Source organism: Curtobacterium sp. CFBP9011 (genome assembly GCF_034045095.1).
GTDB lineage: Bacteria > Actinomycetota > Actinomycetes > Actinomycetales > Microbacteriaceae > Curtobacterium.
This window is the reverse complement of sequence record NZ_JAXCWN010000003.1, coordinates 337,498-394,169: the sequence shown is the minus strand read 5'-3', so window position 1 is coordinate 394,169 and position 56,672 is coordinate 337,498. Positions and strand designations below refer to the sequence as shown.

Below are 56,672 nucleotides of genomic sequence, written 5' to 3'. Positions count from 1 at the left end.
GGCAAGTACATCCCGGGCGGTGTGTGGTCGATCGCCGCGCAGGCGGAACTCGGCCGCGCGCACGGCCTGGCTCGGACCGGCAGCGCCGTCGCGTCGCTGGCGTCGATGCTGGTCAGCATGGTGACCGCCGCGCTGGTCGGGATCGTCGCGCTGCTCCTCGGCTCCCCCGACGGCCTGCAGGCGTTCTGGTGGCTCGCCGTCGTCGTGGTGATCGGGCTCGTGGCGCTGACGCCGCCGGTGCTCGGTCGGCTGATCGCGGTCGCGATGCGGCTCCTGCGCCGCCCGCCGCAGGAGATCACCCTGACCTGGACCGGCACCGTCATGTCGATCGTCTGGTCGGTCGTGATGTGGCTCGCTTACGGCGGGCAGGCGACGCTCGTCCTGCAGGCCTTCGGCGCCGACTCGGCCGTGCTCTTCCCCGTCGCCACCGGCGCGTACGCCGTCGCCTGGCTCGTCGGGTTCCTCGTCGTGATCGCCCCGGCCGGTCTCGGCCCCCGCGAAGCCGTCCTGCTCCTGCTGCTCGGATCGGTGACGGACCCGACCGGAGCCCTCGCGCTCGCCGTCATCAGTCGTGCGTTCATGACCCTCGGGGACGTGGTCCTCGCCGGTCTCGGAGCCGCGCTGGCGATCCGGCACCGCCGCCGCACGGCCGCGGTCGACCCGGTCGGCGGCGTGCCGGGAAGTCCCGGCACGCCCTGATAGTGTCCCGTGCGGACGACCGGCCGACCTGTCCGGACGGCCGATCGTCCAGTCCGACCAGCCCGAGGAGCCCCACCGCATGACCACTCTCCGCGTGATCGTGGACCAGGTGATCGCACCGGTCCCGGGCGGCATCGGACGCTACGCGGAGGAACTCACCCGGAAGCTCATCGAGACCGCCCCCGCCGGGTGCGACGTCGAAGCCGTGGTCTCGGCGGCTTCCTCCGCCGAGCTGCAGCGGCTGCGCACCCTGCTGCCCGGACTCGCGGACCTGGAGCGGCTCGCCCTCCCCCGTCGGGAGCTCTCCCTCGCATGGCAGGCCGGACTGGCCCGCCGCGCTTCACACGGCATGGTGCACGCCCCGAGCGTGCTCGCTCCCCTCGTGAAGCACGACCGGGTGCAGGACGTCGGCCACCAGATCGTCGTCACGGTGCACGACACGGTCCCCTGGACCCACCCGGAGACCCTGACGCCCCGCGGGGTGCACTTCCACAAAGCGATGGTGAAGCGGGCCTACCGCTACGCTGACGCCGTCGTCGTCCCCACACACGCGGTCGCCGCCGCGCTCAACGACGTGCACCGCTTCGACGACCGACTCCGGGTCATCGGCGGAGCGCCGAGTGCCCGACTCCGTGTGCCCGTCGACGCGGACCTCCGAGCGGAGCGCCTGGGTCTGCCGCCGCGCTACGTCCTGGCGGTCGGCACGCTCGAGCCGCGCAAGGGCCTGCGCTCGCTGATCGAGGCGATGGCGCACCCCGACGCCCCGACGGACATCCCGCTGGTCATCGCCGGGCCGGACGGCTGGGGCGACGTCGACGTCGCCGAGACGGCGGAACGCGCCGGTCTCGCCGCCGACCGGGTGAAGGTGCTCGGCCACATCGAGGACGCCGACCTGGCCGTCGTCTACGACCGGGCGACGGTGTTCGTGTTCCCGAGCCTGGCCGAGGGCTTCGGGCTGCCCGTCGTCGAGGCGATGAGCTTCGGGACGCCGGTCGTGCACTCCGACGACCCCGCTGTCCGTGAAGTCGCCTCGGACGCCGGGATCACCGTCGAACGGAACCCCCGCGACGGCTACCCGGAACGGATCGCGCAGGCGGTCTACCAGGTGGTCAACGACCCGCACCTGGCCGGCCAACTCGCCGTCGCGGGGCCGGACCGCGCACGCATGTTCGACTGGCACGACTCCGCGCTCGAGGTCTGGCAGCTGCACGCCGACCTCTGACCGGACGCGTCGGATCACGGCTCGGCATCGATGGCCGGCCGCACCGTGTCGCCGCCCGGGGCGGCCCGCCGTCACTGTCATCATCAGGGCATGCAACGACGTCGATCCCTCCCGGTCATCACCGCCTCGGTCGTGCTCGGACTCAGCCTGACGACGACCCTGGCCGCCTGCTCCGGTGGGGACGACCCGACTCCCTCCCGGACGCCCTCGAGCTCGCGGTCGGCCTCGCCGGAGCCGACCGGACGCACGACCCGCACCCCGGCGGCGACCGACACCCCGTCGAGCGCGACCTCGGCGCCCCCGTCGGCAGGCACCCCCTCGGACGACCAGACCGGCTCCGCGGACGACGGCAACGTGCCCGGCACCGGCAACGGCAGCGGTGTCGACCAGCCGACCTCGGTGGACTTCGGCGCCGTCGCCGCGCAGGGTGTCGCAGCGGCGGGCGGTGGCACGACCGTCTCGATCGTCGGTGCCGGCGACAACTGGACCGTCGTCGTGTCCGGCCCGGACGGCTCGCAGACGCAGTCGGTGGTCTCCGCGACGCTCGACCGCGTGACGTCAGGGCCGTTCCCGAAGGACGCCGACGCCGCGACGAAGGCCGTGAACGTCGCCCGCTCCGGCTCGCTGCGGGTGCAGGCCGCCGACGCGGCGACGCGCGCCCTCGCCGCCGTGCCGGGCAGCAGCCTCACCTCACTCGTGCTCGGTGGATCCGGCTCAGCGCCGGTCTGGACCGCCACCGTCACGGCGTCCGGCGCCACCAGGACGGTCACCGTCGACGGTCTGACGGGGTCGGCCACCGCCTCCTGACCGGCCCGAGCGCCGCCACCTGACGGGGTCGGCCACCGCCTCCTGACCGGCCCGAGCGCCGCCACCTGACGGGGTCGGGCAACGCCCCCCGCCCGGGTGCGGGGGCGGTCGGCCACCGCCTCCTGCCGGAGTCGGTGGGCGGCCGCCGGACGGGGCTCACCGGACAGGGCCCGCTGGCCGCCGCCGGTCAGAGCTGGTCGCGCAGCGCTGCGGCCTTCCGCTCGACGACCTGCTCGAGACGCGCGGCGTACTCCGCCAGCCGCTCCGCCACGGCGGGCTCGGACGACCCGATGATCCGCGCGGCGAGCAGGCCGGCGTTCGCGGAACCGTTGATCGCCATCGTCGCCACCGGGATGCCCGCGGGCATCTGCACGATGGAGAGCAGCGAGTCGAGACCGTCGAGACGCGCGAGCTGCACGGGGACACCGATCACCGGGAGCGTCGTGAGCGACGCGACCATGCCCGGGAGGTGCGCGGCGCCCCCGGCACCGGCGATGACGACGCGGATGCCCCGCCCGGCGGCCGCACGGCCGAACCGGACCATCTTGTCCGGGGTCCGGTGCGCCGAGACCACGTCGGCCTCGAAGGGGATCTCGAGTTCGTCGAGGATCTCCGCAGCGGCGCGCATGGTCGGCCAGTCCGAGTCGGAGCCCATGATGATCGAGACGAGCGGTGCGGGCGCAGTGGTGTCGGTCACCCCACGAGCTTATCCACGAGCGGTGGCCGGACGGGCCGCCCGCTCACCGGACGGTGGTCGTGCGGCAACCGAGGTCGCGGTCCCCGCCGGCGCCGATGCCGACGGCGCGCACGCAGACGCGCCGCTCCCCGCTGGCCGCGACGACCCGCACCGCGAAACCGTGGGTCGTGCCGGCCCCGGTCCTGCGCTCGACGTCCGGCCGGCTCGCGTTCGCCGTGACCTGCGCGACACGCTCGCCGTCGACGGTGACCCGGATCGAGACCGGTGCGCCGGTGTCCTCCCGGTCGAAGGCGTACCCGCGGAGGTCGACCCGGCGGTGCGCGCTCGAGGTGGCCCGCTCGAACCGGCCGGTCGGAGCACTCGCGGCCACCGTCACAGCGACACACCGCGAGGTGACGTCCTGGCCGCCACCGGTGTTCGTCGCGCGGGCGCAGACGGTGTGTGCGCCGCCTCCGGCCGGCAGCACGGCCATGAACCCGTGCGCGGTGCCGACACCACTCGTTCGCAGGTCGGCCCGCTCTCCGTCGGCGGTGGTCGTCCGCACCGTCCGGCCGTCGACGCGCAGGGCGACGGTCACCGCCGAGCCGACGTCGTCGCCGTCGTACGCCAGACCCTGCACGCGGATGCCGGCCGCGACGACGCTGGCCTGGGTCACCCGGACCACCGGGTCGTGGCCGGGGACGGTGACGTCCTCGCACCCGAGCGGAGCGTCGCTGCCACGGCCGGTGTTCACCGCGGTGACACAGACCGTCCGCGTGCCCGCTGCGGCCGGGACGGTGAGGTCGAACCCGTGGTCGCCACCGACGCCGTACGCGTCGCCGATGTCCTGGCGTGGGCGGTCCGCATCGGCCGACCCGGATCCCTGGCCGTCGACGGTCACCCGGACACCGATCGGCGCGTCCGGTTCGTCCTCGTCGAACGCCCACCCGCGGACACGGACGGACCCGCCCGAGCCCGTCACGGTGTCGAGGGTGCCGACCGGTGAACGGACGGCCGGCGGCAGACCGAGGACGGCGTTCGCGACCAGCGCCTGCGCGGAGGCCGAGTACCACTTCCCCGCCGCCGGGCCGCCGTTGCAGGTGCCGTCACTCGCGCCGGGAGTCTTCACCCAGAGCAGCGCGTCGAGCGCCGAGCCGTCGGCGGCCACGCGCGGCGAGGGACCGAGACCGGCCCCCGGCGCGTTGCACCAGGTCCCGCGCCATCCCTGGCCGCTCCGTGAGGTGTCGATGACGTAGTGCGAGCCGCCCGTGCGCGCCGACACCTGTTCCGCGTAGGCCTGTTCCTGGGCCACCGCGTAGTGGTTCGCGACGTCGGTGAAGAACCCGCGGGCCTGCCGGACGCCCGCGCTCTCGAGCCGGGCCGCCATCGTCGCCGGTGGCACCCAGTTCGAGTTGCCCGCGTCGAGGTACGCCGGCACGCCGGCGGCGGTGAACGCGGCGACCTCACGTGACAGGATCCGGTACCGCTGCGTCCCGAGGGGGGCGCTGCAGCGGTCGTTGCTGAGCATCGCGAGCGAGTCGGGCTCGACGACGACCGCGGCGTGCTTGCCGGCGAGCCGCGCCGCGATCCGGTCGACCCACGCGTCGTAGGTCGTCTCGTCGAAGCCGCCGGCGGAGTAGCCGCCGCAGTCGCGCTGCGGGATGGCGTAGGTGACGAAGACCGCGGTGGTCCCCGTCGCCGCCGCGCCGGCGGTCGCCGTGTCGAGCGTCCGGTCGAGCGCGGCACCGGTCGTCCACTCGCCGAGCCACGTGGCAACCGGGTACCGGGCGATGGTGGACGCGGCCCGGGCCCCGGCCGGGTCCGACGTCGCCAGCGCGGTGGCGGCCTTCGCCGCCTCGCTGGTGGGCGACGTGTACGGGCCGTTCCGGTAGAGGTCCGCGGCGGACGCGGCGCGGATCGATTCGGGCGTGGCGATGGCGGTGGCGGCGTGCGCCGGGACCGGTGCGACGACGACCGAACCGAGCGTGAGCGACGCGACGACGGACGCCACGGTCCAGAGGACGACGCGGGCAGACGGACGGCCTGACATGGAGCTCCCCTCGACGACCGACGTGAGCCTCCATCGCACCACGGGACGGCGGCCGCGACCAGCCGCCAGTGCGGGTGCCACCTGGACGGGTGGTGCCGGCACCGGGCGTGTCACCGGACGGACGGGAGGCTCGTGGCGGGCCCGCCACGAGCCTCCCGTCCCGGCCCGGGATCAGTCGTCGAAGTGCGCCGCCGCGCTCCGCGCACGGAAGACGACGTCGTCCACGTCGTCGCCGCTGACGGTCACGTGCCCGATCTTCCGGCCAGGCCGCGGGGCCTTGCCGTAGAAGTGGTACTTCGCCTCGGGGAACGCGCTGAGCGCCGCGGGGTACCGCGCCGCGAGGTCACCGTCGGCCGGACCGCCGAGGACGTTCACCATCACGGCGACGTGCGCGTCCATGCCGGTGGTACCGAGCGGCAGGTCCAGGACGGCACGGAGGTGCTGTTCGAACTGGCTGGTCGTCGCGCCGTCGATCGACCAGTGGCCGGTGTTGTGCGGACGCATCGCGAGCTCGTTGATGAGGATCCGTTCATCGCCGGTCTGGAAGAGCTCGACCGCGAGGACACCGGTGACGTCGAGTTCCTCCGCGATGCGGACCGCGATCGACTCGGCCAGGTCGGCGAGTCGTCCGGCGCTGTCCGGAGCCGGCGCGATGACCTCCGCGCAGACGCCGTCACGCTGCTGCGTCTCGACCAGGGGCCACGCGACGACGTCGCCCGAGGGTCGGCGCGCCACCGACTGGGCCAGCTCGCGGGTGAACGGGACGAACTCCTCGACCAGGAGCGCCTGCTCGCCGCCGGTCTCCGCCAGCGCGACGAACCAGTCGTCGACCTGGGACGGATCGGTCACGACCCGGACGCCCTTGCCGTCGTACCCTCCACGCGCCGTCTTCACGACGACCTTCCCGCCGTGGTCGTCGAGGAACGTGCGGAGCTCGTCGGCGTCGTGGACGGCCGACCAGTCGGGCACCGGCAGTCCGAGCTCGGACAGCCGCGTGCGCATCAGGATCTTGTCCTGCGCGACCGCCAGCGCGTCCGGCCCCGGGCGCACGGCCACCCCGGCGCCGACGAGCGCGCGCAGCACGTCCTGGGGAACGTGCTCGTGGTCGAACGTGACGACGTCGACGTCCCGGGCGAACGCGAGGACCGTGTCGGCGTCGTGGTAGTCGCCCTCGGCGGTGGCGGCGATGGCCGCGGACATCCCGGGCCCCTCGGCCAGGACGCGGATGTCGAGCCCGAGCTCCACGGCCGCCGGCACCATCATCCGGGCGAGCTGCCCTCCGCCGACGACTCCGACGCGCAACGCCATGCTGTGTCTTCCTTCCGCGGTTCCCACCACGCGGGGAGAACCGGTCGTCTACGATTCCGGGTGGTCGATCGCCGATCCACCGCCGCCGGTCGCACCGACCGGTCAGCACCTCACTCTACGGATCCAGGAGGCCCCGTGCGCCGTCTCATCGCACAGCTCGCCCGGTTCGGGGTCGTCGGTGCCGTCGGCTTCGTCGTCGACTTCGGGGTGTTCAACCTGCTGCGTGCGACGGTGCTCTCGCCGCAGGACGTCCACTCTGGACCCTTCTGGGCGAAGGTCGTGTCCACCGCCGTGGCCATCTTCGTCAACTGGGTCGGCAACCGGTACTGGACCTTCCGCCACCAGCGCCGTTCGGTCGCCGCGAAGGAGGGCGTCGAGTTCGTCGTCGTGTCGCTCGGCGGCATGGTGATCTCGCTCGGTTGCCTCGCGGTCTCCCACTACGCGCTCGGGTTCACCTCGGCGCTCGCGGACAACGTCTCCGGCAACGGCATCGGGCTGGTCCTCGGCACAGCGTTCCGGTTCTGGCTCTACAAGACCTGGGTGTACCACCCCGACCGGGTCGAGCAGGAGTCGGCGCGGAGCACGGAGGCGTCGAGCTCGACGCGCTGACGGGGCTACGGCTCCGTCGGCACGGCGGTCGCCGCCGCGGTCGGGAGTCCGGTCGACGGGTCGATCCCGGCCGGGTCGGGGGCTCCAGGGTCCGTTGCACCGGGGTCGGTCGTGCCGGCCGGCGCTGCCGGGTCGACGGGGGCTGCGGGGTCCACCGCGGAGACGGTGATCGTGATCGACGCCTCGGCAGCCATGCCGTTCTCAGCCCGGAACACGACGACGTGCGTCCCGATCGCGGCCTCGGTCGGCGTGCCGACGACCTGCAGGGTGTCCTGGTCCCAGGACAGACCGTCCGGCAGGTCTCCCGTGAGCGCCGTCAGGCCGATCGCCGGGAACGGGCTGCTCGCCGCCAGCTGGACGGAGACCGGCTGGCCGACCGTCGCCGCGACCGTCGCCGGGGCGTCGACGGTGGGTGCCTGGTTGACCGTGATCGGCACGTCGTACTGCGCCACCTGGTAGCCGTCCGGGCCGGTCGCCACGATGCAGCGCACCTGCGTCGTCCCCGGGTAGAACAGGCCCTGCTTGTCGACGCAGGTGTTGCTGATCACCCCGGACGGCGAAGTGGACGTCCACGACACCGTGGCCGGTCCCTGCCCGGGCTGGACCCAGACCAGCTGCCCGGACGCCGCCAACACGGTGCCGGAGAACTGCATGCCCGCGATGGCAGCGCCGTCGAGCCGGGCGTCCTCGATCTGCGCGTCGGTGAGGACCGCGCCGGTCAGGTCCGCACCGCGCAGATCGGCGCCACGGAGGTCGGCGCGGCTGAGGTCGGCACCGAACATGACCGCGTCGTGCAGGTCGGCGCCACCCAGGCGGGCGTCGGTGAGGTCGGCGAAGCGCAGGTCCGTCCCGCTGAGGCTGCGGCCGGACCAGTCCACGCCGGGGCAGTGCGTGCGGACGTCGGGCCCGGGGTGGAGCAGCACGGAGCAGGAACCGACGGTGCGGGCGGCGGACTGCGTGCGCTCCCGAGCGGCGCGGAGGGCGAGGAGGACGGCGACCACCAGGGCGACGACGAGGACGGCCGCCACCACCGAGAGCAGCCGCCGCCGTGGTGCCACGGTGCCGGTCACTGCTGCACCGCCGACGGCACCACGACGTCGTCCACGCCGGTCATCCAGTGCGGCAGCAGGTCGAGCGCCGAGTTGGTGTACCAGTCGGGCGAGTTCGCGTACGTGAAGAACGCGAACGGCGTGCTGAACAGGAGCACCACCACGAGCCCGAGGAGCAGGACGGGCACGACCAGTACGGTGCGCCACCGGTTGCGCAGGCGGCGCCACGCCCCCAGGGCAGCGACGATCAAGAGCGCGTACACGAGTGGCAGGACGGGGAGCATGTAGCGACCCGAGAAGGCGTACTCGTTGTCCAGCGTGAGCAGCGTCCGGAGGTTGAAGACGAACATCGCGACCGTGTAGACGCCCGCGACGGTGACGGCCCACACGAGCGCCCGGGTGCGGAACAGCGACCGGACCATGGCCGACGTGAGCACGACGGCGGCGACGACGACGAGCGCACCCAGCACGATGACCGCGGGCTGCACCGACCACGTCGAGTTCCGGTCCCGGTAGAAGAAGACGGACTGGAAGTACGTGGTCGCCCAACGGCCGGCGAACTCCAGCAGGTCGGGGACGCTCGACGACTGCCCGTTGGCCTGGGCGAGCTCGTGGCTCCGCGTGGCCTGGAAGTTGCGGGCGTAGATGGAGAACCGCATGCACTGCGCGTGCGTGTGCAGAGCGGAGCAGTCCGGGTTGAACGCCCGGTACATGACGAGGTTGACCCCGAGCCGCTCGACCACGAGGGCGGCCACCAGGACGAACGACACCGACCAGAGCGCGGTCCGCACCGCCCGGGTCCGGACGGCGTCCACGAAGCCGCGGAGCGGGGTCGACAGACTGTGCCAGCCGTGGCGACGCAGCCCGAGCACCACGGCGACGACGATCGCCACCACCGCGAACGGGATGAACGTGTACTTGAACAGCACCGTCCACCCGCTCAGGACGACCGCCTTGGCGAGCGATCCCCAGCTCGGTTCGCGGAGGAACCGGGCGCTGTACAGCAGTGTGCAGAGGAACAGTGTCATCGACGGGGCGTCGTAGCTGACGGCTGACGACTGCCAGACGTAGCGGCCCGTGCCGATGAGCATGATCACGGTCAGGACCGCGACCGCCTCGGACAACCCCATCGTCCGGAGGAGTCGACGGGTGACGATCAGCCCGATGGCCCCCACGACGACGTTCACCAGTCGCAGGGCGACCACGATGTACGAGTACGGCAGCCCGAGGTTGATGATCGGCTTCACCGCGAAGCTCATCACGTAGTAGTAGACGTAGCTCGGGAAGCGGAGCATCTCCCCCATCGCCAGGTCGGACGGCGCGATGTGGTGCAGCACCGGCCCTGCGGTCACCGGGCGTTGTGCGTAGTACAGGATGTTGGCGATGTGCCGGTGCTCGTCCGGTGCGATCGTGCCGGGGTACGGGACGTGTCCGTCACCGTCGACCACCGGGTACTTCAGGATCACCGCGAAGAGGACGCCCAGCGCCACGAAGACGCCGATCGCCGTCCAGAACACCCACGGACGGGCGAGGAGGGCACCGAGACGGCCCGGTGTCTCGAGCAGCGCGTCCCGGACGACCTCGGACGGACGACGCCGTGCCGCGTGGGCGCCGCGGAGGCGCTGCACGGGAGAGCCCCCTTCGAATGCGAACATCGACTCAACTCTAACCGGCAACCGTTGTCCCTCGCGCCCGATCGGCCCCGGCCGGGTCAGCCGGCGAGGACGGTGATGCGGATCGTCTTCCGGACCGCCCGGCCGTTGTCCGCCCGGAGCACGACGGTGTGGTCCCCGACCGCGGCCGACGTCGGGGTACCGACGATGCGCTGGGTCGCAGCGTCCCACCGCAGGCCCGTCGGGAGCCCGTCGGCGTGCGCCTGGACCTGCGGGTACGGGCTGTCGGCGTGGACCTGCACGGAGGCCGGGCGACCGGCGGTCAAGGTGACCGAGGACGGCGCGGTGATCTCCGGTGCTTGCTTGACCTCGATCTGGATCTGGTACACCGCGGACTGTCCTGCGTCGGTGCCGGTGGCGAGCTGGCACGACACCGGGTTGTCGCCCGGGTAGAACAGGCCCTCACGGGAGTCGCACGTGTTCTGCACGATGCCCGGCAGGGTCCCGGAGGACCACCGCAGCAGCACGGGCGTGGCCCCGTCGGCCCACACGGACTGCGACGGTGCGGCGAGTGTGGTCCCCGTGATGGTGATGCCCGCGATGACGGCCGCGCCGAGCCGGGTCTTCACCATCGACGCGTTCGTCAGGTTCGCGGACGTGAGGTCGGCACCGCCGAGGTCGGTGCCCGTCAGGTCCGCGCCGGTCAGGTCTGCGCCGTAGAGGATCGCCCCGCTGAGGTCGGCCCCAGCGAGGTCGGCGCCCCGCAGATCCGCGAGCCGGAGGTCGCGCTGACGGAGGTCACGGCCGGCCAGGTCGGCGTTCCGGCAGTGGGTCCGGCTGTCGATCGACGGGTGGTTGACGATCGTGCAGCCGGCGACGTCCTCGCCGGCCGGGCCGGAGGACACGCGCTGGTACGCGCCGGCGACGAGCACGACGAGGACGAGGACGATGCCGATCGACCAGCGTCGGCGGCGGAACCAGGGCGTGGTGGTGCTCATGCGTTGGACCCCGCCCCCGTCAGCCAGTGCGGCAGCAGTCGGAGCGCCGTGTCGGTGTACCAGCTCGGGTCACGCGCGTAGGTGAAGAACGCGACGGGCGCGGAGTAGAGCACGAGGACCACCAGGACGACCACCACCACCGGGACGACAACCACACGACGCCACCCCGACGGGAGCGAGCGCCAGAAGGCGAGCGCCGCGACGATCGCGATGGCGTAGATCAGTGGGAGCACCGGGAGCAGGTAGCGCCCGGAGAACGCGAAGTCGTTGTCGAGACGCAGGAAGGTCTGCAGGTTGAACACGAACATCGCCGCGACGTAGACACCGGCGACGGCGACGCCCCACACGAAACCTCGCGTCCGCAGGATCGAGCGGAGCGTCAACAGCACGGCGATGCACGCGGCGACGAACACCAGCGCCCCGAGGAGCGCGACGACCGGCTGCACCGCCCACGTCGAGTTGCGGTCACGGTAGAAGAAGATCGACTGGAAGTACGTCGTGCACCAGCGCCCCGCGAACTCGAGGAGGTCGAACGGTGTCTGCGGCGCACCGCTGAGGACCGCGAGGTCGTGGTTGCGCTCGGCGTTGTAGTTCCGGGTGTAGATGTCGAACGTGAGGCACTGCTGGTGGGTGTGGAGCTTGTCACAGTCAGGGTTGAACTGACGGTAGACGATGAGGTTGACGCCGAACCGCTCCACGATGATCGCCGCGGCCACGACGAAGGCCAGCATCCAGGCGACCGTACCGGCCGTGCGTCGGCGCACCCCGTCGCGGAAGGACGACAGCGCGTGCCGCACGTCCACGACGCCCCGGAGCCCGTCGCGCTGCGCGACCATCACGACCGCGACCACGATGGCGACCACGACGAACGGGACGAACGTGTACTTGCCGATGATGGCCCAGCCGCCGACGACGACCGCCTTCGCGAGGGTCGCCGGGCTCGGCGCGTGGATGAACCGCGCGCAGAAGTACAGGCACAGGAGGAACAGCGTCATCGCTGCCGGGTCGTAGCTGACGGCGGCCGACTGCCACATGTACCGGCCGGTGAAGGCGAGCAGGACGACCGCCAGCACCGCGATCGACTCCGAGAAGCCCGTCGCCTTGAGGAGTCGGCGCGCCACCACGAGTCCGAGCAGCCCGGCGACGAGGTTGACGAGCCGCAGGAAGACGACGATCCAGGAGTACGGCAACGCCTCGTTGATCATCACCTTCACGGGGAAGGACATGACGTAGTAGTAGAAGTAGCTCGGGAACCGGAGGACCTCGCCCATCGCGAGGTCGCGCGTGGGCACGCTGTCGATGATCGGTCCGGACGTGATCGAGCGGTGCGCGTAGAACAGGATGTTCGCGATGTGGCGGTGCTCGTCCGGCGCGATCGTGCCCACGTAGGGAACGGTCCCGTTGCCGTCGACGATCGGGTAGCGCAGGATCACGGCGAACAGCACGCCGAACACGACGAAGACGATCATCGCGGTGCGGAACACCCAGGGGTGTGTCAGCAGGACACCCCAATGGCTGGGCGCGGCGAACGATCGCAGCCGGGTGACGATCGTCCGGTCCCCGCGCTCCGCCGAGCGCCCTGGTCGCGTCGCGTCGACTGTTCTTCCGGACATGGCCACCGAGACTACCGGTGCGGGCGGAGGGCAGCGACGACAGTCCCACCGGCGCCGGTCGCGGCCGGCCGCCGGTGGCCTCTGCGGGAGGGGCTCAGCGCCCCATCCCGTGGTACGCGAAGCCCGCGGCACGCCAGGCGTCGCGGTCCAGGCAGTTGCGGCCGTCGATGACGACGGGGTTCGCGACGGCAGCGGCGACGGTGGCGGCGTCGAGTTCGCGGAACTCGTTCCACTCGGTGAGGACGAGCACGATGTCCGCGCCGGTGACGGCCTCGGTCGCGGACTCGACGTAGTCCAGCTCGGGGTGCAGGCGGCGTGCGGTGCCGATCGCCTCGGGGTCGTACGCGGCGACCTCGGCTCCGAGCTCACGCAGGCGTGCGGCGATGTCGAGCGACGGGGAGTCACGGACGTCGTCGGAGTTCGGCTTGAACGCGAGCCCGAGGACCGCGACGCGCTTTCCGGTGACGTCGCCGCCGAGGGCCTGGGTGGCGAGCTCGACGACGTGGGCGCGACGGCGGAGGTTGATCGCGTCGATGTCCGCGAGGAACGCGAGCGACTCCCCCACACCGAGCTCGTCGGCACGGGCCTGGAACGCGCGGATGTCCTTCGGCAGGCAACCGCCGCCGAAGCCGAGGCCGGCGTTGAGGAACTTCCGACCGATGCGGGCGTCGTGACCGATGGCGTCGGCGAGCGCGGTGACGTCGGCGCCGACGACCTCGGCGATCTCGGCCATCGCGTTGATGAAGGAGATCTTGGTCGCCAGGAAGGCGTTCGCGCTGACCTTGACGAGTTCGGCGGTTGCCAGGTCGACGACGAGCCGGGGGGTGTCGTCGGCGAGCGCGACGGCGTAGACCTCGTCGAGGGCCGCGACGGCCGCGTCGCCCTCGGGTCCGGCAGGCACGCCGTAGACCAGGCGGTCCGGCGCGATGGTGTCCTGCACGGCGAAGCCCTCGCGGAGGAACTCGGGGTTCCACACCAGCGTGGCACCGGGGACGGCCGCGCTGACGTCGGCGGCCAGGCGGGCCGCGGTGCCCACCGGCACGGTCGACTTGCCGACGACGAAGTCACCGGCGGAGAGGTGCTCCGTGAGCGAGGCGACGGCCGCGTCGACGTACTTCAGGTCGGCGGCACCGGTCGGCCCCTGGGGCGTCCCCACCGCGACGAAGTGGACGCGGGCGCCGGCGACCTCGGCCATGTCGGTCGTGAACCGGATCCGGCCGGAGGCGAGCGCCTCGGTCAGGATCTCGGGCAGACCGGGCTCGAAGAACGGTGCTTCGCCCGCCGCGAGTTGTTCGATCTTCCCCGGGTCGACGTCGACCGCGACGACGTCGTGTCCGAGCTTGGCCATGGAGGCGGCGTGGACGGCACCGAGGTAACCGCAGCCGATGACAGAGATACGCACGTGGACGACGGTACCGGGTCGTCGCCGGGACCACGACACGGTGAACCGCAAGAACCGCGGCGGTTCTCCGCAGTGTGGCCGGAGCGGCGGCGGCCCGAGCCGTCAGCGGTCGTGTCGTGCGGTGCCGCGGACGATGTCGTCCCAGTCGGGTTCGCGGTGTCGACGACGGGCCTCGTGCGCCTCGACCAGGTCGTGCAGCACGGCGACGACGAGGTCCGCGTGCGGCACGTCGGCGAGCACGAGCGCCGGGTCGTCGCCGGGGAACACGAGCACGTCACCGGACCGGAACAACCCCTGGGCGCCCTGCCGCCGCACGGTGACGTCGTACCCGCGGGAGTGCAGGAGCTCCCGCCGGGTCCGGGTGCCGAGTCCGTGCGAGACGACGAGTCGCCGGGTGGTCACGACGTACCGCTCGGACATCCACCGCAGCAGCGGCACCAGCCCGCCGACGAGCACGAGCACGACGACGAGGACCGCGACGACGACGTTGAGCCAGGCGAGTTCCGCGCGGAACACCCCGAAGCCGAACCCGCCGGCGGCCGCGACGAGGACCACGAAGACCGCGGGCCGGACGAGACGTCGGGCGTGTGGCCGGAGCCGGGCGACGACGAGCTCGGGGGCAGGCTCGTCGGTCATGGGCTCATGCATAGCGCAGGTGGGTGACGTCCCCCACCGCGACGCCCCTGGAGGCACCGGTCCGGTCCCGGATCGTGATGCGGCCGTCGTCGTCGACGCCGGTCGCGTCGGCCTCGACGGTGGACCCGTCCGGCAGTTCGAGGCGCACCCGCTGGCCGACGGTCCCGCACACGGCGCGCACGTGGGAGCGGACCGCGTCGGCAGCCGCACCACCGGCGACCAGCCCGGCCACGGCCTCCTGGAGGCCCGTCCAGAAGCCCGTCAGGACGGTGTCGGCGAGTGCCGTGGCCGGTCCGGTCGCACCGGCGACGAGCAGGGAGGTCGCGGTCGGGGTCGGCAGGTCCGTGGCGGGGATGGTGAGGTTCACACCGACCCCGACGACGACCGACCCGTCGGCGGCGACCTGGCAGAGCACGCCGCTGACCTTCCGGCCGTCGACGAGCACGTCGTTCGGCCACTTCACGAGCACGCGGTCGTGGGCGGTGTCGAGCGCGCCGGCGACGGCGTCGCGGACCGCAGCGCCGGCGACCAGCGGCAGCCAACCCCGGTCGCGCGGGTCGAGGTCCGCCCGCACCAGCACGCTGGCCGCCAGGGTCTGGCCCGCCGGGGCAACCCAGGAGCGGTCGAGGCGACCGCGACCGGCGGTCTGCTCGAGCGTCACGACGACGCTGCCGGAGGCGCGGTCCGAGGCGTCGCGGAGCAGGTCCGCGTTCGTCGACCCGGTCGTCGGGAGCACCGTCATCGTCGCTCCGGCGCCCACGACGGCGGCGCGGGCGGAGGCGAAGTCGGGCGTGACCGGTGTGGACATGCACGCAAACCTACGGCCCGGAACCGTGGGGGTCCTCCAACGGGGCCGTCCAGCACCGCCGGTAGGGTGATCGGGTGACCCCAGGAGACACCCCCGATCTCTCGACGACCGCCGGCCGGCTCGACGACCTCCGCGTGCGCTACCACGAAGCCGTGACCGCCGCAGGCGAGACCGCGATCGCGAAGCAGCACGCCAAGGGCAAGACGACGGCGCGCGAGCGGATCGAGCAGCTGCTCGACCCGAACTCCTTCGTCGAGCTCGACGAGTTCGTCCGGCACCGCACCCACGCCTTCGGCATGGACGCCAAGCGGCCCTACGGTGACGCGGTCGTCACCGGCTTCGGCACGATCCACGGCCGCCAGGTCGCCGTCTACGCGCAGGACTTCACCGTCTTCGGCGGCTCCCTCGGCGAGGTCGCCGGCGAGAAGATCATCAAGGTGATGGAGCACGCGCTGAAGACGGGCGTCCCCATCATCGGCATCCTCGACTCCGGCGGCGCCCGCATCCAGGAGGGCGTGGTCGCCCTCGGCAAGTACGGCGAGATCTTCCGGCTCAACACCGCGGCCTCCGGGGTCATCCCGCAGATCTCGATCGTGATGGGCCCGGCCGCCGGCGGCGCGGTGTACTCCCCCGCCCTCACCGACTTCGTGATCATGGTCGACAAGACCAGCCACATGTTCGTCACCGGGCCGGACGTCATCAAGACCGTCACCGGCGAGGACGTCGGCTTCGAGGAGCTCGGCGGTGCCCAGACGCACAACGCCGTCTCCGGTGTCGCGCACTGGCTGGCCGAGGACGAGTCCGACGCGCTCGACTACGCCCGGTCGCTGATCGGGTTCCTGCCGGACAACAACCTGTCCGACGCCCCGGCCTACGACGTCGCCCCCGAGCTCGAGACCACCGACGCCGACCGTGAGCTCGACGTCGTGATCCCGGACTCCACGAACCAGCCCTACGACGTCACGCAGATCATCGAACACGTCGTCGACGACGGCGAGTTCCTCGAGGTGCAGCCGCTCTTCGCGCCGAACATCCTGATCGGCTTCGGGCGCGTCGAGGGCCGGACGGTCGGCATCATCGCGAACCAGCCGCAGGCGATGGCCGGCACGCTGAACATCGACGCCGGCGAGAAGGCCGCACGCTTCGTCCGGTTCTGCGACGCGTTCGGCATCCCGATCCTGACCCTGGTCGACGTCCCGGGCTACCTGCCCGGCACCGACCAGGAGTGGACCGGCGTGATCCGTCGTGGCGCGAAGCTCCTCTACGCCTACGCCGAGGCCACCGTGCCGCTCGTCACCGTCATCACGCGCAAGGCCTACGGCGGCGCGTACATCGTGATGGGCTCGAAGCAGCTCGGTGCCGACATCAACCTGGCCTGGCCGACGGCGGAGATCGCGGTCATGGGCGGCCAGGGCGCGGTCAACATCCTGTACCGCAGCGAGATCAAGCGTGCCGAAGAGGCCGGTGAGGACGTCGCCGCGGTCCGCACGAAGCTCGCGAACGAGTACACCTACAACGTCGCGTCGCCGTACCTGGCGGCCGAGCGCGGGGAGCTCGACGGGATCATCCAGCCGCACGCCACGCGCGTGTCGGTCATCAAGGCCCTCCGGGCGCTCCGCGGCAAGCGCGCCAGCCTGCCGCCGAAGAAGCACGGGAACATCCCGCTGTGAGCCCCCGTCACGCTGCCGCCGTCCCGGCCGACGCCCCGGCCGACGCCCCCGCGTCGGTCGCGGACGTCCGGGTCGTCGGCGGCCACCCGTCGCCGGAGGAACTGGCAGCCGTCGTCGCGGTGCTCCAGCGCCAGGCCGACGAAGCCGCTGCGGTCGGCCGCGCCCAGGCGGAGACGTCGCCCCGGGACGGCTGGACCCGGTCGGCACGAGGCATGCGCGAGCCGCTCCGGCAGGGCGCCTGGAGCCGGTCGCTCCGCTGACCTGAGCTGCTCCCGGCGCGTCGTTCCGGTACCGCGTCGGTACCGGTCCGGCAGCCGCTCGGCCATGTCAGGCCGCTGTACCCCGTTCGATACCGAGCGGTGTCGACGTCACCATCGGGCGGACGCACCGTTCGGTCTCCCCTCGCTCGGGGGTCGTGCAGCCGGAGAACTGTCGCAGATCCGTGGAATTGTCCCCCGAAATGACGACTGACACCCCCCGATGCTGTTGGCATCATTGTCTGTGTTCGGTGTTCTTCGTTGAAGTGCATCGCCGGTCGGTGGCCGACTAGGGTACGAAGCCACCACCGTGACGAGTCAGGGCGATATTCGGGTTGTCGCTCTGACTCGGGTTGAGAACGGGCCGGTCGGTAGCTCCGACCGGCCCGTTCCCCGTTTCCGGGGCTGTGCTCGTCTCGGGCGGTGCTCCTGACGGCGCTCAGGCGCGAGCCGCGTACCGGTCGATCTCGAGCCACAACGCGACGGAGTCGTCCTCGCCGTCGTCGTCGTCCTCGTCCGCCGTCCCCAGTGCCGCGGACTCGCTCTCGGCCGCGTCCAGCCGCAGCCCCACCACGGTGACCGCGGCGTCGGCGTTGTCCGGCACCGTCCGGACGATCACGTTGTCGGAGTCCGCCTCGTACGCGCGACGCAGCGCCTCGGCGAGTTCGGCGTGCACGCGCTCCTGCTCCACCGTCTCCAGGTCGTCCAGTCCGCCGTCGTCGTGCAGCTGCACGACCGCGCCCCGACGACGGAGGCGCATCACCTCGGCGCGGACGTCGTCGGACAGCAGGGAGCGGCCGCGGATCTCGTCGCGGATCGCCTGCTCCAGGTGCAGGCTCTCGGCACGCTCGTCGTCGCTCAGACCGCCGCAGGTGTCGATGATGCGCTGGAGCATCGGCCGCGCCATCCTGGTCGTCTGTCCGAGCCGGACCTGCCGCTCGGACACGTGCGCGTCCTGCGCCGCCTGCCAGTCCACCGTCTCTTGCTCGGCCCGGACGAAGTCGCGGGTGATCCGGGTGGCGTGGCTCATCGCGATCGCGAACCCGGTGGCGACCGACAACCAGATCACGTTGCCGAGCGCACCCAACTCGCCCAGTGCCTCCAGGCCGGCCCAGCTCACCGAGTGGACCGTGCAGAAGGCGACGCCCACCCAGGCGAAGCGTCCGCGTTGGCGGACGGCCAGCACGACCATCAGCGTGCCGACGGCGGCGATCCACCACGTGGCGTAGGTCGGCGCGACCGCGAGGTCGACGACGGTCGAGCAGACGATGGGCATCACGACGGCCGTGGCGAGCGCGAACCAGGCGACCCACACGGGCAGCACCGGACCGCGCACGAACAGCGCGAGGGCGGTCGCCGCGGCGTAGAGGACCATGCAGGCGATGACCGGCGCGGCCTTCGACGGTGCGCCGGGCAGCGTGGTGACCGCGAGGACCAGGTGCAGCAGGGAGAAGAGCGCGGCGAGTCCGGTCGCGACGCCCGCGGGGATGGAGGCCCTCATGCGTGTGCCTCGGGCTCTCCGGAGCCGGTCCCGATCTCCGGCCGGACGACGTCGCGGTCTTCGGAGCCGAGTGCCGGCCAGCGGAGCACGATGCGGGTCCCGGAGCCGGGGGCGGTCCGCAGGTCGGCCTCGCCCTCGGCGGCGGCCATCCGCTCGATGATCGAGCGGCGGACCCCGAGGCGCTCGGCCGGCACCGCGTGCGCGTCGAACCCGGCGCCGTCGTCGGCGACCTCCACCTGGACGCTCGATCCGTCGACGATGATCGTGAGCCACCGCGAGACGTCGTCGCCGGCGTGCTGCACGCTGTTCACGGCGGCCTGGAGCGCGGCCGAGGCGATGGCGTCCGCAGCCGAGAACGGCAGCCCCGGGCCCGTCACGGGGGCGCTCCGGACCTCGACGGGCGCGCCGAGGGACGTCACCGAGGCGACGATCCGGTCCCGCAGGACGTCGAACGGCACGACCTGGTCCTCCCCCGGACCGTCGGCGGCCGCGGCGGCGAGGTGGTCGATGGCGTTCCGTGCCATCCGCGCGGCGAGGGTCTCGGCGTCCGGGGTGTCCGCACGGGCGGCTGACAGCAGCGTCGTCAACACGCTGTCGTGCACGATGGCGTCCACCTGGACCCGCTCGACCTCGGTCGCGTGCTCGCGGATGGCCCGCGAGTAACGGCGGACCGCGGTGGCCTGGGCGGCGTCGACCGCGGCGGCCGCCCGGCGGAGCACCACGATGAGGACCAGCGCCGCGATGCCGAGCACCGCGGTGTAGGCACCGTCGAGGAGCGCCCGCTGCAGGCTCGCCCCGCCGCCGGCCGGTGAGAGCCGCAGCACGACGTAGATGATCGGCACGAGGGCGTTGTAGACCGCGGCACGCCACGTGGCGAAGCTCAGCGAGGCGGCGATCGTGCCGACGTTGCAGAGCCACCACGGCCACGGGACCTGGTCACCCGGCAGTCCGTGGTGGACCGTCAGCGGGAAGGTCAGCAGTGCGACGAGGAACAGCAGCGCGCAGACGGCCTGTGCCACCTGCGACCACCGCTGTGCGATCGCAGAGATCCCCACCGCGACGAGCGAGAGCGCCATCGTTATCGCCGCTGCCGGAGCCCAGAACGCGTCGAGGTACGGCAGCTGCTTGATGAGCCCGGGGACGTTCACCGCGCCGAACCCGATCGCGGCGATCGCCATCAGGATCGTGAAGGCCCGGTCGAGCGACGCCTGCGTGATCGTGGCGCGGACCGACCGCGACGGGTCAGCCCAGCCGGCACCGCGGATGTGGCCGGCGCCACCGGCCGACACGAGGCCGGTCGGCGCGGGGCCGGTCGGCACGGCGCCGGTGGCCGCTGCGCCGGTGGCCGCTGCGCCGCCCGGGGACGACGGACGCCGGGCCGCTGCGGGTCCGGCGTCCGGCGCTGCGTCAGTGGTCACGAGGACCGTCCGACGCGCAGTTCCTCAGCGACCATCGCCGTCGGGGTCGATGCCCGAGTCGAGGCCCGGCAGGATCCCGTCCTCGACGGCCCGTCGCAGCAGGTCGACCTTGGTCGGGGCGGGGCGACCGACCTCGACGTACTTCACGCGGATGCGGTCCAGGTACTCACGAGCGGTCGAGTACCCGATGCCGAGCTGCTGGGCCGCGAGCTTCAGCGGCAGCCCCGATGCGTACAGGTGCAGGATCTCGCGTTCGCGGCGCCCGAGCTGGGCCTTCGCGAAGTCCCGGTCGGCGTCGATGGCGCTCGCCCACTCGAGGTTGTTGAGCACGTCGCCCCGCGCCACCGTCGCGACGGCGGCCATCACGGTCTTCGTCGCGGACGACTTCGGGATGACGCCGGCAGCCCCCGCCGCCAGTGCCTCTCGGACGTTCGCGACCCGGTCGGCGATGCTGTGCACGAGGACAGCCGAGCCGGTGCCCTGCACGCCCTTGACGTTCTCGGTCACGGTCGAGCCGTCGCCCAACGACAGGTCGAGGACGACCACGTCGACCTCACGCCCACCGAGCTGCGCGATGTACTCCGGGACGCTCGCGGCGGTGAGGACCACCTCGAACCCCTCGTTCTGACAGGCGGCCTGGATCCCCAGTCGGACGGACTCGTGGTCGTCGACGACGGCGACCCGGACCGGCCGGGTCTCGAGACCGGCAGTCCCTGTCGTGCCGGTCGATGTGCTGGTGGTGGTGTCTCCCACGGTTGCCTCTCGTTCCGACGACGCGCCGGGCCCTGATCCCGGTTGCCGTCGTCACCCAGGATACCCAGGTCAGCCTCAGCTTCGTACCCCGCTGCGGAACCCGACGGGGGCGACCACCCGCCGGAGCTCAGCCGACCGGCACCAGCCGTGCCACAGCCTCCAGGTGGTGCGTGTGCGGGAACAGGTCGAAGGCGCGGAGGGCCTCCAGGCGGTACCCGAGGTCGGCGAACGTGGCGACGTCGCGGGCCAGGGCGACGGGGTCGCAGGCCACGTAGACGACCTGCGCCGGCTGCAGTGCCGCGATCGACACGACGACCTCGCGCCCGGCGCCGGAACGCGGCGGGTCGAGCACGATCGTCCCGGCCCGGAAGCGGTCGCGCTCCGGACGGGAGGCCGACTCGACCGTGCGGGACAGCCACCGATCGACACGGCCCGTCTCGGCACGCGCGCCGATCCACTCGGACAGGTTCTCGAGTGCGTGCTCGGTCGCGCGGGTCGCGCTCTCGACGCTCGTCACGCGGGCGCGGGGTCCGACGACGTCGGCGAGGGCGGCGGCGAGCAGACCGACACCACCGTAGAGGTCCAGGTGCTGGCCCTCCGGGTCGAGCCGGTCGCGGTCGACCAGGTCCTGCACGGCCGCGGTGAGGACGGCCGGCGCCTGCCGGTGGACCTGCCAGAAGCCGTCGTCGTCGACCGCGAACGTCCGCTCGCCGACGACCTCCTGCACGACGGTGGGGCGCTGCGCGTCGATGACCAGTCGGGCGCCGCCGGAGCCGCTCGGGCTGAGGACGTCGACGACCTCCGCGCCGGGCATCGAACCGCGACCGAGCGGTGCCGAGCCCTGCACGGTCGCGGTGGCCAGCGGCAGCGAGGTGACCGGGACGACGGTGTGCGACCGCGCGGCGAACGGTCCGGGCGTGCCGTCGGCGTCGACGTGCAGGCGGACCCGGGTGCGCCAGCCGAGGCCGTTCGCCTCGTCGTCGCCGGGCGCGGCCTCGACCACCACCGGCGCGCCGAGGACGGCGTCCAGGTCGATCCGGCCGAAGCGGGAGAACGAGTCGACCAGGACGTCACGCTTCAGGGTCCGCTGGTGGGCCAGGGCGATGTGCCCGAACTCGGCACCACCCGGACGGACCGCGGGGTCCCGGTCGAGGCCGGCCTCGGGCCAGACATGGTCCACCCGGTGCTCGCTCGGTTCGAGGACCTGCACGGTGTCGGCACGCCAGAACGACTTCTTCCGGTCCTCCGTCACCCGGGCCACGACCCGCTCCCCGGGGATCGCGTCCGTGACGAACACCACGCGCCCCTCGTGCCGTGCCACCGAGATGCCGCCGTGGGCGATCCCGGTGACGTCGAGTTCGAGCAGTGTGCCGACGGATTCACCCATGGTTCGATGTTCCCATGCGTCTGTACCTCGCGAGCACCTCCCCCGCCCGTCGCGCCCTGTTGTCGCAGTCCGGGATCGAGCCGGTGCTCGTCTCGCCGGGGGTCGACGAGGACGCCGCGGCCGCCGACGAGCGGGACCGTCTGGGTCGCGAGCTGACCGGTCCGGAGCTCGTGGCGCTGCTGGCGGTGGCGAAGGCGACGGCCGTCGCGGACGGCCTCGTCGGGCTCGCTGACGACTCCGGCCTCGACGGCATCGTCTTCGGCGGCGACTCGGCCTTCGAGGTCGACGGCGTCCTCTACGGCAAGCCCCACGACCCCGAGGTCGCCCGGCAGCGGTGGCGGCAGATGCTCGCCGCCGGCGGCGGCACGCTGTGGAGCGGACACTGCGTCATCGACCGGCGCGTCATCGACCGGCGCGTCGACGCCCGCTCCGTCGCCGAGGCGACCGCCCCGGGGACGGGAGGCGCAGTGCGGGCCGGAGACGAGCCTCCCGTCCGTCCCGTGGGTGCGCTCGCACTCGGCCCCGTCGCACCCGGCGGGTCGGCGCTCGTCGTGGACGGCGACCGGGTGGTCGCGGTGGACAGCGCGGTGCTGACGTTCGCCGACGACATGACGCCAGCGGAGATCGACGCGTACGTCGCGACCGGTGAGCCGCTCGAGGTGGCCGGCGCGTTCACGATCGACGGGCGCGCCGCGGCATTCATCACGCGCATCGACGGAGCCCCCTCGGCCGTCGTCGGCCTGTCGCTGCCGGTCCTGCGTTCGATGCTGCTGCGGGGGTTCGGCATCGCCTGGCACGACCTCTGGGCGCAGTAGTCGCGCTCGCTCGCTGTAGACATCCACCTGCTGCCCACGGTGTTTCTTGTGGACGGCGGTCAAAACAGGACCTCGGCACACGAATACGCTGATGTTCCATGCCCCGCATCAGCAAGGTCCTCATCGCGAACCGCGGCGAGATCGCCGTCCGCATCATCCGAGCGGCCCGCGACGCGGGCAAGGCCTCGGTGGCGGTCTACGCCGACCAGGACCGTGACGCCCAGCACGCCCGCCTCGCCGACGAGGCCTACGCGCTGAACGGCACCACGAGCGCCGACACCTACCTGGTCATCGAGAAGATCATCTCCGTCGCCCGACGGTCCGGCGCCGACGCCGTGCACCCCGGGTACGGCTTCCTCGCCGAGAACGCCGACTTCGCCCGCGCCGTCATCGACGCCGGGCTGACCTGGATCGGCCCGTCGCCCGACTCGATCGAGCGCCTCGGCGACAAGGTCTCCGCGCGGCACGTGGCCGAGAAGGTCGGCGCGCCGCTCGCCCCCGGCACCATCGAGCCCGTGCAGGACGTGTCCGAGGTCATCGACTTCGTCGACCAGGTCGGACTGCCCGTCGCGATCAAGGCCGCCTTCGGTGGCGGTGGTCGTGGGCTCAAGGTCGTGCGCTCGCGCGACCAGGTCGAGGAGCTGTTCGAGTCCGCCACGCGCGAGGCCATCGCCGCGTTCGGGCGTGGCGAGTGCTTCGTCGAGAAGTACCTGGACAAGCCGCGGCACGTCGAGACCCAGTGCCTCGCCGACGAGCACGGCAACGTCGTCGTCGTCTCGACGCGTGACTGCTCGCTGCAGCGCCGGCACCAGAAGCTCGTCGAAGAGGCACCCGCGCCGTACCTGACCGAGGCGCAGCAGACACTGCTCTACGAGTCGTCCAAGGCAATCCTCCGCGAGGTCGGCTACGTCGGTGCCGGCACCTGCGAGTTCCTCATCGGCGCCGACGGCACGGTCTCGTTCCTCGAGGTCAACACGCGTCTGCAGGTCGAGCACTGTGTCTCCGAAGAGGTCACCGGCATCGACCTGGTGCGCGAGCAGTTCCGCATCGCCGAGGGCGGCACGCTCGACTACGCGGACCCGACCCCGCGCGGCCACTCGTTCGAGTTCCGCATCAACGGCGAGGACCCGGGCCGCAACTTCTTCCCCGCGCCGGGCCCCGTGCACGTCTTCAACGCGCCGTCCGGTCCGGGCGTCCGCGTCGACTCCGGCGTGGTCTCCGGCGACGTCGTCTCCGGCTCGTTCGACTCGATGCTCGCGAAGCTCATCGTCACCGGCTCGACCCGTGCAGAGGCGCTCGAGCGCTCGCGCCGTGCCCTCGCCGAGTTCGAGGTCGCCGGCCTGCCGACCGTCATCCCGTTCCACCGCGCGGTCGTCGCGGACCCGGCGTTCGCCACGTCCGACGACGAGCCGTTCAGCATCTACACGCAGTGGATCGAGACCGACTTCGTCAACGACATCCCGGCGTGGAGCGGCTCCCCCGAGGAGCTGCCGGCCCCGGCGTCCCGCGACACGGTCGTCGTCGAGGTCCAGGGCAAGCGCATCGAGGTGACCATGCCGGCCGTCGTCGGTGGTGGTACCGCCGGTGCCCGTCGTCCGTCCGGGCCGTCTGCGCCGCCGAAGCGTCGGTCCTCCGGCGTCAAGGGCGGCCGTGCTGCATCGGGCTCCTCGGTCGCGTCGCCCATGCAGGCCACCGTGGTGAAACTCGCGGTCGCCGAGGGGGACACCGTCGTGAAGGGCGACCTGCTCGTCGTCCTCGAGGCCATGAAGATGGAGCAGCCCGTCCAGGCGCACAAGGACGGCGTCGTCACCGGGCTGAACGCCCCGGTGGGACAGACCGTCTCGTCCGGCCACGTCCTGCTCGAGCTCGCGTAGGCGCTCTCGCAAAACACCGGTGTTCGTCTGAAACGCCGCGCTTGTTCGCGGTGTGACTGACGAACACCGGTGTTTCGCCGTCAAGAACCACGCGGCAGACCGGCACTCGTGAGGGCGCGAGACAGACGATCGTCGTCCTGGACGTCGGCCCACACCACGCGCACGAGCGTCCGGACTCGTGGTCGAGCCCGTAATCGATCCTCGCGGAGCTTCTCGGCGATGACCACCTCCTCCGCGTTCCGCCAGTTGCGGAGGGCAGGATCCCGGTACTTCACGAAACCGTCGAACTCCACGATCACGCCCTGCTCCGGGAACCAGAAGTCGACGTAGCCGATTCGCCCCCGTTCGTCGGCGAACTCCTGCTGGAGGTCCGGCGCCGGGAACCCGAGTTCGGCCATCCGCAGGCGACAGACCGACTCGCCTGGCGATCCCGCCGCTCCGTCCGCGAACTCGATGGCCCGCCGCGCTCGGGTCCGCGACCGCGGTCGAGGCGTCCGGCTGCGCAGTTCGTCGAGCAGGGCCTGCCGTTGTGTCCCCTGCGCCAAGAGGGCATCGAGCACGACGACTGCTGCGGCGAAGGGGCTGCGGAGCGCGACGTCGACCCCGGTCACCACGAGCGAGGTGACCGGGAGGCCCTGCACGCGCGTCTCCTGCAGGTCACGTCCGGCGCCTCCAGCCTTCTGGAGGTGCGCCCGACGCTGCCCGTCGGAGCGGATCGGGTCGGTGACAGTCACGCTGTCCGGAAAGTCGCCGAGCCATGGCAGGCCGTGCAGTGCCACCGCCGACTCGTGGGAGACGACGAGTCGCTCGGAGGCCCATGGGAGGACAGCTCGGATCCGAGCGCGGTGCCGTTCGTGCGCAGAGGCAGCCGCGAACGCCGACGCGAGGACGTACCGGCCCGCGATGAGTCGGACGACTCTGCCGCGCCGTGCTTCGTCGATGAGGCGCCGCCGGTGCGCGGGGTCCGGGTCAGCAGGGTCGACGGCGAGGACAACGAGTTCAGCCATGCCGAACCGTCTCAGTTCGGCGGCCCCAGCGAGCCCTGCCAACGAGCACCTGTGGACAGCCGCTGCTGCCGACGCGTCGTGCAGGGAGAGCAAAACACCGGTGTTCGTCGTACACATCGCGGCAATCTGCGGTGTGTTCGACGAACACCGGTGTTTTGCGGGCGCGCGCTACGAGACCAAGGGGCGGACGGCGGCGGCCAGGCGGTCGGCCAGGGCCGACGCCTCGGCGGGGGTGGCCGCCACGGTGTCGATGTAGACCTTCACCTTCGGCTCGGTGCCGCTCGGGCGGACGATGACCCGGGCACCGCCCTCGAGGTCGAAGCGCAGGATGTCCGACGGCGGGAACCCCTCCACCCTGTCGAGGAAGTCCGTCACCGACGCGATCGCGACACCGCCGAGCTCCGTCGGCGTGGCGGTCCGGAGCGACGCCATGATCTCGCCGATGCGCGACAGGTCGTCCACCCGCGTCGCGACCTGCCCGGACGCGAACGCCCCGAACCGCTCGGCGAAGGCGTCGAGCTGGTCCGCGATGGTCTTGCCCTCGGCCGCCAGCTCGGTCGCGAGCGACAGCAGCTCGAGCGCGGCGGAGATACCGTCCTTGTCGCGGATCACCTGCGGGTCGACCAGGTAGCCGAGGGCCTCTTCGTACCCGAACAGCAGGTCCGGCACGCGCGACACCCACTTGAACCCGGTCAGCGTGTCCCGGTGCCCGAGCCCGTAGTGCTCGGCGACCCGGGCGAGGGCCGGCGAGCTGACGATCGACGCGGCGAGCACGCCGGTCACGCCAGCGTCGGCTGCACGGGCAGCGGCGCGCCAGCCGAGGAGCCAGCCGACCTCGTTGCCGGCGAGGCGTCGGTACGAGCCGGAGCCGTCCGGGATCGCGAGGGCCAGACGGTCGGCGTCGGGGTCGTTGGCGATCACCAGGTCGGCGCCGACCGCGACACCGCGGGCGATCGCCAGGTCCATCGCGCCCGGCTCCTCCGGGTTCGGGAACGAGACCGTCGGGAACGCACCGTCCGGCTCGATCTGCTCCGGCACCACGGCTGACTCACGGAACCCCGCCTGCGTGAAGACCGCACGGGCGGTCTCCCACCCGACGCCGTGCATGGCCGTGTAGACCACGGACGGCTGCGCGTCGGCCGGGAGGGCCGGGGCCGGCACCGTCGCGGCCGTCGCGTCCACGTACGCCTGGACGAGCGACGCGTCGGCGACGGTGTAGTCCGTCGCCCGTTCGAGCGAGCGGATGTCGCCCGCTGCGACGACGTCGATGGCCGCAGCGATCTCGCCGTCGACCGGCGGCACGATCTGCGAGCCCTCGTCGTCGCCGCCGAGGTACACCTTGTAGCCGTTGTCCCGCGGCGGGTTGTGGCTGGCGGTCACCATGACGCCCGCGCCGACGCCGAGGTGCCGGACGGCGAACGCGACGAGCGGTGTCGGCAGCGCCGAGGGCAGCAGCGTGACGTCGAGGCCGAGGCCCCGCATGACCTCGGCGGAGTCCCGCGCGAAGACGTCCGAGTTGACCCGGCCGTCGTACCCGATGACGACGCTGCGGTCCCGCCCGGAGTCGATGAGGAAGCGGGCCAGCCCAGCGGCGGCCTGCGTGACGACGACGCGGTTCATCCGCAGGGGGCCGGCGCCGAGTTCGGCACGGAGCCCGGCGGTGCCGAACTGCAGTCGGCCGGCGAACCGGGCGTCGAGTTCCTCGGTGTCCCCGGCGTCGACGAGCCGCTGCAGCTCGGCGCCGGTCTCGTCGTCGGGGTCCTGCTCGATCCAGGCCAGGGCGGTGTCGAGGACGCTCACAGTGCCGCCACCACGCGGGCGAGCAGGTCGGCGATGACCGGCTCGGCCTGCTTGCCGGCCTCGAGCACCTCGGTGTGGGACAGCGGCGTCTTCTGGATGCCCGCGGCCAGGTTCGTGATGAGCGAGAAGCCGAGGATCTCCATGCCGGCCTGCCGGGCGGCGATCGCCTCGAGCGCGGTGGACATGCCGACGATGTGGCCGCCGATCGCCTTCGCCATCTGGACCTCGGCCGGGGTCTCGTAGTGCGGGCCGCGGAACTGCGTGTAGACGCCTTCGTCGAGGGACGGGTCGACCGACTTCGCGACCGCTCGGAGGCGTGCCGAGTACAGGTCGGTCAGGTCGATGAACGTCGCGCCCTCCAGCGGGCTGTCGGCGGTCAGGTTGATGTGGTCGCTGATCAGGACCGGCGTGCCGGGCGTCCAGGTCTCCTTGATGCCACCGGCACCGTTGGTGAGGACCATGACCGAGGCTCCGGTCGCGGCAGCCGTCCGGACGCTGTGCACGACGCGACGCACGCCGTGGTTCTCGTAGTAGTGCGTGCGCGCACCGATGACCAGCGCGTGCCGGCCGTCGGCGAGACGGATCGACCGGACGGTACCGGAGTGCCCGGGGACGGCCGAGGCGCTGAATCCGGGGACGTCCGCAGCGGGGATCTCGGAGACGGTCTCCCCGAGCAGGTCGGCGGCCTTGCCCCAGCCGGAGCCGAGCGTCAGGGCGATGTCGTGCCGCTCGATGCCGGACCGCTCCGCGATGACTGCGGCGGCGTCACGGGCCACGTCGAAGGGGTCGACGGCGGGGTCGTTCAGGGGGTTCTCGGTGCTGAGCATGCGCCGATCGTACCGGGCGGCAGGTCAGCCGAGTGCCTTCTCCACAGCCGCCGTGATCTCGCTCTGGTCGAAGTGGTTCCGGATCACGATGACCTCGGCGTAGGTGGTCCCGATGGCCTCGACGAACTCCTGGCTGGTGAGGATCACGTTGGCGTCGTCGGAGACGTCCCGCACCGAGGCGACGTCGGCTGCGACGACCTCGGCCGTCAGCCCGAGCGCCGCCAGGGCCTTCTCGGCGTTCACCTTGAGGATCGCGCTGGCACCGATGCCGGCGCCGCAGATGGTCACGATCTTCACGTGGTGCTCACTCCCATGATGCTCCGGATCTGGTCCGCGCTGGTGGCCTCCGCCAGTCGCCTGGTGACGGTCGGGTCGTTGAACAGGTTCGCGATCGCACCGATCGACTCGAGGTGCGTGCCCACCTCGGCCACGGCCAGGCCGAGGACGACCGAGACGGGGTCGTTGTGCGGGTGCCCGAAGACGACCGGTTCGGCGAGGGTGACGACCGCCAGCCCGTCGCGGACCACGCTCGACCCCGGCCGGGCGTGCGCGAACGCCAACCCGGGCGAGATCACGATGTACGCGCCGTGCTCCTCGACCATCGCGATCATGGCGTCGGTGTAGGCGTCGGTGGTCGAACCGGCGGCCACGAGGGCGTCGCCGACGCTCCGGAGCGCGTCGCGCCACGACGACGCGGACGCCCCGAGGACGACGGCCGGGTCCGGCAGCGGCGGCAGGCCCATCGGCTCAGGCCTCCGCGTACCCGGCGGTGATCGCGGCGATGATCTCCTCGCGGTCCTCCAGCGGCAGGAAGGTGCCGAGGGCGGCGTTGATCTGGAACGCGGCGAGGTCGTCGAGGTCGTAGCCGAAGGTGCCGGCCAGGAGCGCGAGCTCCTTCGACAGCGTCGTGTTGCTCATCAGGCGGTTGTCGGTGTTCACGGTGACCCGGAAGCCGAGCTGGTACAGGACGTCGAACGGGTGGTCGGCCAGGTCGTCACCCCACGCGGCGATGGCGCCGGTCTGCAGGTTCGAGGACGGCGAGACCTCGAGCGGGATCTCACGGTCACGGACCCAGGAGGCCACCTCGCCCAGGGTGGCGAGCATCGAGCCGTCGCCGCCGTCGGTCAGGGCGACGTCCTCGAACACCCGGACACCGTGGCCGAGGCGCAGCGCGCGGCCGTCGACGAGTGCCGACCGGATCGACGCCAGACCGTCCGCTTCGCCGGCGTGCACGGTGACGGGGAAGAGCTCGGAGGCCAGGTAGTCGAACGCTGCCTTGTGGTTCGACGCGGGGAACCCGGCTTCGGCGCCGGCGATGTCGAAGCCGACGACGCCGTGGTTGCGGTGGCGCACCGCGAGCTGGGCGATCTCCATCGAGCGGTCGGCGTGGCGCATCGCGGTGACGAGCTGGCCGATGCGGATGGACCCACCGGCGGCGTCGACCGCGGCTTCGATGCCGGCCTGGACGGCTTCCACCGTCTGGTCGAGCGTCAGCCCGCGCTGCAGGTGCTGCTCCGGGGCCCAGCGGATCTCGCCGTAGACGACACCGTCCGCGACGAGGTCCTCGACGAACTCCTTCGCGACGCGGGTCAGCCCGGCTTCGGTCTGCATGACGGCGGTGGTGACGTCGAACGTCTTGAGGTACTCCACCAGGGAGCCGGAGTTCGACTGGTCGGCGAACCACGCGGCCAGCTCGGTCGGGTCGGTGGTCGGCAGCTCGACGCCGTCGGTCGCAGCGAGCTCGATGATCGTCGCGGGGCGGAGGCCGCCGTCCAGGTGGTCGTGCAGCGAGACCTTGGGCAGGTCGTTGATGACCGCCCCGGCGTCGGGCAGGCGGTGGATGGTGGCGGCGTCGCTCATGCGCCCAAGGCTATCGGTGGTCACCGACCCCCGCAGGGCGGGGTCGACAAACCCGTGGACGACGGACTGAAAGCTCCCCACAGGACGTGTGGGGAGCCTCCAGTCAGAGGATGTGGCGGACGACGCCTACTGGATCCGCTCGCGCACGATCGGGCCGCGATCCGGCGCGGACTCGCCGATCGACCAGGCACCCTCGAGCGACTCGAGCGCCCGCTCGAAGCGCTCCGGCTCGTCGGTGTGGAGCGTCCAGAGCGGCTGACCGGCGGTGACCGTGTCGCCGGGCTTCACGTGCAGTTCGATGCCGGCGCCGGCCTGCACCGGGTCCTGCGCCCGCGCACGCCCGGCGCCGAGGCGCCAGGCCGCGATGCCGAACGGCAGTGCCTGCTGCGTGGCGAGCACACCGGACTCGGTGGCGGTGACGACGTGCGTCTCGGCGGCGACCGGCAGCGCGGCCGACGCGTCGCCGCCCTGCGCCTCGATCATGCGGCGCCAGGTGTCCATCGCGCGGCCGTCGGCGAGGGCGGCGGCCGGGTCGGCGTCGGTGACCCCGGCCAGCCGCAGCATCTCCTCGGCGAGCGACACGGTCAGCGAGACGACGTCGGCGGGTCCACCGCCGGCGAGGACCTCGACGGACTCGCGCACCTCGAGGGCGTTGCCGATCGTCAGACCGAGCGGGACCTCCATGTCGGTGAGGAGCGCCGAGGTCGCGACTCCGGCGTCCTTGCCGAGGTCGACCATCGTCTGCGCCAGGAGCTTCGACTGCTCGAAGTCCGCCATGAACGCGCCCGAGCCGAACTTCACGTCGAGCACGAGGGCCGCGGTGCCCTCGGCGATCTTCTTCGACATGATGCTCGACGCGATGAGCGGGATGCACTCGACCGTGCCGGTGATGTCCCGGAGCGCGTAGAGCTTCTTGTCGGCCGGTGCCAGACCCGACCCGGCGGCGCAGATGACCGCGCCGACGTCGGACAGGATCTCGGACATGCGCTCGTTCGAGATCGCGGCCTGCCAGCCCGGGACCGACTCGAGCTTGTCGAGCGTGCCACCGGTGTGGCCGAGCCCGCGGCCGGAGAGCTGCGGCACCGCGACGCCGAACGTGGCGACCAGCGGTGCGAGCGGCAAGGTGATCTTGTCGCCGACGCCGCCGGTGGAGTGCTTGTCGACCGTGGTCTTGCCGAGCGAACCGAACGACATCCGCTCCCCCGACGCGATCATCGCGAGCGTCAGGTCACGGATCTCACGGCGTTCCATGCCGTTGAGGAAGATCGCCATCGCGAGCGCGGCCATCTGCTCGTCCCCGACGTAGCCGCGCGTGTACGCGTCGACGAGCCAGTCGATCTCGGCGGTGGACAGCGTCCCGCTGGAGCGCTTCGTGCGGATGAGGTCGACGGTGTCGAACGGCTCGACGGCCATGGTCAGTGCTCCTGCTGGTAGGTCATGAGGGTGCGCGGCCCGAAGGCGTCGGGCAGGACCTCGTCGATGGTGCGGATGCCCGAGACCGTCTCGAGGAGCATGCCCTCGGTCGAGTGCTCGAACAGCAGCTGCCGGCAGCGCCCGCACGGCATCAGGGTCGCCCCGTCGCCGTCGACGCAGGTGAACGCGACGAGCTTGCCGCCGCCGGTCATGAACAGCTGCGACACGAGCGAGCACTCGGCGCACAGGGTCACCCCGTACGAGGCGTTCTCGACGTTGCAGCCGGAGACGATCCGGCCGTCGTCGGTGAGCGCCGCAGCCCCCACCGGGAAGGACGAGTACGGCACGTAGGCGCGCCCCATCGCGGTGGTCGCGGCCTCCCGCAGGGCGGTCCAGTCCACGTCGACGGTCGCGTCGATCGCGGCGTCCGGGTCGGACGGGAGGCTCCCCACCGGCACGGCCGTAGCGCCGCTGGCGCGTCGCTCCGGAACCGGCGGCGTGGGCCCAGTGGCCGGGTCCGTCCAGGAGGGCTCGCCGGTCGTCGGGTCGGTGGTGACCCCCTGGTCACCCGCAGCGTTCGTGTCGGTCATGTGGCGGGCCTCCCGGCTAGTTCTTGATGTACGGCTTGCCGGACGCAGCCGGGCCCCGCGACTGGCCCACCAGACCGGCCACCGCGAAGATCGTGACGACGTAGGGCAGCATCAGCAGGAACTCGCTCGGTACCGGCGAGTTGATCGCCCCGAGGGTGTTCTGCAGGTTCGACGCGAAGCCGAACAGCAGCGCGGCGAGCGTCGCCTTGATCGGGTCCCAGCGGCCGAAGATGACCGCGGCCAGCGCGATGTAGCCCGCGCCCGCCGTCATGTCCTTCGTGAACGGTCCGACCGCGTCGAGCGTGAAGTACGCACCACCGAGGCCGGCGATCGCTCCGGCGAGCGAGACGTTCCAGAAGCGCGTGCCGGTGACGTTGATGCCGACGGTGTCCGCGGCCTCCGGGTGCTCGCCCACCGCGCGGAGGCGCAGGCCCCAGCGGGTCTTGAACAGCGCGAAGGTGACGACGGCGACCGCGATGTAGGCCAGGTAGACGATGACGGTCTGCTCGAAGAACACCGGGCCGATCACCGGGATCTGGTGCAGGACCGGGATCTCGATCTTCGGGAAGCGGATGCCGACGTTGAGCGTCGTCTCGGACGGCGAGAGCACCTGCGAGTACAGGAACCCGGTGAGCCCGGAGATGAACGCGTTGATGACCACACCGACGATGACCTGGTCGACGAGGTACTTGATGCTGAACGCCGCGAGGACGAACGACACGAGCACACCGGCGATGAGGGCACCGATCAGACCGACCCAGGCGGACCCGGTCAGCGAGGCGATGAGGGCCGAGGTGAACGCACCGGCGAGGAACTGTCCCTCGATGGCGATGTTCACGACGCCGACCCGCTCCGAGATGACGCCGCCGAGGGCTCCGAACACCAGCGGGACGCTGAGGCCGATCGCGCCGACCAGCAGGCCGGGCAGCGGGATCGTCTTGCCGGCGGCGGCCCAGGTGAGGAAGCCGACGACGAACACGACCGCGAAGACGCTGGTCAGCCACAGCGGCACCGGACGGAACCGGCTGACCAAGAAGAACGCGACGGCGGTGCCGAGCGACAGCAGGACGACGACGACCACGCCGGTCGCCAGCGACGGCAGCCCGACGTTCGGCAGCTGCACGAAGTCGCCGGCGTTGGCCAGACGGAACGTGGTCGTGCCGCCACGACGGACGCCGAGGAACAGCACGGCGGCGAGCACCGAGAACACGGCGAACGCGATCGGTGCCTTCCAGCTACGGGTGGTCTCGACCGCTCGGTCCGCGACGGGTGCGGCCGGGGCCGCGGTGGGGCTGAGGGTGCTCACGCGGCGACCGCCTTCCGCTTGGAGTTCTTACGGGTGCGACGACGTGCGCCCGGCTGCGGGATCCGGAAGACCGCGCGGACGAGCGGCGGGGCCGCGATGAACAGGACGATGAGGGCCTGGATGACGCCGACGATGTCGATCGGGATGCCGTTGGCGGCCTGCATGGCGTAGCCACCGTTCTTCAGCACGCCGAACAGGATCGCGGCCCAGAAGGTGCCCCAGGGCTTGGAGCGGCCGAGCAGCGCGACGGTGATCGCGTCGAAGCCGATGCCGGCGTCGATGCCCGAGGTGAAGCCCGTCGTGACGGCGCCCTCGACCTGGTAGGCACCGGCGATGCCGATGAGGGCACCGGAGATGACCATCACCCAGACGGTCAGCGCTGGGACGCTCATGCCGGCGACGCGGGCCGCGCGGGGGTTCTCGCCCACCGTGCGGAAGCGGAAGCCGAGCGACGACTTGTTCATCAGCCACCACACGACGACCACCGCGACCAGGGCGACGAGGAACCCGACGTCGATGCCGAACCGGGAACCGAACAGCGACGGCAGGACCGCCGAGTCACGGGTCGCGGGCGAGATCGGGTTCGGGCTGCCGCCGGCCTGCAGGAGGCCCGGGGTGCGGAGCATGAAGCTCACCAGGTACAGCGCGACGTAGTTGAGCATGATCGTCAGGACGACCTCGTTGGCACCGGTCCGGGCCTTGAGGAGTCCGACGATGCCCGCCCAGACCGCACCGCCGACGATGCCGGCCAGGATCGTCAGCGGGATGTGCACGATCGCGGGCAGATCGAACGAGAACCCGACCCAGCCGGCAGCCGCGGCGGCCATCAGGACCTGTCCCTGCCCGCCGATGTTGAACAGGCCGGTGCGGAACGCGACCGCGACGCCGAGGCCGGCGGCGATGAGCGGCACCGCGTAGTCGACCGAGCGCGTGATCGGGGCGATCGCGGTCGCGAACGACGGCGCCCCGAAGTTCACGACCGAGCCCTGGAACAGCGACGAGTACGAGCCGCCGACGGCCGTCCCGACCGCACGGAGCGTGTCGAGCGGGCGGGCGAAGAAGTACCCGGCCGCGGCCTGGACGTCCTTGTCGGTGAGGGCGATGAGGACACCGCTGGCGATGAGGGCCAGGACCACCGCGAGGACGGTGGTCAGGACGGAGCCGTTCACGATGCTGCGGAGCGCATCGCTCCAGCGGCCCTCGCGGCGCTCGCTGTCGGTCGCCGAGTCGGTCATCAGGTGCGGGGCGCCGGTGACCTCCTGCAGACGGTCGTCGACGGCGGGGGTCGCGGCGTCGTGCGTCGCGTCGTCGTGCGTCGTGTCGGCGGTCGTCGCGGCGGCGCTCGTCGCGTCGTCTCGCGTCGCGTCGGCCGGGAGGCCCGTGGTCGCGTCGGTCTGTGCGGTGCGGTCCGACGGCGTGGTGCCGTCGTGCTGCGGCGTGGGGTCGCTCACGCGGCGAGCTCCGTTCCTGCGGGCAGTTCGCCCGCCATCATGAGTCCGAGGACGTCCCGGGGTGTGGACGCGGGGACGATGCCGACGATCGCGCCGCGGTACATCACGGCGATCCGGTCGGCGAGCGCGACGACTTCGTCGAGCTCGGTGGAGACGACGATCACCGGGACGCCGCTGTCGCGGGTCTCGACGATGCGCTTGTGGACGAACTCGATCGAGCCGACGTCGATGCCGCGCGTGGGCTGCGCGGCGACGAAGAGCCGCAGCGGGCGGCTGAGTTCGCGGGCCAGGACGATCTTCTGCTGGTTGCCGCCGGAGAGCCGACCGGCTGCGGTGGTGCGCCCGGGCGTGCGGATGTCGAACTCGGCGATCTTCTCGTCGGCGAAGGCGTCCCGCTCGGCGGCGCGGATGGTGCCGGCACGGACGAAGTCGGCGGAGTCGGCGCGGTCGAGCATGAGGTTCTCGGCGATCGTGAACTCCCCGACCAGGCCGTCTTCCTTGCGGTCCTCGGGGACGAACCCGACGCCGGCGTCCAGGATCTGCTTGACGCTGCGGCCGGTGACCTCGCGGCCGTCCAGGGTGATCCGACCGGAGCGGACCGGCTCGAGGCCCATGATCGCCTCGGTCAGTTCGGTCTGGCCGTTGCCCTGCACACCCGCGATGGCGAGCACCTCGCCCCGGCGGACGGTGAACGAGACGTCGTCGACGAGCACCAGGCCGGTCGGGTCGGTGACGGTGAGGCCCTCGACGACCAGGGCGGCGTCGCCCGGGGTGGCCGGGGCCTTGTCGACGACGAGTTCGACGCTGCGGCCGACCATGAGTGCCGCGAGCTCGCTGTTCGACGCGGTCGGGGACGCTTCGCCGACGACCTTGCCCAGGCGGATCACGGTGATGCGGTCGGCGACCTCGCGGACCTCGCGGAGCTTGTGGGTGATGAAGACGATGGCGGTGCCGGCTTCGCGGAGCTGGCGCATGATGCCCATCAGCTCGTCGGTCTCCTGCGGGGTGAGGACGGCCGTCGGCTCGTCGAACACCAGCACGGAGGCGTCGCGGGACAGCGCCTTGATGATCTCCACGCGCTGCTGCACGCCGACCGGCAGGTCCTCGACACGGGCGTCGGGGTCCACGTCGAACCCGAAGCGCTCGGAGATCTCGCGGACGCGCTTGCGAGCACCCGCCAGGTCGAGGCGGCCGCCGAACGCGGTCTCCTCCTGCCCGAGCATCACGTTCTCGGCCACGGTGAAGACGGGGACGAGCATGAAGTGCTGGTGCACCATGCCGATGCCGGAGCGCATGGCGTCGCCCGGTCCGTCGAAGGCCTGGACGACGTCGTCGAGCAGGATCTCGCCCTCGTCGGCCTGGTACATGCCGTAGAGGACGTTCATCAGGGTCGACTTGCCAGCACCGTTCTCGCCGAGGAGACAGTGCACCTCGCCCGGTTCGACGGTGATCGAGATGTGGTCGTTGGCGACCAGGCTGCCGAACCGCTTCGTGATGCCGCGGAGTTCGAGCTTCATGTCGGTGAGTCTATTTCTGTCTCGGGCGTGCACGGGTCCCCGTGCGCGCGAGAACGCGGGCGGAGGAGTGCTCCCCCGCCCGCGTTCGTCGGACTACTTGACGGATGCCTCGGTGTCGACCTTGACCGAGCCGTCGATGATGCCGGCCTTGATCTTGTCGAGCTCACCCTGCAGACCCGAGTCGACCTTGGACTCGTAGTCGTGGAACGGCGCGATGCCGACGCCGTCGTTCTTCAGCGTGCCGACGTACGGGGTCTTCGAGAAGTCGCCCTTGGCGGCCTGCTCGACGACGTCCTTCGTGGCGGGCTTCATGCCCTTCTCGATGGAGGTGAAGGCGATGTCCTTGTAGCGGGGGTCGGCCTCGTAGAGGTCGCTGTCCGCGCCGATGAGGACGGAGCCGTTGTCGGCGTCCTTGATCGCCTCTGCGGCCGACTGGTAGATCGGGCCACCGACGGGCAGGATCACGTCGGCGTCCTGGTCGAGCAGCGACTGCGCGACCGACTTCGCCTGGGTGCCGGCCTCGAAGCCGCCGGTGAACGAGCCCTTCTGGCTCTTGACGTCCCAGCCGACGACCTTGACGTCCTTCTTCTTCTGCTCGTTGTAGTACGCGACGCCGTCCGCGAAGCCGTCCATGAAGATGGTGACGGTCGGGATCTGCATGCCGCCGAAGGTGCCGACGGTGCCGGACTTCGAGTAGGACGCCGCCGCGTAGCCGGCGAGGAACGCCGCCTGCGAGGTGTCGAACGTGATCGGCTTGACGTTCTTGGCGTCGATCGAGTTGTCGTCGATGATCGCGAAGTCGGTGTCGGGGTTCGCCGCGGCCTGCTTCTTCGTCGAGGCGGCGAGGTTGAAGCCGACCGTGACGATGAGGTTGCAGTTCTGGTTGACGAGCTGCTGGATGTTCGAGTCGTAGACGGTCGCGTCCTTCGACTCGGCGTCCTTGTACTGGGCGCCCAGGTCGGAGGCGGCGTCCTTCATGCCCTCGAAGCCGAGCTGGTTGAACGACTTGTCGTCGAAGCCACCGGCGTCGGAGACCATGCAGGGCAGGAAGTCGGACTTCTTGGACGAGGTCGAGCTGGACGGTGCGGATGCGCAGCCGGCGAGCACGGCGACGGTGCCGACGAGCGCGAGACCGCTCATGGCGACGCGACGGGTACGAGATGACACGGGGGTTCCTCCGGGGAGATCGGGAGTCGACCCGGAGTCACTGCGCACCGGGCGATCGTCAGGACAGTACACGACCGGCCGGGCGGTACAGGACCGGTCCGGAGGCCCTCCGACATCGGTTACGCGATCGCGACCGCGCCGTAACGCGCCGGAAACGCGACGGCCCCGTCGTGCCCCCAGTTCGCGGGGTTTCGTGATGGAGCGCTACAGCCGGGCTCCGGTCTGGAGGATCGTGCAGGCATCCCCCACATCCGCCGGTCCGCAGGGTGGTTCAGAAGTCGGCGTCCGCGTCGCCGGGGAAGCACAGCGAGACAGCCTCGACGCCGTACAGGTCCGGGGCGACCGAGAGACTGATCGACCTCGTCGTCCGACCGCCACGGCCTGTGATCGTGGGCTCGTCCTGCGTTCCCCACCGGTCCAGCGACATGCCCTGTCCCTTCCACCGCGCCGTCACCGCGGCGACGTCCGCGGGTACGTCCCCGATCGAGCCGCGTGTGACGAGGAAGCGCCACTGCGCACCCGGCTCGCCGTTCGACAACCGGCAGTCCTCCGCGTAGTCGGGACCGGTCTCGTGCTGCCACGTGCCGCCCAACGCGGTGGTCACCCGGTCGACAGCCTCGACCATCTGCCGCTGCGCGGTGTCCGCGTCGAGCACCGGTGTCGCCGTCTCGCTCGGTGTCGGTGTGGGTGTCGGAGCGGGCGTTGCACAGCCGACGAGCGTGCCGACGACGAGCACACCGATCGTGGCGCCGACACCCCGGTGAGCACGTCGCCGGAGCACGTCCTCAGAGCGCATCAGCGTCTCCGGGGAAGCACAACGAAACGCTCTGGACGGCGGTCAGACCGGGGGCCACGGACAGGCTGATCGATGAAAGACGACCCCCACCGCGTCCCACTACGGTCGGCTCGGAGGTGGTTCCCCACCGTTCGACGGTCATCCCCTGCTCGCGCCATCCGTGTCCGATCGTCGGCATCTCGTCTGCCACGCCGTCGCTGCCAGTCCGGGTGACGAACGAGGTCCACCGCGCCATCGCCCGACCGTCGGACCCCGTGCAGTCCTCGGCGTGGTCCGGCCCACTCCGGTGCCGCCAGTCACCCCCGAGTCGCGTCGTGACCGCGTCCACGGCATCGACCATCTGCCGTTGTGCGGTGTCCGCGTCCACCGGTGTGGCCGTCTCGCTCGGTGTCGGTGTCGGAGCGGGCGACGCACAGCCGACGAGCGTGCCGACGACGAGCACACCGATCGCGGCCGCGGTCAACCGGTGGGCGGCGATCGTGTCAGAGGTCATCGGGGTCCCCGGGGAAGCACAGCGACAGCGCCTGGACTCCGTACTGGTCGTCAGCGACCGAGAGGCTGATCGAGTCGGTCGCCGCGCCGCCGCGGCCGACGAGGGTCGGATGAGCGGTGGAACCCCACCGGTCGATGGTCATGCCCTGACGCTTCCAGTGGGCCTCGACCACGGGGAGGTCCTCGGTGACGTTCCCGACGAACGGACGCGTCCGGACGTCCACCCACTGCGCACCCGGCTGTCCGCCCGGCAGAGCGCACGCATCGGCGTAGTCCGGACCCGTGCCCTGGTCCCAGTCCCCGCCGAGCCGTCCGGTGAGGTCGTCGACCGCACCGACCATCTGTTGCTTCGCGGCGTCGGCATCGATCACCGGCTGGGCCCGGCGTGGCTCGCCAGCACCCTGCTCGGGCAGGACACAGCCGGTGAGGACCAGCGCAGACGCCACCAGCGTCACGGCGCTGCGTGCCGCGCGCCCGGCGGCCGTCGTTCGCCACTCGGTCTGCACCATGCGCACTCCCCCGCTCGCAGTTCCCCCGGTTCGACCGTACCCGCCGGTCCGGGAGCGGGGGACCCAGCCCGGGGCCGCCGCACCTCACTCATCAGAGCACGTCACCCCTCAGAGCACGTCACCCTTCAGAGCACGTCGTCCCGCCCGCTGATCTTCAGCGCGTCCACCACGCCCTTGACCCGCTGCGCGTTCGCGCTCGTGGTGACGAGCAGCGCGTCCGGGGTGTCGACGACGACGATGTCCTCGACCCCGATCAGCGAGATCAGCCGGTTGCTCTGCGACACGACGATGCCGCTCGCCGAGTCGGCCAGGATGCGGGCGTTGTCGCCGAGCACGGCCAGGTTGTTCTTCCGCCCGCCGGACTGCAGCTTCGCGAGCGAGGCGAAGTCGCCGACGTCGTCCCAGTCGAAGTCGCCGGGCACGACGGCCATGCGTCCGGCGGCGGCAGCCGGTTCGGCGACCGTGTAGTCGATGGCGATCTTCTTCAGCGACGGCCAGATGCGGTCGACGACGATCCCGCGCGCCGAGGTGTCCCACGCCGCGGCGAGCTCCTCGATGCCGGCGAGCAGTTCGGGCTCGTTGCGTCCGATCTCGGCGAGGAGCACGTCGGCGCGGCTGATGAACATGCCTGCGTTCCAGAGGTACGAGCCGTCGGCGACGTACTTCTCCGCGGTCCGCAGGTCGGGCTTCTCGACGAAGGACCGGACGGCGTGCGCGGTGGTCGCGCCGTCGACCCCGAGCGCCTCGTCGGCAGCGTGGATGTACCCGAAGCCGATGGCGGGCTCGTTCGGCGTGATGCCGATGGTCGTGATGTAGCCGGCGCGGGCGGCGACGACGGCCTCGCGGACGGACCGGCGGAAGCCGCGGGCGTCGCCGATGACGTGGTCTGCGGCGAACGAGCCGATGACGACGTCGGGCTCGCGGCGGTGCAGGATCGCCGCGGCGAGGCCGATCGCCGCCGTGGAGTCCTTGGGCTCGCTCTCGAGGACGACGTTGTGGTCCTCGACCCCGGGCAGCTGGGACTCGACGGCGACGCGGTGCGCCCGGCCGGTGACGACCATGATGCGGTCGGGTCCGGCGAGCGGTTCGAGTCGGTCCCAGGTCTGCCGGAGCAGCGACGAGCCGGAGCCGGTCAGGTCGTGCAGGAACTTCGGGGCGTCGGCGCGCGAGAGCGGCCAGAGGCGCGATCCGATGCCGCCGGCCGGGATGATCGCGTAGAAGTCGTCGAGTGCGTCCGTCACGCGCCCACCGTACCGGCGCTCCCATGCAGCGGCTGCATGACGTCTGGACGTGTCGTGGACGGCGCCGGGATCCGCGCACGGTCTGTTCACCCCTCGCGCGCACCGCGTTCACGTCGTGCCCCCCGGTCGTCCACGCGTCGGCGTGAGCATGGGCCGTGCCATGAACGCACGCAGCAGCATGGAGCGAGGCACCGAGTCCCCCCGGACCGTCGCCGTCGTGACCGAGAGCTTCCTGCCCACCCTCAACGGCGTCACCACGAGCGTCCTCGCGGTGCTCGAGCACCTGCGACGCCGCGGCCACCGGGCCGTCGTCATCGCCCCGGACACGCCGGGCCTCGCCGCCTGGCGGTCGCGTTCCGAGCAGGAGCGGTACCACGGCTTCGACGTGCACCGGATCCCGGCGGTCGCGTACCGGCAGTTCCCGGTGGCGCTCCCGCACCCGGTCCTCGACACGATCCTCGCCGCCTCCGGCGCCGACGTGCTGCACGCCGCCAGCCCCTTCCTGTTGGGTGGGCGCGCGATCACGGCGGCCGGGAGGCTCGGCATCCCCTCCGTCGCCGTCTTCCAGACCGACGTGGCCGGGTTCGCACGCCGCAACGGCCTGTCCGCGGCGGCTCCGCTCGTCCGCCGGGTCCTCGGGCGCATCCACGCGGGAGCGTCGCTGACGCTGGCACCGTCGTCGGCGACGGCCGCGATGCTCGCCGAGGAGGGCGTCCCGCGGGTGGCCCGGTGGGGCCGCGGCGTCGACACGACCCTCTTCCACCCGGACCGTCGCTCCTCGTCCCACGTGCGGGCCCTGCGACGGCGCATCGCTCCGCGCGGCGAGACCATCGTCGGCTACGTGGGCCGGCTGGCACCGGAGAAGGAGGTCGAACGGCTCGCGGAACTCGGCGGCATGCCGGGGATCCGGGTCGTGGTCGCCGGAGGGGGACCCTCCCGGGCGTTGCTGGAACGGCGCTTGCGCCACCTGGACGTGACCTTCACCGGCCCGCTGTGTGGCGACGCGCTGGCCGATGCCTACGCGATGCTCGACGTGTTCGTGCACACCGGGGCCGCCGAGACCTTCGGGCAGACCCTGCAGGAGGCGCACGCGGCGGGCCTGCCGGTGGTGGCCCCGGCCTCCGGCGGACCGCTCGACCTGGTGTCCCCGGGACTCGACGGCGAGCTGTACGACCCGGAAGCACCGCTGGCCCTCCGCGCGGCGGTGGCGCGGCTGCACGCGGACCGTTCGCTGGCCGAGCGGATGGGTTCGGCGGGTCGGCTCCGGGTCGAGGGCACGACGTGGGAGTCGGTGGGTGACGAGCTGCTCGCGCACCACGAGACGGCTCGGACGATCGGCGCTCCGCCGGCCGCGACCCGCACGGCTCGTACCGGGTGGCACGAGAAGGTCGGTGCTCGGACGTAGGATGGTGTCGTTCCACACGAACACGACGGCAACGGCGCGCCGATCGGTGCGCCAGACCTACGGGAAGGCGAGCTCATGGCCGAGCAGACCGCAGGCGGGACGGCGACAGCCACCCCGCAGGTGACCATCGACGGGACGTCGATCGACGCACCTCGGACGCGCGCGCCGCAGGGCACGCTCTACCGCGGCTCGGTCGGGATGTGGTCGTGGGTGCTGCACCGGATCACCGGTGTCGCGATCTACTTCTTCCTGCTCGTGCACATCCTCGACACAGCACTGGTCCGGCTCTCGCCCGAGGCCTACAACGCCGTGATCGGCACGTACAAGACGCCGCTGATGAACCTCGGCGAGATCGCCCTGGTCGCCGCCATCGTGTTCCACGCGTTCAACGGGCTGCGGATCATCCTCATCGACTTCTGGTCGAAGGGGCCGAAGTACCAGCGGGCCATGTTCTGGGTCGTCCTCGTGCTCTGGGCAGTGGCGATCGCGGGCTTCCTGCCGCGTCAGCTCATGAACCTCGTCGCCGACTTCAACTGAACCGAGGGCTGTCATGACCACCGAGACCATCGCCCCGCCCCGCAGCGCCGACGCTGCCCGCCGCACCACCAACTGGGAGAAGTGGGGCTGGATCTACATGCGGGCGTCGGGCGTCCTGCTCGTCGTCCTCATCTTCGGCCACCTGTTCGTCAACATGGTCGCCGGCGAAGGCGTCAAGCAGATCGACTTCGCCTTCGTCGCCGGCAAGTGGGCGAGCCCGTTCTGGCAGATCTGGGACACGCTGATGCTCTGGCTCGCGCTGATCCACGGCTCGAACGGCATGCGGACGATCATCAACGACTACGTCGCGAAGCCCGGCGTCCGGAAGACCCTGCTCGTCGCCGTGCTCGCCGCGTGCGTCCTGCTGATCGTCCTCGGCACGCTCGTGTGCTGGACGTTCGACCCGTGCCCCGCCGGCGCTGCCGCCGCGGACCTGCCCTCGTTCTGCCCGGCGCAGTAGCCGCCGTCCGCGTCATCCCGCGCTGGCGACACGCTCTCGCTCGCTCCGCCTCCTGATCGAAAGACCCCAGTGACCGACATCACCGTGCACCACCACCAGTTCGACATCGTCATCATCGGCGCAGGAGGCGCCGGTATGCGGGCCGCCATCGAAGCCGGCCCGAAGGCGAAGACCGCCGTCATCTCGAAGCTGTACCCGACCCGCTCCCACACCGGTGCGGCGCAGGGCGGCATGGCGGCCGCGCTCGCGAACGTCGAAGAGGACTCGTGGGAGTGGCACACCTTCGACACGATCAAGGGCGGCGACTACCTGGTCGACCAGGACGCCGCCGAGATCCTGGCGAAGGAGGCCATCGACGCGGTCATCGACCTCGAGAACATGGGCCTGCCGTTCAACCGCACGCCCGAGGGCAAGATCGACCAGCGACGCTTCGGCGGCCACACCCGTGACCACGGCAAGGCCCCGGTCCGCCGAGCGTGCTACGCGGCGGACCGCACCGGGCACATGATCCTGCAGACGCTGTTCCAGAACTGCGTGAAGCTCGGCGTGAACTTCTTCAACGAGTTCTACGCGCTCGACCTCATCATGGTCGACGTGGTGGGCGACGACGGCGTCACCCGCAAGCAGCCAGCCGGCGTCGTCGCGTTCGAGCTCTCCACCGGCGAGCTGCACGTGTTCCACGCCAAGGCGATGGTCTTCGCGACCGGTGGCTTCGGCAAGATGTACAAGACGACCTCGAACGCGCACACCCTGACCGGCGACGGCGTCGGCATCGTCTGGCGCACCGGCCTGCCGCTCGAGGACATGGAGTTCTTCCAGTTCCACCCGACCGGCCTCGCGGGCCTCGGGATCCTGCTGACCGAGGGTGCCCGTGGTGAAGGTGCGATCCTCCGCAACGCCTCGGGTGAGCGGTTCATGGAGCGCTACGCCCCGACCATCAAGGACCTGGCACCGCGCGACATCGTCGCCCGCTGCATGGTGCAGGAGGTCGCCGAGGGTCGTGGTGCCGGGCCGAACAAGGACTACGTCCTGCTCGACTGCACGCACCTCGGTGCCGAGGTGCTCGAGACCAAGCTGCCGGACATCACGGAGTTCGCCCGCACCTACCTCGGGGTCGACCCGGTGGTCGAACCGGTGCCGGTGATGCCGACCGCCCACTACGCCATGGGCGGCATCCCGACCAACGTCAAGGCCGAGGTCCTCTCCGACAACGACACCGTCGTCCCGGGCCTCTACGCCGCCGGCGAGTGCGCCTGCGTCTCGGTGCACGGCTCGAACCGCCTCGGTACGAACTCGCTGCTCGACATCAACGTGTTCGGCAAGCGCTCCGGCAACAACGCCGCCGAGTACGTGCAGACGGCGGAGTTCCTGCCGCTGCCCGAGGACCCCGCGGCGAACGTGCGCGGCATGCTCGAGCAGCTCCGGGCCTCCACCGGCACCGAACGGGTCGCCGTGCTCCGCAAGGAGCTGCAGGAGGAGATGGACAAGAACGCGCAGGTGTTCCGCACCGACGAGTCGCTCGCCCGCGTGACCGAGACCATCCACACGCTCCGCAACCGGTTCATGCAGGTCTCGGTGCAGGACAAGGGCAAGCGGTTCAACACCGACCTGCTCGAGGCGGTCGAGCTCGGCTTCCTGCTCGACCTGGCCGAGGTCGTCGTCTACTCCGCCCGGAACCGCAAGGAGTCCCGCGGCGGGCACATGCGCGACGACTACCCGAAGCGCGACGACGAGAACTACATGCAGCACACCATGGCGTACCTGACGGGCGATCCGCACTCGTCCCTCGCCGACGACCACATCACGCTCGACTGGAAGCCGGTCGTGATCACCCGGTACCAGCCGATGGAGAGGAAGTACTGAGATGACCGACACCCTGGTCTCCGAGGCACCCCGCACCGACACCGTGCAGGACGCCCCTCCCGGATCGTTCTCCGTCACGCTGATCGTCCGCCGGTTCGACCCGGACGTGGACGACGAGCCGCGCTGGCAGGACTTCGACGTGATGATGCTGCCGACGGACCGCATCCTCGACGCGCTGCACAAGATCAAGTGGGAGCAGGACGGGTCCCTGACCTTCCGCCGCTCGTGCGCACACGGTGTCTGCGGCTCCGATGCGATGCGCATCAACGGCCGCAACCGCCTGGCCTGCAAGACGCTGATCAAGGACCTCGACATCTCGAAGCCGATCTACGTCGAGGCGATCAAGGGGCTGCCGCTCGAGAAGGACCTGATCGTCGACATGGAGCCGTTCTTCAAGTCGTTCCGCGAGGTCCAGCCGTTCCTGCAGCCGAAGTCGGCGCCGGAGAAGGGCAAGGAGCGCATCCAGTCGGTGGCCGACCGTGCCCGCTTCGACGACACCACCAAGTGCATCCTCTGCGCCGCGTGCACCTCGTCGTGCCCGGTGTTCTGGACGGACGGGCAGTACTTCGGCCCGGCGGCGATCGTCAACGCGCACCGGTTCATCTTCGACTCCCGCGACGATGCGGCCGACGTGCGCCTCGACATCTTGAACGACAAGGAGGGCGTCTGGCGCTGCCGTACGACCTTCAACTGCACCGACGCCTGCCCCCGCGGCATCCAGGTGACGAAGGCGATCTCCGAGGTCAAGCAGGCCGTCATGCGCGGCCGGGCGTAGCACGCCGATGCCGACAGGAACGTCATGGGCGGGCGCGCTAGGCTCCCGCTCATGACGTTCGCGGACACCCGCCCCATCCTGGATCAGCTCGGCTACACGGTCCGGTACGTGCAGCTCCCCGGTGAGACGCTCCACGAGCCGCCGGTGGAGGGTGCGCTGCGCATCATCCCGGCCGACGGGGGCTCCTTCGCGCTGGAGGTCGTCGACTACGGCACCGCGCGTCGCCTGGCCACGGCCGGCAACGAGTCCGACGCCGTCGAGATGCTCCGACGGTTCCTGAACCGGCCGTTCCCGGACGCACGCGACATCCGTCGCAGCGACCTCGACCAGATGCGCGACCGGTCGGCGTCGACCTACCCGCAGCTGGCCCAGCAGGTCGCCTCGACCGGGGACGCCGGTCTGACGATCCAGATCCCCGCCGGCGTGCCCGTGGACCGCATCGGCGGACCGGACGGCTACCTCCTGCACCCGCTCGAGACGCCGCTGACCGCGCGGTCGCTGCCGCCGCACACCGCCGCATCACCCGAGGTGCACCGGTACGTGGTCGAGCGCCCGTTCCTCGTCACCGTCCGCTTCGTCCGACCGTGGTTCGACCAGCCGGGTGGGGCGCTCCGCTTCGAGATCGCGAACCCGACGGCGACCGTCCGCGACCTGGTCGTCGACGGGTCCCTGGCCCGCGTCCGCGTGGTCTGAGCCGCTCCCGTCCACCACACGACGAAGCCCTCCTGCCCCGATCGGGGCAGGAGGGCTTCGTCGTGGTGCGGTGCGTCAGCCGCGCTCGGGGCGGTCGAAGCGCTGGCCCTCGGGCTTCGAGGGCATGAGGAACAGCACGAGCACGATGATCCCGCCGACGAACGGGATCAGCGCGAGGAAGTAGAACGGCCCGGCCATGTTCGTGTCGTGGAGTCGACGCCACGAGATGGCCAGGTTCGGGATGATCGTCGCCAGGCCGTAGAGCCCCAGCAGCACGGTCGCGATCCAGTACAGCGGGCTGAACGACCCGGTCGTCATCCCGGTCGTCGGGTCGGTCTGGGCGTTCGACATGGCGCCGCCGATGCCGAGGAGTGCGTAGAGCACGGCCACGACGATGATCTGCGCGAGGTACCACCACCAGAACTCGCTGCGGCTGGCACGACCGTCGAACCGGACGTACTTCTTGAAGACCCGCTTGACCGCGTTCGGGAACGAGATGCCGTACCACGGGGCCCACAGCGGGGGTTCGCCGTTCGGGCCGGTCTGGACGCCCTGACCGTAGCCCTGCGGCTGTCCGTACGGCTGCTGGCCGTACTGCTGCTGGCCGTACTGGTCGGGCTGGCCGTACGGGTTCTGCTGCCCGGACGGCTGCTGGCCGTCGGGCGTTCCGTACGGCTGCTGCGGGTTGTCGCTCACGGTGTCTCCCTGGTGTCGAGTGGTACTCGGCTCCGAGTCAACCAGGTACCCCGTCGCCCCGGGCGACGGCGACCACCCCCGAGCGGGGGACGCCCCACGGCGAAGCAGGACGGCCCCACCGCATGGTGGGGCCGTCCTGGGTCGTGCGGGAGAGGTCGGTCAGCCGCGCTCGGGCTGGTCGAAGCGGGCGCCCTCGCGGACGGACGGGATGCAACCGATGACGATGGCGAAGAGCGCCCCGATCGGCGGGATGATGAACAGCAGCGCCAGCAGGCCCGAGAAGTTCACGTCGTGCAGGCGTCGCACGGTGAGCGCGATGAAGCCGACGAACGTCGCGAGTGCCCAGAGGCCGCCGACCACGTTCGAGTCGCCGTTGGCACCGCCGCCGATGACGGTGTCGATGATGCTGGTGGCGAAGTTGCCGATGACCCACCAGAGCGCCCAGAACCAGAACTCGCTGCGGCTGGCGCGGCCGTCGAAGCGCACGTACTTCTTCCAGAAACGTGTGAAGGCCTTCGGGAACGGGATGCCGTACCAGGGCGCCCAGAGCGGCGGTTCGCCCTGCGTCGCGGCCTGCTGCCCGTAGGACCCCGGCTGGGCGAACTGCCCCGGCTGCTGACCGTACTGGCCCGGGTGACCAGGCTGCCCGGGCTGGCCCGGCTGCCCGTACGGCGACTGCTGCCCGTACTGACCCGGCTGGCCGCCGTACTGTCCGGACTGGCCGGGCTGGCTGTACGGCGACTGCGCCGACGGCTGCTGACCGTACGGCGACTGCGGCTGCCCGTACGGCGACTGCGCGGACGGCTGCTGACCGTACGGCGACTGCGCCGGCGGCTGCTGGGCCGGCGACTGCTGGGCTGGCGGCTGCTGACCGTACGGCGACTGCGGCTGCCCGTACGGCGACTGCGCCGGCGGCTGCTGGCCGGACGGCGCCCCCTGCGCCGGGTCGGGCTCGTCACCCGGCCGCTTGGCGTACGGGTCCTGGGGGTACTGGTCGCTCACGGCGGTTCCTTCCGGGGTGCAGGGTCGGTGTGCCCACGGTGACCTCGGCGGCGGCCCCGGCGGCCGGGACACGTGCCCCGACCGTCCTGCTCCCCCGCACGCTGACCCCGCGCGCTGGGACCCAGTGTGCCAGCACCGACGCCGCCGCGACAGCAGCGCCGCGGCAGGACGACGCCGGAGCGGTCAGGGCAGGAGTGCGATCTTCCCGCCCGGGTGCCCCGACTCGAGCAACTCGAGGGCCGCACGTGCCTCGGTCAGCGGGAACGTCCGGGCGACCGGCACGACGAGCTCGCCGCGTCCGGCCAGGTCGATGAGTCGCGCGCGCACCGAGTCCCGGAACGCGGCACTGTCCGGCTGCGCCCCGCCGATCGCGGTGATGCCGGTGTCCTCCGCCCGCCCGAACGCCGCGATCGTGGCGATGCGGCTCCGGTCCGCCACCAGGGCCAACGAGACGTCGACGGCCTCGTCGGACCCGACGCAGTCCAGGGCCACGTCGACTCCGGAGGCGGCGAGGTCACGGACCCGCGCCTCCAGGCCGTCCCCGTAGGCGACCCACGTGCCGCCGAAGCCGCGGACGGTGTCGGCGTTGCCCTCGGAGGCGGTGCCGATCGCGTGCGCACCGAGTGTGCGGATCTGCTGGAGCAGGCTGACGCCGACGGCTCCGGAGGCTCCGTGCACGAGGACGGTGTCGCCCGCCTGCACCGCCGTGACGCGGAGGAGGTCCGCTGCCGTGGTGCCCGCGAGCAGCAGGTTCGCGGCCTCTGCGAACCCGAGCGACGCCGGCTTCGCGAACACGTCCGCGGCGGGCAGCGTGATCTCCTCGGTCCAGCCGCCACGGACGCGGAACGCCAGGACCTCGTCCCCGACAGCGACCGGCCCCGAGGCGATCGTCGTGTCGGGTCCGACCGCGCTGACGACACCGGCGACCTCGTACCCGATCGGCACCGGGAAGTCGGCGGGGTCGCCACGCTGCGTGTGCTTCGCGTCGGCGGGGTTCATGCCGGCGGCGCGGACGCGGACGGTCACCTCGCCGGGGCCGGGGGCCGGCACCTCGACGTCGACCAGTTCGAACACGTCACTGCCGCCGGGACGCGGTGCCACCCACTGCTTCGTCATGCTCGCGACGGTACTCGCGGCCACGACCGCGGCTTCAAGCCGACCGCCGGACGGACGCCGGACGGACGGACGCCTGACGGACGGGAGGCCCGGTACCAGCTGGTACCGGGCCTCCCGTCGGTCAGGCGGTTGCGTCCGTCAGGCGCGCGCCGCGCCGACCCGCCCCGTGAAGGAGGCGTGCAGCGGGTGCTCGCCGCCGAGACCGGTGATCTCGGACGCGATGTCGGCGTCCGAACGGTCCGAACGCAGCAGCGACTGCAGCTCGACGCTCTGCTCGTCGTCTGCGACGTCGAACCGCAGTGCAGCGCCCATCGCGTCGAGGAGCGCGGTCGGCTCGGTGCCGTTCTCGGCCAGCGCGGCGGCCGGTGACACGAAGCGCTCGTCGCGGGACAGCTTCCGCAGCGGCTGGCGGCCGACGCGGATGACCGTGTCGGGCAGGTGCGGGTTCTCGAAGCGACCGATGATCGCCTCGACGTAGGCGCGGTGCACCTCGGGGTCGAGCTCGTGACGACGGACGAGCAGGTCGCTCGTCTCGGCGAGCACGGCCTCGAGCGCGGAGCGGACGGCGGGCATCGCGACCGCGTCGGAGATCTTGTCCGCACCGGCGAGGAACCCGTGGTACGCGACGGTGGCGTGCCCGGTGTTCACCGTGAAGAGCTTCCGCTCGATGGACGCGGCGAGCCCGTCGACGTAGTGCGCCCCCGGCAGCTCCGGCTCGGCGCCGTGGAACGGGGTGCGGTCGATGGCCCACTCGAAGTAGGTCTCGACGGTGACGTCGAGGCCGCCACCGGGCGCCTGCGCCGGCACGATGCGGTCGACGGCGGTGTTCGCGAACACGGCCTTCGCGAGGGCGTCCTCACGCTCGTCCGCTGGCAGTGCGTCCACGATGAACTCGCGGAGGCGGTCGGTGGCGTTGATCGCGTTCTCGCAGGCCATCACGGCGAGCGGGGCGGCGTCCGCGGAGCGCTGCTGCAGCCCCTTCGCGATGACCGGGGCGATGAACTTCAGGACGGTCGGTCCGACGGCGCAGGTGACGATGTCGGCGGTCGCGATCTCGGCGACGACACCGGCCTCGTCCTGGGCGCTGTTCACGGCACGGAAGCCGGTGACGACGTGGTCCTGGGCTCCGGCACCGACCTCGTGCACGGTGTACGAGTCGGCGGCGGCCAGCGCGTCGATCAGCGGGGCGGCGACGTCGGCGAAGACGACCTCGTACCCGGCCTGGTGGAGCAGCAGACCGACGAACCCGCGGCCGATGTTGCCCGCACCGAAGTGGACGGCGGTGCTCACTCGTTGACCTCACCGAGGATCGCGAGGATCGCGGCCACGTCGGGTGCGTCGGTCAGCGCCTGGACCTGGTCCTCGTCCGAGAACACGATCGCGATCTTGCTGAGGATGTCGAGGTGCTCGTTGTTGACGCCCGCGATGCCGACGACGAAGCGGACGTCGTTGCCGTCCCAGTCGATCGGGGTGGCGTAGCGGACGAAGGACAGCGCGGAGGCCTTGATGGCGTCCTTCGCGTCGTTCGTGCCGTGCGGGATCGCCAGGTAGTTGCCCATGTACGTCGAGACGCTCTTCTCGCGCTCGAGCATGGCGGGGTAGTAGTCCGCGGTGACCGCGCCGACCTCCTGGAGGATCGCAGCCGCCTCCTTCATCGCCTCCGACTTGGTCGGCGCAGCGTCCTCGGTGTGGATGCGGATCTGGCTCTCCTGCAGGACGGGCATACGGTTCTCCTTGTTCGTGGTGGACGGCGGAAGAGGGGACGGTCGCCCGTCCCCTCCCCCATCGTGCTCTTGTCTTACTGGTTCTTGAGCTGGTCGACGACCTGGTCGTACTGCGGTGCGTTCATGAAGTTACCGACCGACACGTGCTGGGCGTTCGGGTTCTTCTGCTTCGCGCGGTCCGTCAGCTCTTCCTGGGTGATGATGAGGTCCTCGTCACCCGAGAGGTTCGCGATCGCCTTGTTGGTGACCGTGACGTTCTCGATCCCGGCCTTCTTGATCTTGTTGCGGAGGACGCTGGCGCCCATCGCACTCGAACCCATGCCGGCGTCGCACGCGAACACGACGTTCTCGACACGCGTCGCCGTGGCGGTGCTGGCGGAACCGACACCCCCGAGGGAGGCCTCGGCCTCTTCCTCGTTGGCCGGGGAGTTGTTGCCGAGCAGACCCGAGGTCGCGGAGTTGACGTCGCGGCCCTTGTTCTGCTGCAGCTTCGCCATCGCGGCGCTCATGTCGCCGCCGGTGCCGGAGGCCAGGTCACGCTTGCGGCTGGCGAGGAGGAAGAACGACGCCACCGCGAACGACACCGCTGCGGACAGGACGACCGAGAGGATGACGCCGACGTAGCTGTCCTTCGCCGTCGCGGTGAGGACCGCGATGATCGAACCGGGCGAGGCCGGCGCGACGAGGCCGGACTGGAAGGCGACGTTGGTGGCCACACCGGTCGCACCACCGAGGATGACGGCGACGAAGAGGATCGGCTTCTGCAGCACGTACGGGAAGTAGATCTCGTGGATGCCACCGAAGAACTGGATGAGGATCGCGCCGGGAGCGGTCGAGCGGGCGATGCCGACACCGAAGAAGGTGAAGGCGAGCAGGATGCCGAGACCGGGGCCGGGGTTCGCCTCGAGGAGGAACAGGATCGACTTGCCGGATTCCTGGACCTGCTGCGCGCCCAGCTGGTCGAGCACGCCGTGGTTGATCGCGTTGTTGAGGAAGAACACCTTCGCCGGCTCGATGATGACGCTGGCGAGCGGCAGCAGCGAGCTGTCGACGAGGAACTTCACCGCGGCACCGAGACCCTCGGCGATGAGCTTGAAGAGCGGGGCCAGCCAGAAGAAGCCGACCAACGCGAGCAGGAACCCGAGGATGCCGGCTGCGTAGTTGTTGACGAGCATCTCGAAGCCGGGCTTGATCTTGCCGTCCCAGATCTTGTCGATCTGCTTGATGAGGTACGCACCGAGCGGACCACAGATCATCGCGCCGAGGATCATGATCGTGCCGTTGGCACCGATGATGACGCCCATGGCCATCACGGAACCGACGACGGCGCCGCGGGTCTCATACACCATGCGGCCGCCCTGGAAGGCGATCGCGAGCGGGATGAGGTAGGTCAGGATCGGGCTGACGAGGCCGATGTTGGCGACGCCGTTGGTCTCCCCGAAGCCACCGAGGACGCCGACCGGCGTCCACCCGGTCTCGATGAAGAACGCGGTGATGAGGCCCCACGCGATGAAGATCGCGATGTTGGGCATCACCATGCCGGACAGGAACGTGCCGAACTTCTGGACGGCGACGCGAGCGCCACCCCGCGACTTGTCGCGGGTGTCTGGCGCTGCAACGGACGACGTTGTCATGTGCGTTGACTCTCTGTGTGGGTTGCTGCTGCAGGGATCGGGTGGAGTGCTGTGGGGCGTGGTGCGGGCTCAGACGGCGTGCGCTGCGGCCGCAGCGGACCGGGCGGCCGCTGCCGTGCTCGCGGCGAGTGCCGCCTGGGCCATCTCGCGGGCTTCGTCGAGGGTGTGCTTGCCGAGTTCGGCACGCACGTCGGCGAGGGCCGCGGGGGTCATCGAGAGGGTGGTGGCGCCGAGGCCGACGAGGACGACGGCGAGCAGCGGGTCGGCCGCGGCCTCACCGCAGATGCCGACCGCCTTGCCGGCGTCCGCTCCGGCCGCGCCGAGCTGGGCGACGAGGCGGAGGACGGCGGGGTGCCACGGGTCCTGGTAGTGCGCGACGGTGCCGAGCATGCGGTCGGCGGCCATCGTGTACTGGGTCAGGTCGTTCGTGCCGATGGACACGAAGTCGGCGGAGCGCAGGACCTGTTCGGCCATCAGCGCCAGGGAGGGCACCTCGGCCATCACGCCGGCGGTGCGGATCCCGAGTTCACGGGCGAGGTCGACGAAGTACTCGGTCTCCTCGGCGTCGGCGACCATCGGGGCCATCACCCAGAGGTCGGCCTCGGTCGCGGCGTCGGCCTGGGCCAGCGCGGTCAGCTGGTCGCGGAGGACCTGCTCGTGGTTCCGGAGCGCCCGGAGTCCACGACGGCCGAGCGCCGGGTTCTCCTCGTCCTTGTCCGTGAGGAACGGCAGCGGCTTGTCGGCACCGGCGTCGAGCGCCCGGACGACGACCTTCTTGCCGGGGAAGGCGGCGAGGAGCTGCTCGTAGGACGCCTGCTGCGACGCGACGGTCGGGGCGGTGGGCGAGTCGAGGAACAGGAACTCGGTGCGGAACAGGCCGACACCCTCGGCACCGAGGTCGACGGCGGCCTGCGCGTCGGCGGGGCTGCCGAGGTTCGCGAGCAGGGGCACGACGTGTCCGTCGGCGAGGGCGCCGGCGGTGAGCGGTGCGGCAAGGGCGGCACGGCGGTCGGCGATGCGCTGCTCGACGTCGGCGACGAGCTCGTCGTTCGGCTCGGTGACGACGGTGCCCGCGCCCGCGTCGACGACCACGTGCTGGCCCTCGGCGAGGTCGTCCGCACCGGTGACGCCGACGATCGCGGTGATGCCCTTGGCGCGGGCCAGGATGGCGGTGTGCGAGGTCGGTCCGCCGTCACGGGTGACGAGGGCCAGGACCTTGTCGAGGTCGAGCAGGGCGGTGTCGGCCGGTGCGAGGTCGCGGGCGACGAGCACGAACGGGGTCGCCGACTCCGGCACGCCCGGGGCCGGGACACCGCGGAGCTTCGCGACGATGCGCTGGGCGACGTCGTCGAGGTCGGCGGCACGCTCCCCCATGTAGCCGCCCATGCCGACGAGCAGGTCGCGGAACTGGGCGAACGCCTCGTACACGGCGCGCTCGGCGTTCGTGCCGCCGTCGATGCGGGCGTGCACGTCGTCCAGGAGGGTCGGGTCCTGGGCCATCAGCGCCTGCGCCTCGAGCACGGCCTGGGCGTCGCCGCCGGCCAGCCGCCCGCGCTCGTTCAGTTCTTCGGCCACCGCGGCGAGCGCGGTGTGCACGGCCTGCTTGGCGTCCTCGGCCGAGCCCTCGAGCGGTGCGGTCGAGGGGGCTCCCAGGGGGTCCGCCATCCGGAGCACGGGGCCGTGGGCAACGCCGCGGCCGACGCCGGTTCCGAGCAGATCGGACATGGGGAGACTCCTTCATCTCACGCGCAGCAGCGGTGGGTGGTTCGGGGGCGGTGCGGTGTCCGGCGCGTGCTGCGTCCGAACGACTCTGCAGCACCATACATCGCGTCGCGTTGACAAACAAACACATCCGGGGATAAAAATGCAGAAACAGATGCCCGTTTGCGTTTGTCGTCCAGGACTGCAGCGGGCTGACCGGTCGGAACGTGCCCGAGCATGTCCGTTCCGCTCCACATGCCCGTCTCGACCTGACGCACAGCCCGGACGGACAGCCCCGACGCACAGCCCGACCCGAGCGATCCGCTCACCAGATGAGGCCCCATGTACGCACCAGAACGCCACCAGCGCATCGTCGAACAGGCGCGCGCCCACGGCCGGGTCGACGTCAAGGACCTCGCCGAGCTGCTCGCCGTCACGCCGGAGACGATCCGCCGTGACCTGACGAGCCTCGAGCGTCGCGGGCTCGTCCGCCGCGCCCACGGTGGCGCGATCCCGGTCGAGCGGATCACCCTGCACCCGGGCGTCGGCGACCGTGGCGGCATCAACCAGACCGAGAAGATGGTGATCGCCGAGGCCGCTCTCGCCGAACTGCCGGAGAACGGCTCGGTGATGATCGACGCCGGTACCTCGACGATCTGCCTGGCCGAGATGCTGCCCACCGACCGGGGCCTGACCGTCGTCACGCACTCGCTGCCGGTGGCGATGGCCGTCGCGAACCGCCCGGGCATCGACCTGCACCTGCTGGGCGGCAACATCCGGAGCGACTCGCTGGCCGGCGTCGGGACGTGGACGCACCAGCTGATCGGCATGGTCAGCGTCGACGTCGCCTTCGTCAGCATCAACGGCATCACCCCGGAGCGCGGCCTGACGACGCACAACATGGCCGAGGCCGCCGTGAAGAGCGCCATGATCAAGTCCGCGCGCCGGAGCATCCTGCTCGCCGACCACACCAAGTTCGGACGCGAGGAGTTCGGCCGCGTCGCCCCGCTCGCCGCGATCGACACGATCATCACGGACCCCGGTGTCAACCTGGACCTGGTGCGCGAGGTCGAGGCCGCCGGCACCGAGGTCTTCTGGCCCGGCCGCGACTGACGCCCCGACCACCCGACACGAACCACCAGGCCCACCAGACCCACCAGACCCACCCCACAGGCGCTCGCTACCATGAGCGCACCACCCGTCGACAGGAGCCCATCGATGTCCGAAGCCACCCGCACCGTCACCGTCGCCAGCGCCTCCGGCCTGCACGCACGGCCCGCGTCGCTGTTCGTCCAGACCGTCACCGCGTCCGGCCACCAGGTCACCATCGCCAAGGGCGAGAAGTCGGCGAACGCCGGCAGCATCCTCGGCCTCCTCGGCCTCGGCGTCGAGAACGGCGACCAGGTCACGCTGACCGTGTCCGGCGACGACGCCGAGACCACCGCGGACAGCCTGGTCGACTTCCTGCAGACGGACCACGACGCGGCCTGACGCGCGCCGGTCACGCTGCGCGACCGCAATCGGACGGGAGGCCCGTCACCAGCTGGTGACGGGCCTCCCGTCTGTCGTCTGCTCGCCCCGCCACCGCGCGTCCGGTGCGTCGGGCGCCGCCGATAGGCTGGTCCGCATGACACGCCTGCGCCTCGCGACCGTCAACGTCAACGGCATCCGTGCCGCGTTCCGGAAGGGGATGGGCGACTGGCTCGCCGACCGCGACGTCGACGTGCTCGCCCTGCAAGAGGTCCGTGCCTCGACCGAGGACCTGACCGGCCTGCTCGGCGACGAGTGGGACGTCGTGCACGACCCCGCGTCGGCGAAGGGCCGCGCCGGTGTCGCCATCGCCTCCCGCCACCGGGCGCACCTGCACCGCGTCGAGCTCGGGGCCGAGGACTTCGACTCCGCCGGCCGCTGGATCGAGGCCGACT

At 71.4% G+C, this 56,672-nt stretch carries 54 protein-coding genes (2 of these 54 only partly in view); 17 read left to right on the top strand and 37 right to left on the bottom strand.

Going from position 1 to position 56,672, the window contains the following annotated elements; genetic code table 11:
• The 3 genes from SOM35_RS09185 to SOM35_RS09175 form a co-directional block, all read left to right on the top strand.
• Positions 1-699: the 3' portion of a lysylphosphatidylglycerol synthase transmembrane domain-containing protein gene (locus SOM35_RS09185; protein ID WP_320515151.1), read on the top strand. Its footprint begins 384 nt before the window's first position; the window shows 699 of its 1,083 coding nt (coding positions 385-1,083); the start codon falls outside the window, past its left edge; its stop codon occupies positions 697-699.
• A 79-nt stretch (positions 700-778) separates the two neighbouring features.
• Positions 779-1,921, top strand: coding sequence for a glycosyltransferase family 4 protein (locus tag SOM35_RS09180; protein ID WP_320515150.1), 1,143 nt, complete (start codon positions 779-781; stop codon positions 1,919-1,921).
• A gap of 90 nt (positions 1,922-2,011) precedes the next feature.
• Positions 2,012-2,728 (top strand): hypothetical protein, encoded by a 717-nt coding sequence (locus tag SOM35_RS09175; protein ID WP_320515149.1) that lies wholly within the window; start codon positions 2,012-2,014, stop codon positions 2,726-2,728.
• Positions 2,729-2,915: 187 nt separating this feature from the next.
• Here the strand turns inward: SOM35_RS09175 and purE are convergent, their stop codons facing one another.
• The 3 genes from purE to SOM35_RS09160 all read right to left on the bottom strand — a co-directional run bounded on the left by purE (position 2,916) and on the right by SOM35_RS09160 (position 6,762).
• Positions 2,916-3,425: a 5-(carboxyamino)imidazole ribonucleotide mutase gene (gene purE, locus SOM35_RS09170; protein ID WP_320515148.1), complete on the bottom strand. Its 510-nt coding sequence runs from the start codon at positions 3,423-3,425 to the stop codon at positions 2,916-2,918.
• Between the two features lie 43 nt (positions 3,426-3,468).
• Positions 3,469-5,454, bottom strand: a complete 1,986-nt coding sequence (locus tag SOM35_RS09165; protein ID WP_320515147.1) for a glycoside hydrolase family 6 protein — start codon at positions 5,452-5,454, stop codon at positions 3,469-3,471.
• A 171-nt stretch (positions 5,455-5,625) separates the two neighbouring features.
• On the bottom strand, positions 5,626-6,762 hold the full coding sequence (locus SOM35_RS09160) for a 5-(carboxyamino)imidazole ribonucleotide synthase (protein ID WP_320515146.1): 1,137 nt from the start codon (positions 6,760-6,762) through the stop codon (positions 5,626-5,628).
• A gap of 135 nt (positions 6,763-6,897) precedes the next feature.
• Between SOM35_RS09160 and SOM35_RS09155 the strand changes: the two genes are divergently transcribed.
• Positions 6,898-7,371: a GtrA family protein gene (locus SOM35_RS09155; RefSeq protein WP_320515145.1), complete on the top strand. Its 474-nt coding sequence runs from the start codon at positions 6,898-6,900 to the stop codon at positions 7,369-7,371.
• A 5-nt stretch (positions 7,372-7,376) separates the two neighbouring features.
• On the opposite strand, the gene SOM35_RS09150 is transcribed toward SOM35_RS09155, so the two are convergent.
• From SOM35_RS09150 to SOM35_RS09120, 7 genes are all read right to left on the bottom strand, one after another.
• Positions 7,377-8,441 carry a pentapeptide repeat-containing protein gene (locus tag SOM35_RS09150; RefSeq protein WP_320515144.1) on the bottom strand — a complete coding sequence of 355 codons (1,065 nt, stop codon included), beginning with the start codon at positions 8,439-8,441 and terminating at the stop codon, positions 7,377-7,379.
• Entirely contained in the window at positions 8,438-10,075 is a 1,638-nt protein-coding gene (locus SOM35_RS09145; RefSeq protein WP_320515143.1) for a glycosyltransferase family 39 protein, read from the bottom strand. Before SOM35_RS09145 ends, SOM35_RS09150 begins: the two co-directional genes overlap by 4 nt.
• A gap of 56 nt (positions 10,076-10,131) precedes the next feature.
• Complete coding sequence (locus tag SOM35_RS09140) at positions 10,132-11,031, bottom strand: pentapeptide repeat-containing protein (protein ID WP_320515142.1); 900 nt, start codon at positions 11,029-11,031, stop codon at positions 10,132-10,134.
• Positions 11,028-12,644, bottom strand: coding sequence for a phospholipid carrier-dependent glycosyltransferase (locus SOM35_RS09135; RefSeq protein ID WP_320515141.1), 1,617 nt, complete (start codon positions 12,642-12,644; stop codon positions 11,028-11,030). Before SOM35_RS09135 ends, SOM35_RS09140 begins: the two co-directional genes overlap by 4 nt.
• Positions 12,645-12,738: 94 nt before the next feature.
• A complete protein-coding gene (locus SOM35_RS09130) occupies positions 12,739-14,046 on the bottom strand; it encodes a UDP-glucose dehydrogenase family protein (protein WP_320515140.1) in 1,308 nt (435 codons plus the stop codon).
• A 102-nt stretch (positions 14,047-14,148) separates the two neighbouring features.
• Positions 14,149-14,682 (bottom strand): PH domain-containing protein, encoded by a 534-nt coding sequence (locus SOM35_RS09125; protein WP_181439179.1) that lies wholly within the window; start codon positions 14,680-14,682, stop codon positions 14,149-14,151.
• 4 nt (positions 14,683-14,686) lie between these two features.
• Positions 14,687-15,490, bottom strand: a complete 804-nt coding sequence (locus SOM35_RS09120) for a biotin--[acetyl-CoA-carboxylase] ligase (RefSeq protein WP_320515139.1) — start codon at positions 15,488-15,490, stop codon at positions 14,687-14,689.
• Positions 15,491-15,564: 74 nt separating this feature from the next.
• On the opposite strand from SOM35_RS09120, the gene SOM35_RS09115 reads away from it, so the two are divergent.
• Entirely contained in the window at positions 15,565-17,160 is a 1,596-nt protein-coding gene (locus tag SOM35_RS09115) for an acyl-CoA carboxylase subunit beta (RefSeq protein ID WP_320515138.1), read from the top strand.
• Positions 17,157-17,420, top strand: coding sequence for an acyl-CoA carboxylase subunit epsilon (locus tag SOM35_RS09110; protein ID WP_320515137.1), 264 nt, complete (start codon positions 17,157-17,159; stop codon positions 17,418-17,420). The genes SOM35_RS09115 and SOM35_RS09110 overlap by 4 nt, the downstream gene beginning before the upstream one ends.
• Positions 17,421-17,856: 436 nt before the next feature.
• Here SOM35_RS09110 and SOM35_RS09105 read toward each other — a convergent pair whose 3' ends face one another.
• The 4 genes from SOM35_RS09105 to SOM35_RS09090 form a co-directional block, all read right to left on the bottom strand.
• Positions 17,857-18,918 (bottom strand): hypothetical protein, encoded by a 1,062-nt coding sequence (locus tag SOM35_RS09105; RefSeq protein ID WP_320515136.1) that lies wholly within the window; start codon positions 18,916-18,918, stop codon positions 17,857-17,859.
• Positions 18,915-20,336: a sensor histidine kinase gene (locus tag SOM35_RS09100; RefSeq protein WP_320515135.1), complete on the bottom strand. Its 1,422-nt coding sequence runs from the start codon at positions 20,334-20,336 to the stop codon at positions 18,915-18,917. Before SOM35_RS09100 ends, SOM35_RS09105 begins: the two co-directional genes overlap by 4 nt.
• 24 nt (positions 20,337-20,360) lie before the next feature.
• Complete coding sequence (locus SOM35_RS09095; RefSeq protein WP_320515134.1) at positions 20,361-21,089, bottom strand: response regulator transcription factor; 729 nt, start codon at positions 21,087-21,089, stop codon at positions 20,361-20,363.
• 127 nt (positions 21,090-21,216) lie between these two features.
• Positions 21,217-22,476: a class I SAM-dependent RNA methyltransferase gene (locus SOM35_RS09090; protein WP_320515133.1), complete on the bottom strand. Its 1,260-nt coding sequence runs from the start codon at positions 22,474-22,476 to the stop codon at positions 21,217-21,219.
• A 14-nt stretch (positions 22,477-22,490) separates the two neighbouring features.
• On the opposite strand from SOM35_RS09090, the gene SOM35_RS09085 reads away from it, so the two are divergent.
• Positions 22,491-23,291: a Maf family protein gene (locus SOM35_RS09085; RefSeq protein ID WP_320515132.1), complete on the top strand. Its 801-nt coding sequence runs from the start codon at positions 22,491-22,493 to the stop codon at positions 23,289-23,291.
• 98 nt (positions 23,292-23,389) lie between these two features.
• Entirely contained in the window at positions 23,390-25,165 is a 1,776-nt protein-coding gene (locus tag SOM35_RS09080) for an acetyl/propionyl/methylcrotonyl-CoA carboxylase subunit alpha (protein ID WP_320515131.1), read from the top strand.
• 80 nt (positions 25,166-25,245) lie between these two features.
• Here the strand turns inward: SOM35_RS09080 and SOM35_RS09075 are convergent, their stop codons facing one another.
• The 16 genes from SOM35_RS09075 to SOM35_RS09000 all read right to left on the bottom strand — a co-directional run bounded on the left by SOM35_RS09075 (position 25,246) and on the right by SOM35_RS09000 (position 41,141).
• A complete protein-coding gene (locus SOM35_RS09075) occupies positions 25,246-26,172 on the bottom strand; it encodes a hypothetical protein (protein ID WP_320515130.1) in 927 nt (308 codons plus the stop codon).
• Between the two features lie 168 nt (positions 26,173-26,340).
• The gene (locus SOM35_RS09070) at positions 26,341-27,972 is read right to left on the bottom strand and encodes a phospho-sugar mutase (protein WP_320515129.1); all 1,632 of its coding nucleotides are present in this window, start codon (positions 27,970-27,972) and stop codon (positions 26,341-26,343) included.
• Positions 27,969-28,799 carry a purine-nucleoside phosphorylase gene (locus SOM35_RS09065; protein WP_111074263.1) on the bottom strand — a complete coding sequence of 277 codons (831 nt, stop codon included), beginning with the start codon at positions 28,797-28,799 and terminating at the stop codon, positions 27,969-27,971. The genes SOM35_RS09070 and SOM35_RS09065 overlap by 4 nt, the downstream gene beginning before the upstream one ends.
• 24 nt (positions 28,800-28,823) lie before the next feature.
• Positions 28,824-29,096 carry a PTS sugar transporter subunit IIB gene (locus SOM35_RS09060; RefSeq protein WP_111074264.1) on the bottom strand — a complete coding sequence of 91 codons (273 nt, stop codon included), beginning with the start codon at positions 29,094-29,096 and terminating at the stop codon, positions 28,824-28,826.
• A complete protein-coding gene (locus SOM35_RS09055; RefSeq protein ID WP_320515128.1) occupies positions 29,093-29,542 on the bottom strand; it encodes a PTS sugar transporter subunit IIA in 450 nt (149 codons plus the stop codon). The genes SOM35_RS09060 and SOM35_RS09055 overlap by 4 nt, the downstream gene beginning before the upstream one ends.
• 4 nt (positions 29,543-29,546) lie before the next feature.
• Entirely contained in the window at positions 29,547-30,659 is a 1,113-nt protein-coding gene (locus SOM35_RS09050; protein WP_320515127.1) for an adenosine deaminase, read from the bottom strand.
• A 126-nt stretch (positions 30,660-30,785) separates the two neighbouring features.
• A complete protein-coding gene (locus SOM35_RS09045; RefSeq protein WP_320515126.1) occupies positions 30,786-32,072 on the bottom strand; it encodes a thymidine phosphorylase in 1,287 nt (428 codons plus the stop codon).
• 2 nt (positions 32,073-32,074) lie between these two features.
• Positions 32,075-32,491, bottom strand: coding sequence for a cytidine deaminase (locus SOM35_RS09040; RefSeq protein ID WP_308118745.1), 417 nt, complete (start codon positions 32,489-32,491; stop codon positions 32,075-32,077).
• 187 nt (positions 32,492-32,678) lie between these two features.
• A complete protein-coding gene (locus SOM35_RS09035; RefSeq protein WP_320515125.1) occupies positions 32,679-33,968 on the bottom strand; it encodes an ABC transporter permease in 1,290 nt (429 codons plus the stop codon).
• Positions 33,965-35,419: an ABC transporter permease gene (locus SOM35_RS09030; RefSeq protein WP_414648564.1), complete on the bottom strand. Its 1,455-nt coding sequence runs from the start codon at positions 35,417-35,419 to the stop codon at positions 33,965-33,967. The genes SOM35_RS09035 and SOM35_RS09030 overlap by 4 nt, the downstream gene beginning before the upstream one ends.
• Positions 35,416-36,936, bottom strand: coding sequence for an ABC transporter ATP-binding protein (locus SOM35_RS09025; protein ID WP_111074270.1), 1,521 nt, complete (start codon positions 36,934-36,936; stop codon positions 35,416-35,418). The genes SOM35_RS09030 and SOM35_RS09025 overlap by 4 nt, the downstream gene beginning before the upstream one ends.
• Before the next feature lie 93 nt (positions 36,937-37,029).
• Positions 37,030-38,103, bottom strand: coding sequence for a BMP family lipoprotein (locus tag SOM35_RS09020; protein WP_111074271.1), 1,074 nt, complete (start codon positions 38,101-38,103; stop codon positions 37,030-37,032).
• A 271-nt stretch (positions 38,104-38,374) separates the two neighbouring features.
• Positions 38,375-38,899, bottom strand: a complete 525-nt coding sequence (locus SOM35_RS09015) for a hypothetical protein (protein ID WP_320515124.1) — start codon at positions 38,897-38,899, stop codon at positions 38,375-38,377.
• Positions 38,889-39,392 (bottom strand): hypothetical protein, encoded by a 504-nt coding sequence (locus tag SOM35_RS09010; protein ID WP_320515123.1) that lies wholly within the window; start codon positions 39,390-39,392, stop codon positions 38,889-38,891. The genes SOM35_RS09015 and SOM35_RS09010 overlap by 11 nt, the downstream gene beginning before the upstream one ends.
• Entirely contained in the window at positions 39,382-39,900 is a 519-nt protein-coding gene (locus SOM35_RS09005) for a hypothetical protein (protein ID WP_320515122.1), read from the bottom strand. Before SOM35_RS09005 ends, SOM35_RS09010 begins: the two co-directional genes overlap by 11 nt.
• A gap of 125 nt (positions 39,901-40,025) precedes the next feature.
• Positions 40,026-41,141 carry a mannose-1-phosphate guanylyltransferase gene (locus SOM35_RS09000; protein WP_320515121.1) on the bottom strand — a complete coding sequence of 372 codons (1,116 nt, stop codon included), beginning with the start codon at positions 41,139-41,141 and terminating at the stop codon, positions 40,026-40,028.
• Between the two features lie 160 nt (positions 41,142-41,301).
• Here SOM35_RS09000 and SOM35_RS08995 point away from each other — a divergent pair, with 160 nt between their 5' ends.
• The 6 genes from SOM35_RS08995 to SOM35_RS08970 all read left to right on the top strand — a co-directional run bounded on the left by SOM35_RS08995 (position 41,302) and on the right by SOM35_RS08970 (position 46,874).
• Positions 41,302-42,546, top strand: a complete 1,245-nt coding sequence (locus tag SOM35_RS08995) for a glycosyltransferase family 4 protein (RefSeq protein ID WP_320515120.1) — start codon at positions 41,302-41,304, stop codon at positions 42,544-42,546.
• A 75-nt stretch (positions 42,547-42,621) separates the two neighbouring features.
• Entirely contained in the window at positions 42,622-43,083 is a 462-nt protein-coding gene (gene sdhC / locus SOM35_RS08990) for a succinate dehydrogenase, cytochrome b556 subunit (protein WP_111074279.1), read from the top strand.
• Between the two features lie 13 nt (positions 43,084-43,096).
• Positions 43,097-43,543, top strand: a complete 447-nt coding sequence (gene sdhD / locus SOM35_RS08985; RefSeq protein WP_111074280.1) for a succinate dehydrogenase, hydrophobic membrane anchor protein — start codon at positions 43,097-43,099, stop codon at positions 43,541-43,543.
• Between the two features lie 69 nt (positions 43,544-43,612).
• Positions 43,613-45,406, top strand: coding sequence for a succinate dehydrogenase flavoprotein subunit (sdhA, locus tag SOM35_RS08980; RefSeq protein ID WP_111074281.1), 1,794 nt, complete (start codon positions 43,613-43,615; stop codon positions 45,404-45,406).
• A 1-nt stretch (position 45,407) separates the two neighbouring features.
• The gene (locus SOM35_RS08975) at positions 45,408-46,181 is read left to right on the top strand and encodes a succinate dehydrogenase iron-sulfur subunit (protein ID WP_111074282.1); all 774 of its coding nucleotides are present in this window, start codon (positions 45,408-45,410) and stop codon (positions 46,179-46,181) included.
• Positions 46,182-46,232: 51 nt separating this feature from the next.
• Positions 46,233-46,874, top strand: coding sequence for a TNT domain-containing protein (locus SOM35_RS08970; RefSeq protein ID WP_320515119.1), 642 nt, complete (start codon positions 46,233-46,235; stop codon positions 46,872-46,874).
• Positions 46,875-46,949: 75 nt separating this feature from the next.
• Here the strand turns inward: SOM35_RS08970 and SOM35_RS08965 are convergent, their stop codons facing one another.
• The 7 genes from SOM35_RS08965 to ptsP form a co-directional block, all read right to left on the bottom strand.
• Entirely contained in the window at positions 46,950-47,570 is a 621-nt protein-coding gene (locus tag SOM35_RS08965; RefSeq protein ID WP_320515118.1) for a DUF805 domain-containing protein, read from the bottom strand.
• Positions 47,571-47,729: 159 nt separating this feature from the next.
• Positions 47,730-48,572: a DUF805 domain-containing protein gene (locus SOM35_RS08960; RefSeq protein WP_320515117.1), complete on the bottom strand. Its 843-nt coding sequence runs from the start codon at positions 48,570-48,572 to the stop codon at positions 47,730-47,732.
• A gap of 183 nt (positions 48,573-48,755) precedes the next feature.
• Positions 48,756-49,688, bottom strand: coding sequence for an NADP-dependent oxidoreductase (locus tag SOM35_RS08955; RefSeq protein WP_320515116.1), 933 nt, complete (start codon positions 49,686-49,688; stop codon positions 48,756-48,758).
• Between the two features lie 138 nt (positions 49,689-49,826).
• Positions 49,827-50,978 carry a mannitol-1-phosphate 5-dehydrogenase gene (locus SOM35_RS08950; RefSeq protein ID WP_320515115.1) on the bottom strand — a complete coding sequence of 384 codons (1,152 nt, stop codon included), beginning with the start codon at positions 50,976-50,978 and terminating at the stop codon, positions 49,827-49,829.
• Positions 50,975-51,412 (bottom strand): PTS mannitol transporter subunit IIA, encoded by a 438-nt coding sequence (locus SOM35_RS08945; protein WP_166781155.1) that lies wholly within the window; start codon positions 51,410-51,412, stop codon positions 50,975-50,977. Before SOM35_RS08945 ends, SOM35_RS08950 begins: the two co-directional genes overlap by 4 nt.
• A gap of 74 nt (positions 51,413-51,486) precedes the next feature.
• Positions 51,487-53,046, bottom strand: coding sequence for a PTS mannitol transporter subunit IIBC (locus SOM35_RS08940; protein ID WP_111074287.1), 1,560 nt, complete (start codon positions 53,044-53,046; stop codon positions 51,487-51,489).
• 69 nt (positions 53,047-53,115) lie between these two features.
• A complete protein-coding gene (gene ptsP / locus SOM35_RS08935; RefSeq protein WP_320515114.1) occupies positions 53,116-54,771 on the bottom strand; it encodes a phosphoenolpyruvate--protein phosphotransferase in 1,656 nt (551 codons plus the stop codon).
• 318 nt (positions 54,772-55,089) lie between these two features.
• Here ptsP and SOM35_RS08930 point away from each other — a divergent pair, with 318 nt between their 5' ends.
• The 3 genes from SOM35_RS08930 to SOM35_RS08920 all read left to right on the top strand — a co-directional run.
• Positions 55,090-55,860, top strand: a complete 771-nt coding sequence (locus SOM35_RS08930) for a DeoR/GlpR family DNA-binding transcription regulator (RefSeq protein ID WP_110902695.1) — start codon at positions 55,090-55,092, stop codon at positions 55,858-55,860.
• 105 nt (positions 55,861-55,965) lie between these two features.
• A complete protein-coding gene (locus SOM35_RS08925; protein ID WP_111074289.1) occupies positions 55,966-56,238 on the top strand; it encodes an HPr family phosphocarrier protein in 273 nt (90 codons plus the stop codon).
• A 136-nt stretch (positions 56,239-56,374) separates the two neighbouring features.
• Positions 56,375-56,672, top strand: partial view of an exodeoxyribonuclease III gene (locus tag SOM35_RS08920; RefSeq protein ID WP_320515113.1) — the beginning only. 545 nt of this gene lie beyond the right edge of the window; the window shows 298 of its 843 coding nt (coding positions 1-298); the start codon lies at positions 56,375-56,377; the stop codon falls past the right edge of the window.

What these genes read in the sequence shown, in the direction of transcription:
- SOM35_RS09025 (WP_111074270.1), bottom strand. Translation starts at nt 36,936, where the DNA reads ATGAAGCTCGAACTCCGCGGCATCACGAAGCGGTTCGGCAGCCTGGTC.
- SOM35_RS09010 (WP_320515123.1), bottom strand. Translation starts at nt 39,392, where the DNA reads ATGACCTCTGACACGATCGCCGCCCACCGGTTGACCGCGGCCGCGATC.
- SOM35_RS08945 (WP_166781155.1), bottom strand. Translation starts at nt 51,412, where the DNA reads ATGCCCGTCCTGCAGGAGAGCCAGATCCGCATCCACACCGAGGACGCT.
- SOM35_RS09145 (WP_320515143.1), bottom strand. Translation starts at nt 10,075, where the DNA reads ATGTTCGCATTCGAAGGGGGCTCTCCCGTGCAGCGCCTCCGCGGCGCC.
- SOM35_RS08975 (WP_111074282.1), top strand. Translation starts at nt 45,408, where the DNA reads ATGACCGACACCCTGGTCTCCGAGGCACCCCGCACCGACACCGTGCAG.
- SOM35_RS08995 (WP_320515120.1), top strand. Translation starts at nt 41,302, where the DNA reads ATGAACGCACGCAGCAGCATGGAGCGAGGCACCGAGTCCCCCCGGACC.
- ptsP (WP_320515114.1), bottom strand. Translation starts at nt 54,771, where the DNA reads ATGTCCGATCTGCTCGGAACCGGCGTCGGCCGCGGCGTTGCCCACGGC.
- SOM35_RS09080 (WP_320515131.1), top strand. Translation starts at nt 23,390, where the DNA reads ATGCCCCGCATCAGCAAGGTCCTCATCGCGAACCGCGGCGAGATCGCC.
- SOM35_RS08930 (WP_110902695.1), top strand. Translation starts at nt 55,090, where the DNA reads ATGTACGCACCAGAACGCCACCAGCGCATCGTCGAACAGGCGCGCGCC.
- SOM35_RS09050 (WP_320515127.1), bottom strand. Translation starts at nt 30,659, where the DNA reads ATGAGCGACGCCGCCACCATCCACCGCCTGCCCGACGCCGGGGCGGTC.
- SOM35_RS09015 (WP_320515124.1), bottom strand. Translation starts at nt 38,899, where the DNA reads ATGCGCTCTGAGGACGTGCTCCGGCGACGTGCTCACCGGGGTGTCGGC.
- sdhC (WP_111074279.1), top strand. Translation starts at nt 42,622, where the DNA reads ATGGCCGAGCAGACCGCAGGCGGGACGGCGACAGCCACCCCGCAGGTG.
- SOM35_RS09120 (WP_320515139.1), bottom strand. Translation starts at nt 15,490, where the DNA reads ATGTCCACACCGGTCACGCCCGACTTCGCCTCCGCCCGCGCCGCCGTC.
- SOM35_RS09085 (WP_320515132.1), top strand. Translation starts at nt 22,491, where the DNA reads ATGCGTCTGTACCTCGCGAGCACCTCCCCCGCCCGTCGCGCCCTGTTG.
- SOM35_RS08970 (WP_320515119.1), top strand. Translation starts at nt 46,233, where the DNA reads ATGACGTTCGCGGACACCCGCCCCATCCTGGATCAGCTCGGCTACACG.
- SOM35_RS09005 (WP_320515122.1), bottom strand. Translation starts at nt 39,900, where the DNA reads ATGGTGCAGACCGAGTGGCGAACGACGGCCGCCGGGCGCGCGGCACGC.
- SOM35_RS09045 (WP_320515126.1), bottom strand. Translation starts at nt 32,072, where the DNA reads ATGGCCGTCGAGCCGTTCGACACCGTCGACCTCATCCGCACGAAGCGC.
- sdhD (WP_111074280.1), top strand. Translation starts at nt 43,097, where the DNA reads ATGACCACCGAGACCATCGCCCCGCCCCGCAGCGCCGACGCTGCCCGC.
- SOM35_RS09175 (WP_320515149.1), top strand. Translation starts at nt 2,012, where the DNA reads ATGCAACGACGTCGATCCCTCCCGGTCATCACCGCCTCGGTCGTGCTC.
- SOM35_RS09160 (WP_320515146.1), bottom strand. Translation starts at nt 6,762, where the DNA reads ATGGCGTTGCGCGTCGGAGTCGTCGGCGGAGGGCAGCTCGCCCGGATG.
- SOM35_RS08955 (WP_320515116.1), bottom strand. Translation starts at nt 49,688, where the DNA reads ATGACGAAGCAGTGGGTGGCACCGCGTCCCGGCGGCAGTGACGTGTTC.
- SOM35_RS09065 (WP_111074263.1), bottom strand. Translation starts at nt 28,799, where the DNA reads ATGCTCAGCACCGAGAACCCCCTGAACGACCCCGCCGTCGACCCCTTC.
- SOM35_RS08925 (WP_111074289.1), top strand. Translation starts at nt 55,966, where the DNA reads ATGTCCGAAGCCACCCGCACCGTCACCGTCGCCAGCGCCTCCGGCCTG.
- SOM35_RS09105 (WP_320515136.1), bottom strand. Translation starts at nt 18,918, where the DNA reads ATGAGGGCCTCCATCCCCGCGGGCGTCGCGACCGGACTCGCCGCGCTC.
- SOM35_RS08940 (WP_111074287.1), bottom strand. Translation starts at nt 53,046, where the DNA reads ATGACAACGTCGTCCGTTGCAGCGCCAGACACCCGCGACAAGTCGCGG.
- SOM35_RS09135 (WP_320515141.1), bottom strand. Translation starts at nt 12,644, where the DNA reads ATGTCCGGAAGAACAGTCGACGCGACGCGACCAGGGCGCTCGGCGGAG.
- SOM35_RS09090 (WP_320515133.1), bottom strand. Translation starts at nt 22,476, where the DNA reads ATGGGTGAATCCGTCGGCACACTGCTCGAACTCGACGTCACCGGGATC.
- SOM35_RS09055 (WP_320515128.1), bottom strand. Translation starts at nt 29,542, where the DNA reads ATGGGCCTGCCGCCGCTGCCGGACCCGGCCGTCGTCCTCGGGGCGTCC.
- SOM35_RS09075 (WP_320515130.1), bottom strand. Translation starts at nt 26,172, where the DNA reads ATGGCTGAACTCGTTGTCCTCGCCGTCGACCCTGCTGACCCGGACCCC.
- SOM35_RS09125 (WP_181439179.1), bottom strand. Translation starts at nt 14,682, where the DNA reads ATGACCGACGAGCCTGCCCCCGAGCTCGTCGTCGCCCGGCTCCGGCCA.
- SOM35_RS09140 (WP_320515142.1), bottom strand. Translation starts at nt 11,031, where the DNA reads ATGAGCACCACCACGCCCTGGTTCCGCCGCCGACGCTGGTCGATCGGC.
- SOM35_RS09180 (WP_320515150.1), top strand. Translation starts at nt 779, where the DNA reads ATGACCACTCTCCGCGTGATCGTGGACCAGGTGATCGCACCGGTCCCG.
- SOM35_RS09165 (WP_320515147.1), bottom strand. Translation starts at nt 5,454, where the DNA reads ATGTCAGGCCGTCCGTCTGCCCGCGTCGTCCTCTGGACCGTGGCGTCC.